Consider the following 57,671-nt stretch of genomic DNA (forward strand, 5'->3'; position numbering starts at 1 on the left):
TTTTTCAAGGCATAGTATCCTCTATGTCCAATGTTTATGTCCATTTCTCGCAAATTTCTTTTCCTGCACGATATTCAGTTGTCAATTTTCGCTTGGAATCTCATTCATTGAGATTCCGAGAAGTTATGTCTGCAATTATTATACAGAATTCTATTATAAATATCCAGCCTTTTCCATACTTAATTCAGAACCGTCTGGAATGGAATTGGATATTGACAGTGATGGCCGAAAAGACTATCATGAATTTAAGTAAAGGCAAAGGAGTCTCAATGAGAGCACTTTGCTTTTTTTGTGCCTGTGTATTGAAGAAGCTGTCAGTGGACAGATTCTGGTGGTATTTTTGGGACACAAATGGAAACGATATTATATGAAATGGGGGTTTTTTAAATGACAACAAACAAAAGTAAAGTGGTAATAGTAGGGACTGGTCTGGTCGGCTCGTCCACGGCGTTCAGTCTTTTGACGCAGGGTGTCTGCGATGAGATTATGATGGTGGACATTAATAAGGAAAAGGCTCTTGGAGAGGTACTGGATCTAAAAGATTGTGTGGAATATCTGAACCGGAATACCAAAGTGTATGTAGGTGATTATAAAGATTGCAAAGATGCGGATATTATTGTGATTACGGCAGGTGCGCCGCCAAGACAGGGGCAGACAAGGCTGGATACGTTGGAAGCGTCGGCGAAGATTACAAAGTCTATCGTAAGTCCGATTATGGAAAGTGGATTTGACGGGATCTTCCTGATCATCTCTAATCCGGTAGATATCATAGCACATTATGTACAGCGTCTGTCAGGTCTTCCAAAGAATCAAGTCATTGGAACAGGAACAGCATTGGATTCTTCGAGGCTTAAGAACTTTATCGGAGAGCTGATTCATGTAGATCCAAGAAGTGTCCATGCATTTTCGATGGGAGAGCATGGAGATTCACAGATGGTACCGTGGTCAGCTGTTATGGTCGCAGGGAAACCATTCTATGATATTATCCGTGATAATCCAGATCTGGTTGGTGATGTGGATCTGGACAATCTGGTAGTTAAGACTGCACAGGAAGGCTGGGAGATCCTGAACAGAAAAGGAACAACTTATTATGGAGTGGCAACTACCGCAGTTGGAGTGATCAAGGCAATCTTACACGATGAGAACAGAATTATTCCGGTCTCAACATTACTGGAAGGAGAATATGGAGAAAAAGATGTCTATTGTGGAGTGCCGGTTGTCCTGAATCGCACAGGGGCTTCGGATGTGCTGGAAATCCACATGAGCAGTCAGGAATTGACTCGGTTTAAAGAGTCGGCAAAAATTATCCGGGAGTATACGGACAAGATTATGGAATACTAGAGTATAATGAGAGATAGAAGGTCGAATCAGTGATAAACTGACTCGGCCTTTTTTAAATTCAGCAAAATTCAGTTATTTCTTGTTGACAAGTATAGTTGTCATATGCTATGCTCTTTGTGACAAGGATAATTGTCAAAATGACAAAGAAAGCTTTCAATATAATGCATGGAGGTGATTATGTGCCTTTATATAATCGTTTAAAAGAATACAGGGCCAGAATTGGTGTGAACCAGCAGGAGATGGGACGCCTGTCTGGAGTTTCCAGACAGACTATCAGCCAGATCGAACGAGGGGATTATTCTCCATCAGTGACGCTGGCATTAAAGATTGCAAAGGTATTTGAAGTACAGGTAGAAGATATTTTCTGGTATGAGGAGGAAGATTAAGATGATGAGTAGAAAAGAAGAGATCAGTCAGGAGAATAGAAGAGCGAGAAAGTGGTTTATTCCGATTGTTATTGTCAGCGGGGTGGTGGGCGCCATACTCGGGATATTGATGGTTTTCCTGGGGACAACAGGAATTCAACGGGCAGCTGGGGCAATGACGCAGAAGGTAACGATGTTGGCACCGTATTTTCTGGCGGCGGAGGCTGTGATATTCAATATCTTGGCGTTTGCCATGTATCGAAAGAGCCGTGTGTTGCTTCGAGAATGGGATGGAGAAGAGGAGGAGATTCCGAATCAGATAGATATTAAGCTGAATTATGCATTGTGGGCACTCAGCCTGAATCAGGTCATCAGCTTTCTTTTGTTTGCTTTGGGAGTGGATCTGAGACCGGAAGATATGACAGGGGTACGGAATGAATTAATACTGGCGGTTGTATTCATGGCAAATGTATTCATAAGTATATGGATACAACAGAAAGTGGTGGATCTGTCTAAAGAGATGAATCCGGAGAAAAAGGGAAGTGTTTATGATATCCGTTTTCAGAGTAAATGGATGGACAGCTGCGATGAGGCGGAGAAGATGCAGGTATATCAGGCGGCATATTCAGCATTTAAAGTGACCAATATTGCATTTATGATTGTGTGGCTGTTTGCATTTCTGGCAATTGAATTTGCAGGAACGGGTGTCTTTGCCTGTGTGCTGATCTCAATCTTATGGGGAATTCATGTGAGTGTGTATTGTTTTAAGACGATTCAGCTCTCTAAGTAATCATTCAGACATGAAATCACTTCATTCACGCAGGAACTATTGCTGAGACTGCTGCATTTTGGTAGGATGTAGTCAACAAGAAAGGAAGTGAGGAGTATATGTTCATACAGGACAATTATGTTACGATTGCCTGGCTGGGACTTCTGATTTTTTTGCTGATTGTTGAGATCATCACAGTGGGACTGACCAGTATCTGGGCGGCTGGAGGTGCATTGGTTGCACTTATATTCAGTATTCTTGGTATTTCCCTGATGTGGCAGATCGTAATATTCTTCGTGGTAACCTTTGTACTGTTATATTTTACAAGGCCGTTTGCAATGAAGTTTATCAACACGCAGCATGAGAAGACGAATTATGAAGGAATCATTGGTAAGACGATCCGGATTACGGAGAGAGTAGATAATCTCCATCAGACCGGAAAGGCAACGGTGAATGGACAGGAGTGGACGGTTCGTGCGGATGATGATGCACAGATTCTGGAGCCGGAGACGCTGGCAAAAGTGATCAATATTTCAGGAGTAAAATTAATTGTAAAAAAGTATGAGGAGGAATAGAATATGTTGACTTTGGGGTTTATTGCGGTAGTAGTTATTATTTTAGTTTTTTTGATTTTGCTGATTTCCTGTATCAAGATTGTGCCGCAGGCAAGAGCGGTGGTAGTGGAACGTCTGGGAGCTTATCAGGCAACGTGGAGTACAGGCCTTCACTTTAAAGTTCCGATCATTGACCGGGTGGCAAGAAAGGTAGATCTGAAGGAGCAGGTTGTTGATTTTGCTCCGCAGCCAGTGATTACAAAAGATAATGTAACAATGCGGATCGATACGGTCGTATTCTATCAGATTACAGATCCGAAGATGTTCTGCTATGGAGTGGCGAATCCGATTATGGCGATCGAGAATCTGACGGCAACTACGTTGCGTAATATTATTGGGGATCTGGAGCTGGATCAGACGCTGACCTCAAGAGAGACGATCAATACGAAGATGAGGGCATCTCTTGATGAAGCGACAGATCCGTGGGGAATCAAGGTGAACCGCGTAGAATTGAAGAATATCATTCCTCCGGCAGCAATTCAGGATGCGATGGAGAAGCAGATGAAAGCAGAACGTGAACGACGGGAGGCAATCCTTCGTGCTGAAGGTGAGAAGAAGTCTACGATTCTGGTAGCAGAAGGACATAAGGAATCTGCAATTCTGGATGCAGAGGCAGAGAAGCAGGCTGCTATCTTACGTGCGGAAGCACAGAAGGAAGCCATGATCCGTCAGGCAGAAGGTGAGGCAGAAGCAATCCTGAAAGTGCAGCAGGCTAATGCAGATGGTATTCGTTTCCTGAAGGAAGCAGGAGCAGATGAAGCGGTTCTTACGATGAAGAGTCTGGAAGCTTTTGAAAAGGCTGCAGATGGAAAATCAACAAAGATCATTATTCCGTCTGAGATTCAAAGTCTTGCGGGACTGGCGAAAAGTGCCAAAGAGATTATAGCAGAATAAAGCAGAATATATACAGATATGGAAAAGAGAGAGGAGGCAGTGCAATGACGCATGTATTAATTCTGGAAGATGACAAGGCTTCACTGGAAGCTTTGAAAAGGATTCTTACAGAGTACTCGGAAGATCTTTGTGTACATACTGCCTCCTCTTATCGGGAAGCGAAAAAACTGTTAGATATGGATTGGACATATAGGTTGTTTTTGTTGGATGTGAATCTAAATGGCAATGCTCATGAAGATATCGGCGGTATCCTCTTTGCCAGGGAATTGCGAGAGCAGTTCCGTTATACCTTTACCCCGGTTGTGATGGTCACAGCAATAGGAGCCATGGAGATGCAGGCTTATCGGGAATTACATTGTTATCAGTACATTATGAAGCCGTTTCGGCCGGAACAGGTCAAAGAAGTGGTTCAAAAGGTGCTGGAAAGAGAGAAGCATGAGGAGCGTCCGATGGTTGTCGTGAAAAAAGACGGCATCAATTATCAGGTCCTATGCGAAGATATCTGTTATATAGAAGCGATTCCAAGGGGAATCTGTCTTCACATGAAGAATGAGAACTGGAATGTACCATATGTTACTTTAAAACAAATCTTACAAAAAGTTCCGGCGGATATGTTTCTGCAGTGTCATCGGATGTTTGCGGTGAATCGAAGAAAGGTGGAGTATTTTGACACGGTCAATCGAATTGTCAAGATAAAAGACTGCGAAGATATCGTGGAGATAGGAGTGACGTATAAGTCGGAGATTGGGAGGCTGATCAGTGGTTGATTGGATAAAAAAGTTTTTATATAGGATTTTTTGTGTGCTTGCATTGTTGGTGTCCGTATATCTGGTGGTAGATTTTTTAATCAGCGGAACCTTTGACTACCGAATCTTTATTATGTTTCTTCTGATGGTAGTGATTGTGTTCTGGGGAATTGCTGACTGGCGTAAGAATTATATTCTTATGCAGAAGAAGGAGACAGAGCTTAAGCTGTATCAACATTATGTACAGCCTCTGGAGGAACTGGTGAAAGAGATCCGGGCAAAGCAGCATGAATTTGATAATCATCTGAATGCGATATTGAATATGCATCTGACAGTCGATAATTATGAAGAACTGGTAGAACGGCAGTCGGAATATATTACAGAAGTGATTAAGGATGATGACAGCCGGCAGTATCTTCCACTTTTAAGAATCAGTGATAAAGTGCTTGCGGGATTTTTGTACAGCAAGATTGTTCGGTCTCCTTCTTATGTAAAGACGGAAGTAGAAGTCAAGAGCCTGGAGATTATTTCAGGGATTTCAGAGCATCATTTGATTGAAATAGTAGGCACATTAGTAGACAATGCTTATGAAGCCTGCACAGAAGAATTGAATCAGGTTATGATGGAACTGGATTCCGAAGATGACCGGTTGGTTTTTATTATCAAAAATCAGATTAATGATATCAGGATGAAGAATATCGACCGCTTTTTTGAGAAAGGTTATTCAACCAAAAGTGGTGATAGAAAACATGGACTGGGGTTATATAATGCCAAGATGCTCATTAAAAAATATCAAGGAGATATTTTTGTAAGTATGGAGAATATCAATGAAAAGAGATATATCTGTATGAGAGTGGTTGTATAAACGTAGTATAAAATTCTTCCATTTACAGATACTAATTCTGGAAATCGTCAGTACAGTAAATGGAGGAATTTATTATATGAAAGCTACAGGAATCGTACGAAGAATCGATGACCTTGGAAGAGTGGTCATTCCCAAAGAAATACGAAGAACTTTAAGAATCCGTGAAGGAGATCCGCTGGAGATTTTTACGGATCGAGAGGGTGAGATTATTCTGAAAAAATATTCTCCGATAGGTGAGTTGTCTACATTTGCCAGACAGTATGCGGAGAGTCTGGCGCAGACGGTGGGATGTCTGGTCTGTGTCTGTGATATGGATCAGATTATTGCAGCATCCGGTGCCGGCAAGAAAGAATTACAGGATAAATATATCAGCCACCAGCTGGAGAAGCAATTAAGTGCGAGAACACAATTGACAGCAACAGCTGGAGATAAAAAATATATTCCCATTACAGATAACCCTGAGGAAGAATTCATCTATGAAATTATCAGTCCGATTATCTGTGAAGGAGATATTATTGGAGGAGTGATTCTTCTGTCAAAAGATGTGAAGAAGAAGCTGCAGGAGTTAGAGCAGAAGCTGGCATCCTGTGCAGCTGGTTTTTTGGGAAGTCAGATGGAACAATAGAGGAATAAACGTAAGCTTTCCATCATACCTTGTGTTAGACAAGGAGGGATGGAATGGAGAGACAGTTTCAAAAAGATTCTAAAGTTATGTGGGTGCTGAAGTCACTGCTGGCTTCATACGTTATTACAGGTATACTTCTTGTATTGCTTGCAGCGGCACTTTATAAGTTCGAATTAAATGAGAAGATGGTATCAGCAGCTATTATAGCAATTTATATTGTGGCGACTTTGATTGGAGGAATCATGATTGGAAAGTATGCCAAGACAAGAAGATTTGTGTGGGGCTTGGGACTGGGAATTGGATATTTTGCACTTCTTCTGTTGATTACATTAGGTGTGTATCATAGCTTGAATGGGAATGGCGATAACCTGATTACTACATTTATCTTATGCGCTGGTGGCGGAATGGTTGGAGGCATGATATCGTAATAACGAAATTAAAGCCTTAACAGTCAGATAAAATGATTGCGAAAATAAAGATGAAATGCTATAATAATATAAGTTAAGCAAAGTTTAAGGAGGAATGTAAACATGAAACATGTAAAGACATTAAATAAACAGACTATGAACAATAACATGAAGAAGAGCGGATGTGGTGAATGCCAGACATCTTGCCAGTCAGCATGTAAGACTTCCTGTACCGTAGGAAATCAGACTTGCGAACAGAAAAAATAATTTTGAAGTATATGGAATACTCGAGACAGCGGTCTACAGGGTCGCTGTTTTTCGTTGTATACAAAAAAGTGAAAGGGGTATACAGCCTTGATTCATCAGTATAAGAATAATGGCTATAATATCGTGATGGATGTCTACAGTGGCGCAGTTCATGTAGTAGATGATCTATGTTATGATGTGATCGCAGAATTAAACGAAATCAATAAAGATCATACAGTAGAGACGTTAAAAGAGGATTCTGTTTTGTCCATGCTGCATCAAAAGCTTGGAGACAAATATGAAGAAAAAGAGATTGGTGATGCACTGGAAGATGTCATTGAATTGACGGAAGCGGGACAGCTATTTGTAAAAGACACCTATGAATGTATGATTGAGGAAGTCAAGAAGCGGAAAACGGTCGTAAAAGCACTTTGTCTTCACATTGCACATGACTGTAATCTGGCCTGCAAGTATTGCTTTGCAGAAGAAGGAGAGTATCATGGCAGGCGTGCTCTGATGTCCTATGAAGTCGGGAAAAAGGCATTAGACTTTTTAATCGCCAATTCAGGTAACCGACATAATCTGGAAGTAGATTTCTTCGGTGGAGAACCACTTATGAACTGGCAGGTGGTCAAAGATCTGGTCGCCTATGGAAGAGAGCAGGAGAAGATTCATAACAAGCATTTTCGTTTCACATTGACTACGAATGGGGTATTACTGAATGACGAAGTACAGGATTTTGTAAATAAAGAGATGGATAATGTGGTCTTAAGTCTGGATGGAAGAAAAGAGATCAATGATCAGATGCGTCCATTCCGCAATGGAACCGGAAGCTATGATCTTATTGTTCCGAAGTTTCAAAAGCTGGCAGAAAGCAGGAATCAGGAAAAATATTACATACGAGGAACATTTACCCGGAATAATCTGGACTTCTCCAAGGATATTCTCCATTTTGCAGATCTTGGATTTAAGCAGATGTCTATTGAACCTGTTGTCGGAGAGGAAAGTGATCCTTATGCAATCCGCGAAGAGGATGTTCCGATTATTAAAGAAGAATATGATAAACTTGCAAAGATCATGATTGAACGTGAAAAGGAAGGAAAAGGTTTTAATTTCTTTCATTTTATGATAGACTTAGACGGTGGACCATGTGTGGCAAAGAGACTGTCAGGATGTGGTTCGGGAACGGAATATCTTGCCGTTACTCCGTGGGGAGATCTGTATCCTTGCCATCAATTTGTAGGACAGGAAGAGTTCTTGATGGGAAATGTGGATGATGGCATTGTCAGGCCGGAAATTGCAGATGATTTTCGTAGTTGTAACGTATATTCCAAAGATAAGTGCAGAGATTGTTTCGCAAAATTCTATTGCAGCGGTGGCTGTATGGCGAATTCTTATAATTTCCACGGTACGATCCACGATACATATGATATCGGGTGCGAGATGCAGCGGAAACGTGTAGAATGCGCGATTATGATAAAAGCAGCGTTGGCAGAAGAATAGTAGAAATCAAGGCAGAAGAAGCAGAAAGGAAGTAAATCATGAAGAAGAACAAAGGCATACTGAGCCTGATTCTGACCGCTGTATTGGTCGTATTGCTTGGATTCACAGTGCTGGTTGGTCTCGGAGAGACCGGAACGGGTGCAATGAAAAATATTAAGCTTGGTCTGGACCTTAAAGGTGGTGTCAGCATTACTTATCAGGTAAAAGATGACAATCCGACAGAAGAAGAGATGAGTGATACCATCTATAAACTTCAAAAACGTGTAGAGCAGTATAGTACAGAGGTAAGCGTATATCAGGAAGGTGATGACAGAATTAATGTCGAGATTCCCGGAGTTACAGACGCCAACGCGATTCTGGATGAGCTGGGAAAACCGGGGTCACTGGAATTTCAGACACAGGATGGAGAGACGGTTATTACAGGTTCTGATGTAAAGACAGCGTCTGCGCAGTCAGGACAGGATGATATGGGGAATAAAGAGTACTCTGTAGAACTGGATCTGACAGATGAAGGTGCAGAAAAGTTTGCGGAAGCTACGGAGGCAAATGTTGGAAAGCAGATTTCCATCATTTATGATGGTGAAGTTATCAGCAGCCCGAGAGTCAATGAAGCAATCACTGGAGGACAGGCATATATCACAGGAAACTTCACATACGAAGAGGCAGATAATCTTGCTTCTACGATTCGTATCGGTGGACTGAAGCTGGAACTGGAAGAATTACGTTCCAACGTAGTCGGAGCGCAGTTAGGAGAACAGGCAATCAGCACAAGCTTGAAGGCAGGAGCGATTGGTCTGGCAATTGTATTCATATTCATGATCTTTGTATATTATCTTCCAGGTCTTGCTGCTGGTCTGGCACTGATCATTTATACAGAACTTGTATTACTTATATTAAATGCATTTAACATTACGTTGACTTTACCAGGTATTGCAGGTATCATCCTTGGTATTGGTATGGCTGTGGATGCAAATGTTATTATATTTGCCCGTGTGCGTGAGGAGATGACACGCGGAAAGAGTGTGAAGAATTCTCTGAAGACCGGATTCCAGAAAGCGATGTCTGCAATTGTGGATGGTAACGTGACTACATTGATTGCAGCAGCGGTTCTGTGGTTAAAAGGTTCTGGTACAGTAAAAGGATTTGCACAGACTCTGGCGATCGGTATTATTGTATCTATGTTCACTGCATTAGTGATTACAAGAATGATCGTATATGCATTCTATGCTGTTGGACTTCGCAATGAAAAATTGTATTATCGTCCGAAGAAAGAAAGAACGCCAATCAATTTCCTGGGTAAGAAGAAAGTGTTCTTTGTAATCTCTTTGGTACTGATCATTGGTGGATTTGCAGTCATGGGTGTTAATTCATCCAGAGGAAATGGAGCATTTGCATATAGTCTGGAATTCGAAGGTGGTACTTCTACGAATGTAACATTTAACGAAGATTATTCGATTGAAGAGATTGATGAGAAGATCGTTCCAATTGTAGAAGAGGTTACTGGAGATCACAATGTACAGACTCAGAAGGTAGCCGGTACCAATCAGGTTGTGATCAAGACCGTGACTTTGGAATTGGATCAGCGTGAAGCTTTGAATCAGGCAATGGTAGATAATTTCCAGGTTGATGAGTCGAAGATCTCTGCTGAGAATATTAGTTCTACTGTAAGTAATGAGATGCGTCAGGATGCGATCATAGCAGTAATCGTTGCTACGATCTGTATGCTTCTGTATATCTGGTTCAGATTTAAGGATATTCGATTTGCGGCCAGTGCAATTTTTGCATTGCTTCATGACGTTTTGATTGTTCTTGGATTCTATGCAGTGGCAAGAATCTCTGTAGGTAATACATTTATTGCATGTATGCTGACGATCGTAGGTTACTCTATCAATGCAACAATCGTTATATTCGACCGTATTCGTGAGGAACTTCATTATCAGTCCAAGACGACAGAGCTTTCAGAAGTTGTTAATAAGAGTATTACCCAGACACTTACAAGAAGTATTTATACTTCTTTGACAACTTTCGTAATGGTAGCGATTCTGTTTGTTATGGGAGTAAGTTCTATTCGTGAGTTTGCAGCACCGCTGATGGTTGGTATTATCTGTGGAGCATATTCTTCTGTATGTATTACAGGAGCACTCTGGTATGTAATGAGAACGAAGTTGGGCAAAAAACAGACTTCCAAGAATAGCAATAAGAAAAAATAGTATGAGATGATGAAGCAGCCATTGTTATCTGATTTGTAGAATCAGAGATGACATGGCTGCTTTTTTCTATAAGAAGTTTTATTTGGAGTGGGATGAAAGATGGAAAGATGGGTACTTTTGAGAAAAGGTGCAGATTTTGAAGCAATTGGAAAAAAATACCATATTAGTCCAAGGCTTGCCTGTCTGATCCGGAACAGAGATATTATAGGTGAAGAAGAAATCCATCAATATCTTAATGGAACGATTACGGATCTGTATGACGGTATGCTGATGAAAGATATGGATAAAGCTTTGGATATCCTGGGAGAAAAGATTGCAGGACAACAGAAGCTTCGCGTCATAGGAGATTATGATATTGATGGAATCAATGCTTCTTATATTCTGTTGGAAGGTCTGGAGCGTCTGGGGGCGGATGTGGATTGCGATATTCCAAATCGAATAACAGACGGGTATGGGCTGAATATTGATCTGATCGAACGTGCGTATGATGATGGGATAGATACCATCGTTACCTGTGATAACGGAATTGCGGCAGCGGATGAAATCGCATATGGGAAGCAGTTGGGAATGACCATTATAGTGACGGATCACCATGAGGTGCCATATTGTGAGGATGATGGAAGGAAAACGTATCGTCTTCCGCTGGCAGATGCGGTCATTGATCCTAAGCAACCGGGCTGTGAATATCCTTTTAAGGGCTTGTGTGGAGCAGCGATTGCTTACAAGCTTGTGGAGGCGCTTTGCGAATCTATGGGAAGAGATGTAGATGATCTGGATGATCTGATTGAAAATGCTGCTATTGCAACAGTAGGTGATGTTATGGATCTGGAAGGAGAAAATCGTATTCTGGTAAAAGAAGGGCTGCAAATGTTGGGAAGAACTCGTAACCAGGGACTGCGCTCTTTGATGGAGTGTACTGGTGTTCAAAAAGATCAGATTCGGGCTTATCATATTGGATTTGTTCTGGGGCCATGCCTGAATGCAAGCGGCAGGCTAGATACGGCAAAGCGGGCGTTAAAACTCTTGCGTGCAAAAGATAAAAAAGAAGCGGACATACTGGCAGGAGAATTAAAAGCATTGAATGACAGCCGAAAAGATCTGACGGATGTGGCGGTAAAGCAGGCGATAGAGCTGGTAGAGACAACGGCTGTGGGACAGGATAAAGTTCTAGTCATCTATCTGCCGGGATGCCATGAAAGCATTGCTGGAATTGTGGCTGGACGTATTCGCGAGATTTACTATAAACCAGTGTTTGTATTGACTGATGCGGAAGAAGGAATCAAAGGTTCGGGAAGATCGATTGAAGCTTATTCTATGTATGAGGAGTTAAGTAAATGTCAGAAGCTGCTGGCCAGATATGGAGGACATAAACTGGCAGCAGGTCTGTCATTGGAAAAAGAAAATATTGAAAGATTACGGTATATGTTAAATGCTAACTGTACACTTCAGGAAGAGGATCTGGCAGAAAAAGTAGTGATTGACATGGAGATGCCGTTTTCCTGTGTGACAGAAGAGCTAGTCCAGGAACTGTCATTGTTGGAACCATTTGGAAAAGGGAATACAAAACCAGTATTTGCGGCAAAGAGTGTAGAAATTCTAAGTGGGAAAATTCTTGGAAAAAATAAAAATGTACTAAAACTTCAGGTACAAGATTCTGCCGGTACTCAAATAGAAGCTATGTATTTTCAGCATATAGATCAGTTCTTATCAGAACTTGAGGAAAACTATGGTGTTTTTGAAGTTGAGTCGATGTTGGCTGGCAAAAAGAATCATATCATTCTGATGCTTACCTATTATCCTGGAATGAATGAATATATGGGGAAGAAGACACCTCAGATTGTTATTACGCATTTTCGTTGTCAAATAACATTGAAAAACCCTAAGAAATAGCAGGAAAACAGCAGATTTATTTGAAAATCGCATAAACTAATGCTATACTTAGGATTGTATTTTAATAGAATGGAGAGATTGTTATGAAACCGATTGAAGAGTACGTAAGAAGTATTCCGGATTTTCCAGAACCGGGAATTATATTTAGAGATGTGACCAGTGTGCTTCAGGATGCTGACGGGCTTCATCTTGCGATAGATCTTATGCAGGAGAAGTTGAAGGATGTAGAGTTTGACGTGATTGTTGGGCCTGAATCCAGAGGATTTATTTTCGGAGTGCCGATTGCATATAATCTGCATAAACCATTTATTCCGATTCGAAAAAAGGGAAAACTTCCATGTGAGACGGTTTCAATCAGATATGACCTGGAATATGGCACGGCGGAACTTGAGATGCATCGCGATGCAATCAAGCCAGGACAGAAAGTAGTCATCATTGATGATTTGATTGCGACAGGCGGTACCAATGAGGCTATGGTAAAGTTGGTGGAAGGTCTTGGCGGAGAAGTTGTCAAAACGGTATTTTTGATGGAATTAAAGGGTCTAAAAGGCCGGGAAAGATTAAAAGGATATGATGTTGAATCTGTAATTGCATATCCAGGAAAATAATACGAACGAAAAATATAAGACAGGAAGGAGGCGTTAATATGTCAAAGACAACAACCTATGAGGCTATCGATGGTCGAATCGCGACAGAATCTGTTATGGGGGATAATGCGAAAGGGCTTGAGATTGTTGATGGTCATGCGGTAAAAGCACCAGGCGATTACGAAGATCCGGATCGTTTGTATGACATGTTAATTGCCCGTATCCGTAAGTATCACCCGTCAACAGATGTCTCAATGATTGAGAAGGCTTACCGTCTGGCATCTAAGGCACATGGCAGTCAGCGACGTAAGTCGGGAGAACCTTATATCGTACATCCACTTTGGGTCGCTATTATTCTGGCAGATCTGGAGATGGATAAAGAGACGATTGCATCAGGAATGCTTCATGATGTGGTGGAAGATACGGATGTTAGTGAAGAAGATATCAGAAGAGAATTCGGAGATGAAGTAGCGCTTTTGGTGGATGGTGTCACAAAGTTAGGACGTTTGTCTTATTCTTCTGATAAACTGGATGTACAAGCTGAAAATCTGCGCAAGATGTTCCTTGCTATGGCAAAGGATATTCGTGTCATTATTATTAAACTGGCCGACCGTCTTCATAATATGCGGACATTGCAATTCATGAAGCCTGAAAAGCAGAAAGAGAAAGCCAAAGAGACGATGGATATCTATGCGCCTATTGCCCAGCGTCTTGGTATATCTAAGATAAAGACAGAATTGGATGATCTGGCACTGAAATATTCCCAACCAGAGGTGTTTTTTGATCTCGTAAAGCAGATTAATGCCAGAAAGACAGAACGAGAAGAGTTCGTTCAGCAGATTGTTGATGAAGTATCTGAACATATGAAGAATGCTAATATTAAGGCGGAAGTAAATGGCAGGGTAAAGCATTTCTTCAGCATCTATAAAAAAATGGTGAATCAGGATAAAACGGTGGATCAGATCTATGATCTGTTCGCAGTCCGTATTATTGTTGAGTCTGTAAAGGATTGTTATGCAGCCCTGGGTGTGATCCATGAGATGTATACGCCGATTCCAGGACGCTTTAAAGACTATATTGCGATGCCGAAGCCGAATATGTATCAGTCTTTGCATACAACATTAATGAGTTCGGTCGGTCAGCCTTTTGAGATTCAGATTCGTACGGAAGAAATGCATAAGACCGCTGAATATGGTATTGCGGCCCACTGGAAATATAAGGAATCTAATGATGGTAAGAAGAGTGTTGAGGCGCAGGAAGAAGAAAAACTAAGCTGGCTCAGACAGATTCTGGAATGGCAGCGCGATATGTCGGATAATCGGGAATTCATGAATCTGATCAAAGGTGACCTGGATCTGTTTGCAGAAGATGTCTATTGTTTCACTCCACAGGGAGATGTGAAGAACTTGCCGAATGGTTCTACACCGATTGATTTCGCATACGCGATTCATAGTGCTGTCGGCAATAAGATGGTTGGCGCCAGAGTGAACGGTAAGCTTGTAAATATTGATTACAAGATACAGAACGGAGACAGAATAGAGATACTGACTTCTCAGAATTCTAAAGGACCAAGCCGTGACTGGCTGAATGTTGTTAAGAGTACACAAGCAAAAAATAAAATTAATCAATGGTTCAAAAAGGAATTCAAAGAAAGTAATATTATAAAGGGAAAAGAAATGATTGCGGCCTACTGTAAGGCGAAAACGATCAATCCGAGCAATATTCTCAATCCAAGATATCAAGAGATTGTGCAGAAAAAATATGGTTTTAAGGATTGGGACTCTGTTTTGGCTGCAATTGGTCATGGGGGGTTAAAAGAAGGTCAGGTCGTTAATCGACTGGTAGAAGAATACAGTAAAGAGCATAAGCAAGAGCTCACGGATGAGGTTGTTATGGAAAAAGTTGCTGAGGCAGCAAAAAATAAGGTCCATATTGCCAAGTCTAAGAGCGGAATTGTCGTCAAAGGAATTGATGATGTGGCTGTGCGTTTCTCCAGATGCTGTAATCCGGTGCCGGGAGATGAAATCGTAGGATTTGTCACACGAGGAAGAGGACTTTCCATTCATCGAACAGATTGTGTCAATATGATTCATCTGACAGAAGCAGAGCGTGCCAGATTGATTGATGCAGAATGGGAAAGTGATGTAGCAGAGAAAGATGGAGGACAGTATCTGGCAGATATCAAGATGTATGCCCGTGACAGACAAGGACTGTTGATGGAGATGTCCAAAATCTTTACAGAGAATAATGTAGATGTGAAGTCCTTGAATGTACGGACCAGTAAGCAGGGAACTGCAACGATTGAAACCGGCTTTATCGTGCACAGCAGAGAAGAATTGGAAAGAGTCGTGAAGAAACTCCGTCAGATAGAAGGAATTATTGATATTGAAAGGGCGACAGGTTAATCATAAGATGAAAGTTGAGAGATTTGTTACAGGAATTATTAGCACTAATTGTTATTTGGCAATCAATGAAGAGACACGACAGGCAGTTGTAATTGATCCGGCTGCCAGTCCGTCCTATCTGATGAAACATATCAGATCAGAAGGGCTTAAGATTGAAGCGATTCTTTTGACTCATGGACATTTTGACCATATGATGGGAATTGATGGATTCCTGGCCGAATATGATGTTCCAGTGTATGTTCATGAAGACGATGAGGATGTGATGAATCAGCCAGAGTTGAATCTGTCATCCACCTATACATCCGGTTACACATTTTCTGGAGCAAATTATATGAAAGATAATCAGGTGCTTACGTATGCGGGATATGATTTTCAGGTAATTCATACTCCGGGGCATACCAGAGGTGGATGTTGTTATTATGTGGAATCAGAAGGCGTATTGTTCAGTGGAGATACGTTGTTCCAGAATTCAGTGGGACGTACAGATTTTCAGAATAGCAGTACTTCGGATCTGATTCGATCTATTCGCGAAAAGTTGATGCTCCTTCCAGATGATACACATGTATATCCGGGACATATGGGAGAGACAACGATTGGTCATGAAAGAAAATATAATCCATATATATAGATTGGAGTATTGGAATGATTCAGATTATATGTAGAAGTGAAGCGTATATTTATAATGTGTATCATATGATAAAGGCTTTTTATCCGTCTGAAGATGTTGTCAGTCAGGTGGAGGAAAAAGCCTCTAATTATGTAACGGTATTGCTTCAGGATGGTAGTATGATTGTTGTGGATGCAGATTATATATCAGAAGAACTATCGGAAAAAGAAGTGAAATATCGGATCGATACCTTTATTTATCAAAAATTGGCAGATGTAACGGGACATACACTTGCATGGGGAATTCTGACTGGAGTGCGCCCTACGAAGATAGCAATGAATAAACTGGAAGAAGGCTGGAATCAGGAGACTTTTGTACCATGGTTCATGGATGATTGTAAAGTAAGCCGCCAGAAGGCAGAATTGTCTTGGAAGATTGCAGAGAGGGAGAGAGAACTGTTGCAAAGACTGGACTATCAAGATGGATATAGCCTTTATGTAGGGATTCCATTTTGTCCGTCTGTCTGTACCTATTGTTCTTTCAGTTCTGGTGCATTGGCAGAGTGGGAACACCGGGTAGAAGATTATCTGCAGGCACTGTGCAAAGAGCTTTGTTTTATTGGAAAAAGATCGGCAGGCAAAAAGCTGAATAGTATTTACATAGGTGGTGGAACGCCAACAACGCTGAGTGCTTCACAGATGGATCGTTTACTTGATTGTATCGAAGAATATTTTCCCAGAGAATATCTGCTGGAATATACGGTAGAAGCCGGAAGACCGGATAGTATTACTCGCGAAAAATTAGAAGTGATTAAAAAACATGGAATTACCCGTATCTCAATTAATCCGCAGAGTATGCAGCAAAAGACGCTGGAAGCGATCGGCAGAAAGCACAGTGTAGAAGAGATTATAGAAGCATATCACCTGGCAAGGGAAATTGGCTTCGACAATATTAATATGGACATTATTGCCGGACTGCCGGGAGAAGATATGGAAGATATGCAAGATACTCTGAGGCAGATTGAACGCCTTGCCCCAGACAGCCTGACCGTCCATTCACTTGCGATCAAACGTGCGGCCAAGATGGAATTAAAAGATCTGGAACAGGATACACAGAAGATATCCCGGACACTTTCTGGTATGATCTTAGAAGCTTCGGAGGCAGCAAAACGAATGGATCTGGTGCCATATTATCTGTACCGGCAGAAGAATATTGCAGGAAATTTCGAAAATGTTGGTTATGCAAAGGTTGACAAAGCCGGAATATACAATATACTTATTATGGAGGAAAAACAATCCATAATTGCTGCAGGTGCAGGTGCATCGACGAAGATTGTATTACCGGAGGCGATTCTGGTCCCGGGCAGCAAAAAGAAGAAGATGACCCGACTGATAAGGGTAGAGAATGTGAAAGCGATCGATGCTTACATTGAACGTATCGACGAGATGATAGAGCGAAAAGGAGAATGGTTATGGCATTAAAGAAGAAACCGGTCACCGGGATGAAAGACATGCTTCCCAAAGAGATGGAGATCCGTGATTATGTGATTCAGCTGATCAAGGATACTTATAAGACCTATGGGTTTACCTCTATGGAGACTCCATGCGTGGAGCATATTGAAAACCTGTGCAGTAAGCAGGGCGGAGATAATGAAAAGTTGATTTTTAAGATTCTGAAGCGCGGCGAGAAGCTGAAGATTGATGAGGCAGAAGAGGAGAATGATCTGGTAGATGGCGGACTGCGTTATGACCTGACGGTGCCTCTTGCAAGATATTATGCCAACCATTCGAACGAGCTGCCGGCTCCATTCAAAGCCTTACAGATTGGCAACGTATGGAGAGCAGACCGTCCGCAAAAAGGACGTTTTCGTCAGTTTATGCAATGTGATATAGATATTTTGGGAGAGCCGGGCAATCTTGCAGAAATCGAGTTGATTCTGGCGACAACAGCGATGCTTGGCAAATTGAATTTCCATAATTTTACGGTATGTATCAATGACCGAAATATCTTAAAAGCAATGGCTGCATACAGTGGATTTAAAGAAGAAGATTACGATGAGGTTTTCATTATTCTGGATAAGATGGATAAGATTGGTGCAGAAGGAGTAGCTGCAGAGCTTCAAGAGATGGGATATACGAAGGAAAATGTAGAGACCTATCTTCAGCTTTTTGATGAAGTGGCTCCAAATGTGGAAGGAATCCGTTATCTGAAGGAGAAGTTAGGGGATGATCTTTCTGATCAGACAGCAGACGGCATGGAAATGATCATCTCAAGTGTAGAAGCTGCAAAAGAATGTGAATTTAACATCAAGTTCGACCCGACCCTGGTAAGAGGCCAATCCTATTATACCGGTACTATTTTTGAAGTAACGATGGACGACTTCGGAGGTTCTGTTGCAGGCGGAGGACGGTATGATAAGATGATCGGTAAATTCACCGGTCAGGATACACCGGCCTGTGGTTTCTCGATTGGATTTGAGAGAATCGTTATGCTGCTTCTGGAAAATGGATATGAAGTTCCGAAAAAAGGAAGTAAGAAGGCTTATCTTCTGGAGAAAAATATGCCAAAAGAAGGCTTGTTAAAGGTATTATCACTTGCAAAAGCAGACAGAGAAGCAGGCAGACAGGTGCTGATCGTGAACATGAAGAAGAATAAGAAATTCCAGAAAGAACAGCTGACGGCAGACGGTTATGAAGAGATCATCGACTGTTATGCTGATTCCGTGGAAAATATATAAATATATCCTGAAGGATGAAAAAGGAGATAAAGACTATGGCAGAGTCAATGCAAGGGTTAAAGAGAACCCATAGATGTGGAGAATTATCCAGCGCCAATATTGGTGAGACAGTCACTATTATGGGATGGGTACAGAAGAACCGTAACAAAGGCGGGCTGGTATTTGTAGATGTAAGAGACCGTTCTGGAATTATTCAGGTGGTATTCGAAGAAGGAAAGGCAGAAGCTGCGCTGATCGAAAAAGCAGCAAAGCTTCGTGCTGAGTTCGTTGTAGCTGTTGTTGGTAAAGTAGAAAAACGTTCCGGTGCAGTAAATGAGAACCTGGCAACCGGAGAGATTGAGATCATTCCGGAAGAGCTTCGGATTCTTTCGGAGTCTGAGACGCCGCCGTTCCCAATTGAAGAGAATTCCAAGACAAAAGAAGAAGTACGTCTGAAATACAGATATCTGGATTTGAGAAGGCCGGATCTTCAGCGCAACTTAATGATGAGAAGTAAAGTTGCAACACTGACTCGTCAGTTCCTGGCAGATGAAGGCTTCTTAGAGATCGAGACCCCGGTACTGATCGGAAGTACTCCGGAAGGAGCCAGAGATTATCTGGTGCCAAGCCGTGTACATCAGGGACATTTTTATGCGCTGCCACAGTCACCGCAGCTTTTTAAGCAGCTGCTGATGTGTTCTGGATATGACCGTTACTTCCAGCTGGCAAAGTGTTTCCGTGATGAGGACTTACGTGCAGACCGCCAGCCGGAATTTACGCAGATTGATATGGAGCTGTCTTTTGTGGATGTGGATGATGTTATCGATGTCAATGAAAGACTGCTTGCAAAGTTGTTCAAAGAAGTACTTGGGATAGAAGTATCTCTTCCGATTCCACGAATGACTTGGCAGGAAGCGATGGACCGCTATGGTTCTGATAAGCCGGACGTCCGCTTTGGCATGGAACTTACCAACGTCACAGAGGTGGTAAAGGACTGTGAATTTGTTGTATTCAAAGGTGCTATTGAAAATGGCGGAACAGTCCGTGGTATTAACGCTAAAGGACAAGGCGAGATGCCGCGTAAGAAGATTGATAAACTGGTATCCTTTGCGAAGGATTATGGCGCAAAAGGACTTGCTTATATTGCAATTCAGTCAGATGGAACAGTCAAATCATCTTTTGCCAAATTCATGAAAGAAGAAGAGATGACAGCTCTGATCAATGCTATGGACGGAGAAAATGGAGATTTATTACTCTTTGCGGCAGATAAAAATAAAGTCGTATGGGATGTCCTTGGTGCTCTTCGTCTGGAGCTTGCACGTCAGATGGATCTGTTAGACAAGAATGAGTACAAATTCCTGTGGATCACAGAGTTCCCATTGTTAGAGTGGAACGAAGAACAGAATCGCTATACGGCAATGCACCACCCATTTACAATGCCGATGGAAGAAGACCTTCCATACATTGACACTGATCCGGGACGTGTACGTGCAAAAGCTTATGATATTACCCTGAATGGAAATGAGATCGGCGGTGGAAGTGTTAGAATCTTCAATCCTGAGATTCAGAGCAAGATGTTCGAAGTGCTTGGATTTACACCGGAGCAGGCTCAGGAGCAGTTTGGCTTCCTGTTAACTGCGTTCAAATACGGTGTTCCGCCACATGCAGGGCTGGCTTATGGTCTTGACAGACTGGTCATGCTGATGGCTAAGCAGGACAGCATCCGTGATGTCATTGCATTCCCGAAGGTAAAGGACGCATCTGATCTGATGACAGAGGCCCCGACAACAGTTGCACAGGAGCAGTTGGATGAACTGGGCCTTCAGATTGTGGAAACGGAATAGAAATGTTGTATTTTCATATAAAGATGGGAGGATCACAACCTCCCATCTTAATCTCTAAAAAGAGTTTATACCTTTTTCAAATAACAAAAAAACTTGAAATTCGTTAGAATTTCAAGTTTTTTTAGAGCGACAGACGGGGTTCGAACCCGCGACCCCGACCTTGGCAAGGTCGTACTCTACCAACTGAGCCACTGTCGCATTTTTTATGTTTTGTGTTCCTCAGAACAATAAATAATATACTACAAGAATGTTTATCTGTCAACACCTTTTTTCAAAAATATTGAAAAAATTTCGAAAATCTAAAATTTGAAAAAATAATATATATTATGGTATACTGGTACAGTATGAAAGTGAAAACAGATAAAGGAAGTGGAGAGATGAACGAACAGCAGACAATTAAAATAGGCTTACTGGGACTCGGTACAGTTGGCAGCGGAGTTTATAAGATTATAGAGCGCCAGAAAGAAGAGATGGTCAAGAAAACAGGTGCCCGTCTGGAAATAGCAGGTATTTTGGTTCATAATCTGAATAAAGTAAGAGACGGTGTGGATACATCTCTTTTGACGGATCGATGGGAAGATATCATTAATAATGATGAGATTTCCATTGTCATTGAGGTGATGGGTGGAATTGAACCTGCGAAGACGATGATTCTGGAGGCATTAAATTCCGGAAAGAATGTGGTGACGGCGAACAAAGATCTGGTCGCAGAGTATGGAAGAGAACTTCTGGATGCGGCAGAGAATAATGGCGTGGATTTCCTTTTTGAAGCAGCGGTGGCCGGAGGTATCCCGATCATTCGTCCATTGAAGCAGTGTCTGGCTGCAAATGAGATGGATGAAGTGATCGGAATTGTCAATGGAACGACCAATTATATCCTGACAAAGATGTTTGAAGAAGGAATGGATTTTGATGAAGCACTGGAAAAAGCGACGGAACTTGGTTATGCAGAGGCAGATCCGACTGCAGATATCGAGGGACTGGATGCAGGAAGAAAAGTTGCGATTATGGCTTCCATCGCGTTCCATTCCAGAGTGACATTTTCCGATGTATATACGGAAGGGATTACGAAGATCTCTGCAAGGGATATCAATTATGCAAAGGAATTTGGCAATGTGATCAAGTTACTGGGGGTTGCACATAATACAGAAGATGGTATTGAGGTATCTGTACATCCGATGATGATTCCTCAGGAGCATCCTCTTGCATCAGTAAGAGATTCCTTCAATGCAGTATTCGTACATGGAGATGCAGTGGATGATGTCATGTTCTACGGACGTGGTGCCGGAGAATTTCCAACGGCCAGTGCCATTATGGGAGATGTCATTGATGTGGTGAGAGATATTCAGTATCACTGCACCGGAAGAATCAGCTGTACTTGTTACCGTGAGACTAAGGTGAAGGAATTTCGTGAGGTAAAGAATAAGTTTTTCCTGCGCATGCAGGTGGATAATAAACCGGGGGTTCTGGCAGCAATCGCCAGTGTATTTGGCGTGCATCAGGTCAGTATCTCGAAAGTAATCCAGAAAATCATTACGGACGGGGTCGCTGAACTGGTTATCGTGACAGAAGCAGTAAAGGAATATCATATGGAGGATGCTCTGGAGCATCTCAAAGATATGGAGACTACTCGTGAAATCAGCAGTGTGATCAGGGAATACTAGGAATTATGAATGAAAGAAGAAATATAATGAATCCGCTGGCAACAGAGCGTATTGACAAATTAATTGCAAAATTTGCAATCCCCGCCATCATCAGTATGCTGGTGAGTTCCCTATATAATATCGTGGACCAGATCTTTATCGGACAGGGAGTTGGAATGCTGGGAAATGCGGCCACTAATATTGCATTTCCGATTTCTATTATCTGTACGGCAACGGCTCTTTTGTTGGGGATCGGAAGCGCATCTAATTTTAATCTAAAGTCAGGAGCCGGTGAATCAGAAGAAGCAAGCAAGATTGTCGGGACTGGCCTTGCAATGCTGGTTATCTGCGGTGTGATCATTGCCGTGGTTGTATTATTTTTTTTGGATCCTCTTCTACAGTTATTCGGAGTGACACCGGATGTATTGCCATATGCACAGGATTATACAGGAATTACAGCGTTTGGAATCCCGTTTCTGATTCTGACAACAGGTGGCAATCATCTGATCCGGGCAGACAGAAGTCCGACTTATTCCATGGCATGCATGTTGACTGGGGCAATTATCAATACGATATTGGATCCTCTGTTTATCTTTGGATTTCACTGGGGAATTAAAGGAGCAGCCTGGGCCACTATTATTGGCCAGATTATATCAGGGATTCTGGTAATCGTGTATTTCCTACGGTTTCGAAAATTAGAATTAAATTGGTCAATGCTCCGTCCAAAAGGGAAGTACCTGAGAGCCATTGTCTCCCTGGGAATGGCGTCCTGCATTAATCAGATTGCTATGGCGATTGTTCAGATCGTGATGAATAATACTTTGCGGTATTATGGCGCAGAGTCTATGTATGGAACCGATATTCCACTTGCCTGTGTAGGAGTTATTTCAAAGGTAAATATGGTCTTTATGGCCATCTGTATCGGAATCTCTCAGGGATGTCAGCCAATCTGGGGATTTAATTATGGAGCAGGACAGTATGACCGGGTAAAACAGACTTACAAGAAAGCATTTCAGATATCTTTGACAATAGGCATCATTTTCTTTTTATGCTTTCAGCTCTTTCCGCGGCAGCTGGTCAGCATATTTGGTACCGGAAGTGAAGAATACTTCCGGTTTGCAGAAAGATATTTCCGCATCTTTATGTTCATGACATTTATCAATGGAATTCAGCCCATGTCTTCCGGATTCTTTACGTCCATCGGGAAGGCGAAACTGGGGATTGTAGTATCACTGACGAGGCAGATTATCTTCCTGCTTCCGTTGATTCTGATCTTCCCGCTCTTTATGGGAATTGATGGAGTAATGTATGCGGGACCGATTGCAGATGGAGCTGCGGCAATTGTTGCAATCGGATATTCTGTTCGTGAATTGAAGAGATTTCGTGAAGATGGAATATAAAAAATTATAATGCATTCATTGAAAAAGTAAATAATCAACCATCAGAGAGACTTGTTGAAAACCCAGAGTTTATGGGGATTGTTTCCAAAAACGTGAAAAAAGCAACAAAATTGTGAATATTATAACTGGATTGTTGCAAAATACACACAAAAAAGCGCGTTGACAAAGAAAAAAACGACAGATATAATGAGGAAAAATAAAAAACAAGAAGTTGGCTGATGGATTCGAGAGAGATTCTGGTTCTTGTTATCAGAACGCCGAAGGGGCAAGAGGGAAATTGAAACTCTCAGGCAAAAGGAATCGAATCCGGACAATACTCTGAAGGACAAACGACAGGGGACTGTGTGATCCAGATGGATCATGCAGTCCTTTTTCTCTTGTTTGACAGAAGAAGGCTGTTAAAGAAGGAGGAGCAAAAATGGAATTGAAAACCCCATTATATGATGCACATGTGAAAGCCGGAGGAAAGATCGTACCATTTGGCGGATATTTACTGCCGGTACAGTATGGAACCGGAGTGATCAAAGAACATATGGCTGTCCGCACACAAGCCGGATTATTTGATGTATCTCACATGGGTGAAGTGCTGTGTGAAGGAAAAGATGCACTCCAGAATCTTCAGATGATTCTGACGAACAATTTTGACAATATGGTAGACGGTCAGGCAAGATATAGCCCGATGTGCAATGAGAATGGCGGTACAGTGGATGATCTGATTGTATATAAGAAATCAGATAACCATTACTTTATCGTAGTAAATGCAGCAAATAAAGATAAGGATTATCAGTGGATGTTGGATCACCAGTTTGGAGAAGTGATATTTACTGATGTGTCAGAGCAGTATGCACAGCTGGCATTGCAGGGACCAAAAGCAATGGAGATCTTAAAAAAGCTTACGGCGGAAGAGAATATTCCAAAGAAGTATTATCATGCTGTGTTTGATACAGAAGTTGCCGGAATTCCTTGTATTATTTCTAAGACTGGATACACAGGAGAAGATGGAGTAGAGCTTTATCTTGACAGCAGCAATGCTGAGAAAATGTGGGATGCTCTTCTGGAAGCCGGAAAAGAAGACGGTTTGATTCCATGTGGACTGGGAGCAAGAGATACCCTTCGCATGGAAGCAGCAATGCCTCTCTATGGTCATGAGATGGACGATACAGTATCTCCATTAGAGACAGGACTTGGTTTTGCAGTAAAGATGAAGAAAGATGACTTTATCGGGAAAGCGGCATTAGAAGAGAAGGAAGCACCTCAGAGAACACGTATCGGCCTGAAAGTAACCGGACGTGGAATTATCAGAGAGCATCAGGAAGTATTTAAAGATGGAGAAAAGATTGGTCTTACTACTTCCGGAACGCACTGTCCATATCTTGGATATCCAATCGCAATGGCACTGGTTGCAGAAGGCAGTGCAGAATTGGGTGATAAGGTAGAGGTCGAAGTAAGAGGCCGAAAAGTAGAAGCAGAAGTGGTGGCACTTCCATTCTATAAAAGAAGTAAATAATAAATAAAAAGCCAATATAAAGAAAAAAGGAGATAAAACGATGGAATTAAGAGAAGGATTATTGTATTCAAAGTCACACGAATGGGTAAAGGAAGAAGGAGATGTTGCTGTGATTGGTCTTACAGACTATGCACAGTCTGAACTTGGAGACTTGGTATTTGTCAATCTTCCGGAAGAGGGAGACGAGATCTCTATAGGCGAAGCATTTTCAGATGTTGAATCTGTTAAAGCAGTATCTGATGTGTATGCACCGGTTTCCGGAACTGTATGTGAGATTAACGAAGAACTCATGGATGCTCCAGAAAAGATTAATGAGGCACCATATGAAGCATGGTTTGTAAAAGTGAAAGATATTACAGAAAAGGAAGAACTCTTATCTGCAGAAGAATACAAGGCATTTGTAGAGAGTGAACAGGCATAATAGAACAGATTAAGGAAAGGCGGTGACGCTTTATGGGAAATTATATTCCGGGTACAAAGCAGGAACAGAAAGAGATGCTTGCGGAGATTGGCTTTGGATCTATGGAAGAATTGTTTGGGCATATTCCAGATGAAGTAAAAGTAAAAGGTGGACTTAAGATTCCGGAAGGAATGTCTGAACTGGAAGTCCGTAAAAAAGTAACGCAGATGGCAGAGAAAAATAAAGTATTTCCTGTGATTTTCCGTGGCGCAGGAGCATACAGACATTTTATACCATCGGTTGTAAAAAGCGTGATATCAAAGGAAAATCTGTTGACGGCATATACGCCATATCAGGCAGAGATCAGTCAGGGAATCCTGCAGTCTATCTTCGAATATCAGACGATGATCTGTGAACTTACAGGAATGGATACTTCGAACGCATCTGTCTATGACGGCGCAACTGCAGCGGCAGAAGGAATTGCAATGTGTCGGGAAAGAAAGAGAAAGAAAGCACTTATTTCTGAGACTACAGATCCGAAGGTATTAGAAACAGTGAAGACCTATTGCTTTGGAAATGGTATGGATCTGGTTATGATCCCTTCGAAGGATGGTCTTACAGATGTAGATGCACTTTGTGAACTGATCGATGACACTACGGCCTGTGTATATATTCAGCATCCAAACTACTATGGAAGTCTGGAAGACGCACAGGCTATCGGTGAGATTGTACATGAAGCAGGAGCAAAATATATCATGGGTGTGAATCCAATCTCTCTTGGAATCATCAAGACACCAAAAGAATATGGAGCAGATGTGGCAGTCGGAGAGGGACAGCCTCTGGGACTTCCGCTTGCATTTGGCGGCCCGTATGTTGGATTTATGGCGTGTGTATCTGGCATGACAAGAAAGCTTCCGGGAAGAATCGTAGGACAGACAACGGATCATAATGGAAAAGTTGGATATGTACTGACTCTACAGGCAAGAGAACAGCATATCCGCAGAGAAAAAGCATCCAGCAATATCTGTTCTAATCAGGCACTGTGTGCGCTGGCGGTTGGAGTATATCTGGCGTCTGTAGGCGGTGAAGGATTGAAAAATGTTGCAACACAATGTACTTCCAAGGCTCATTACATGGCAAAAGAATTGGAGAAAGCCGGTTATCAGATTGAGAACAAAGGCGAATATTTCCATGAGTTTGTGACCGTATCAGATGTTCCGTCTGAAAAGGTATTGAATGTACTGGAACAAAAAGGAATCCTCGGAGGATATCCACTGGATGAACATAGAATTTTGTGGTGCTGTACTGAGATGAACAGTAAAGAAGACATTGACAGAGCAGTTGCCATCATAAAGGAGGTGTAATGGATGTTAATATTTGAGAAAGGAAAAGAAGGAAGAGGACTGAGTCTGTTTCCAGAGTGTGATGTAGAAGTAGTCTTGCCGGAGGAAAAAGACCAGAGAGAACTTGCATTACATTTGCCGGAACTTTCTGAAAATGAGATTAGCAGACACTACACAGAACTTGCAAAGAAATGTCATGGAGTGAATGATGGATTCTATCCACTTGGTTCCTGTACCATGAAATATAATCCGAAGATCAACGAGGATATGGCTGCATTGCCAGGATTTACAGAGATTCATCCGCTTCAGCCGGCACATACGGTACAGGGATGTATGGAAGTTATGAAGACACTGGAGTCATATCTGTGTGAGATTACGGGCATGAGTCAGATGACATTACAGCCGGCAGCAGGAGCCCACGGTGAGTTTACCGGACTTCTCCTTATTAAAGCATATCATCAAAGCAGAGGAGATCAGAAACGAACCAAAATTATTGTTCCTGATTCTGCTCATGGAACCAATCCGGCAAGTGCGGTAATGGCAGGGTTCTCCGTTGTCAGTATTCCATCAGGACCGGATGGATGCGTGGATCTTGAGAAACTGCGCGAGGCAGCCGGAGATGATGTTGCAGGTCTGATGCTTACCAATCCAAATACGGTTGGACTGTTTGATAAAAATATTCTTGAGATTACGAAGATCATTCATGAATGTGGCGGTCAGTGCTATTATGACGGTGCGAATTTAAATGCCGTTATGGGAACGGTACGACCAGGTGATATGGGATTTGATGTGATCCATCTGAATCTTCATAAAACATTCTCAACGCCTCATGGAGGAGGAGGTCCGGGAAGTGGACCGGTCGGTTGTAAAGAACATCTGGCACAGTTCCTTCCGTCTGTACTTGTGGAAGGTACAGAAGAGCTACAGTTTGGGAAAGCAGAGCACAGTATCGGTGAGATGAAGAGCTTCTATGGTAACTTCCTTGTAGCAGTCAGAGCGCTTACTTATGTCATGACGCTTGGAAGAGAAGGAATCCCACAAGCCAGCCAGAATGCTGTCCTGAATGCAAATTATATGATGAATAAGTTAAAGGACATCTATACGATGGCATATGACGAAGTATGTATGCATGAGTTTGTTATGAGCCTTTCTGATCTTAAGAAAGCTACAGGAGTATCTGCAATGGATATTGCCAAGGGACTTCTTGATAATGGCATTCATCCGCCGACAATGTACTTCCCATTAATCGTAGATGAGGCTTTGATGGTGGAACCGACAGAAACAGAATCCAAAGAAACACTGGATGAAGCGATCCGTGTATTCAGACGATTATATGAGCTTGCCAAAGAAGACGCGCAGCAGCTTCATCAGGCACCTGTCTCAACGCCGGTGACAAGACTGGATGAAGTAGGTGCAGCAAGGCATCCAGTACTTCGGTATGATTTTTCAAAATAGAATTACATTCTGGAAGAGGTATCAAAATGATAGATAAAATAACTTACATTGAAACGGCTAATACATACCCCTATCAGAATCTTGCGGTGGAGGAGTATCTGCTCCTCCATTGTGATAAAGAGGAATGTATTTTGTATCTCTGGCAGAACAGAAATACGGTTGTAATCGGACGAAATCAGAACGCATGGAAAGAGTGTCTGGTAAGTAAACTGGAAGAAGAAAACGGCTTTCCGGTGCGTCGGCTTTCCGGCGGCGGTGCTGTCTACCATGATCTTGGTAATCTGAACTTCACTTTCCTTGTCAGAAAAGAAAACTATAATGTAGATAAACAGCTTAATGTTATTCTTGAAGCAGTGAAAAAGCTTGGAATCCATGCAGAAAAATCAGGACGTAATGATATTCTGATCGATGGGCATAAGTTTTCAGGAAATGCTTTTTATGAGCAGGGAGACTGCTGCTATCATCATGGAACACTGATGGTTCATGTTAATCTGGGAGAGTTGTCCAGATATCTGACGGTGTCAAAAGATAAGCTTCAGTCAAAAGGTGTGGATTCTGTTCGTGCAAGAGTCGCAAATCTGACAGAGTATGCACCGGATGCAACGGTGGAACTGTTGAAACAGAAGCTTTTGGAAGCATTTGAGGAAGTTTATGGGTTAAAGGCTAAGATTCTAAGAGTTGAGGATCTTGATGCACAGGAAATTGAAAAAAGGACGGAAAGATTTGCTTCCTGGGACTGGATTTTTGGAAAGAAACTGGATTTCCAGTACGAATTGTCCAATCGTTTTCCGTGGGGGCAGGTAACATTACAGATGAAAGTAAAAAATGGAATCGTAGAAGATCTGAATGTATATTCTGATTCCATGAAGCCGGATCTGATTGCTGATCTAAGTTGCTATTTGAGAGGAATTCGTTACGAAAAGAATGCTATTTGCGAGGAACTTAAGCAATATAGTTCTGAGGATGAAGATGAAGAGCAGATGATGAAAGACATTGCAGACTGGATTCTGTCTATCGATTTGTAAAGGAGAAGGAAGCTATGGGAGAGAAATTTGATGTTATTGTAATCGGTGCAGGACCGGGCGGCTATGTAGCTGCGATCAAAGCCGCAAAATCAGGGCTTCGCACAGCAATTGTGGAGAATAGAAGAGTGGGAGGAACATGCCTGAACAGAGGTTGTATTCCTGCAAAAGCGATGATCCATGCTTCTTCTGTTTACAAGGAAATGCAAGAAGGAGGCCGGTTTGGAGTTGCGGCGTCGGATGTATCTTATGACTATGGCAAGATTGTGGCTTATAAGGAAGAGACAACGGATAAATTATGTCAGGGAATCGAACAGCTTTTGAAGGCGAACGCTGTGACGCTCCTCTCTGGAAAGGGAACACTGGAAAAAGGAAAAGTAGTTAGAGTGGCAGGAGAAGAAGGCGAAGAGAGCTATGAAGCTGAAAATGTAATCCTGGCCGCTGGCTCTAAGCCATTGATTCTTCCAATTCCAGGACTTGATCTTCCGGGAGTATTGACCAGTGATGAGTTATTCCAATTAGAAGAGAGACCGGAAAGTCTTGTGATTATCGGCGGCGGAGTTATCAGCGTGGAATTTGCCAGTGTATATGCGAATCTTGGCTGTAAGGTTACCATTGTGGAAGCGATGCCAAGGTTAATTCCTAATATGGATAAAGAGATCTCTCAGAATCTGAAGATGATTTTGAAGAAACGAGGAATTGATATTCATACATCAGCAGCGGTACAGCGTGTAGAACAGGAAGAGGATGGACAATATACCTGTGTGTTTATAGAGAAAGAAAAAGAAGTAAGAGTTTCTGCACAATATGTGTTGTGTGCAGTTGGAAGATACCCGAATACGGACGGTCTGTTCGGGGACGACGTAGAACTTGATATGGAACGCGGACGTGTAGTCGTAGACGATGAATTCCGTACCAGTATGGAAGGTGTCTATGCAATCGGAGATCTTGTAAAGGGGATGCAGCTGGCCCATCTGGCAAGTGCACAGGGTGTATATGTCGCAGAACGGATTGCCGGGAAAGAGTCATCCATTGATGTTCATACGGTTCCGGGCTGTGTATATACAGATCCGGAGATTGCATCTGTCGGTGTGACAGAAGATGAAGCCAAAGAGCAGGGCATTGCTGTAAAGACTGGAAAATTCATTATGAGTGCCAATGGAAAATCTCTGATTACCAAGGAAGAACGAGGATTTGTGAAGGTCATTGTAGAAGCAGATACAGATGTGGTGATCGGAGCGCAGATGATGTGTGCAAGAGCAACGGATATGATCGGTGAACTGGTAACTGCAGTCGTGAATCGTCTGACAGCGCAGCAGCTATTAAAAGGAATGCGTGCACATCCTACTTATAATGAGGGCGTAGCAGAGGCATTGGAGGATGCTGTCGGGGAAGCAATACATGTAATGCCGAAAAAGAAAAGATAAAATGTATAATTAAAAAGAAAGGTTGGTATGTAATATGGGTTTTAAAAGTGACATTGAGATCGCTCAGGAAGCGGAAATGAAAGTGATTAACGAAGTTGCCGATTCTCTTGGAATTCCAGATAAATATGTAGAAAATTATGGAAAATACAAAGCAAAGATCGATTATCGTTATTATAAAGATGAATTAGAGAGCCGCCCGGATTCTAAAGTGATTCTGGTAACGGCGATTAACCCGACACCGGCCGGAGAAGGCAAGACTACTACAACCATCGGTCTGGCAGATGCCATGAACCGTCTGGGTAAGAAGACAATGGTAGCACTTCGTGAACCATCTCTTGGACCTGTATTTGGAGTAAAAGGCGGAGCAGCAGGTGGTGGCTATGCACAGGTTGTTCCAATGGAAGACATTAACCTGCATTTTACTGGAGATCTTCATGCCATTGGTGCAGCAAACAATCTGATTGCTGCTATGCTGGATAATCATATCCATCAGGGAAATGCACTGGATATTGATACGAACAAAGTGACCTGGAGACGTTGTGTGGATATGAATGACCGTCAGCTTCGAAGTATTGTAGATGGATTGGGTGGAAAGGCAGATGGAGTGACACGTCAGGATGGATTTGACATTACAGTTGCTTCAGAGATTATGGCTGTATTCTGTCTGGCAAACGATATTTTGGATCTGAAAGAACGTGTATCTAAGATTATCGTAGCATATTCCAGAACCGGAAAACCGGTAACGGCCGGAGATCTTCACGCAGAAGGCGCTGTAGCAGCACTGTTAAAAGATGCGTTGAAGCCGAATCTGGTACAGACATTGGAAGGAACTCCTGCATTTATTCACGGCGGCCCATTTGCAAATATTGCACATGGATGTAACAGTGTGATTGCAACAAAGATGGGAATGAAACTTGCAGATTATATGATCACTGAGGCAGGATTTGGCGCAGATCTAGGTGCAGAAAAATTCATTGATATCAAATGTCGGATGTCAGGAATACGCCCAAATGCTGTGGTTCTGGTTGCAACGATTAAAGCTCTCAAGTACAATGGCGGTGTTCCAAAGACCGAGCTTCAGGCTGAGAATCTGGAAGCATTGGAGAAAGGAATTCCAAACTTACTGAAGCACATTGAAAATATTACAAAGGTATATCATCTTCCTGTTGTTGTTGCAATCAACGCATTCCCGACAGATACAAAGGCTGAATTGGAACTGGTTCGTGAAAAATGTAAAGAACTGGGTGTTAATGTTGCATTGTCGGAAGTATGGGCACATGGCGGAGAAGGAGGAGAAGAACTTGCAAAAGAAGTGCTTCGTCTCTGTGAAGGTGAGAGCACCATGGAATATGTATATGATGTGGATGCTTCTATTAAAGAAAAAATTGAAGCTATTGCAACAAAAGTATACGGAGCTGATGGAGTAGATTATACAACAAAGGCTAATAAAGAAATCAAGAACTTAGAAGCAATTGGTCTTGGAAATCTGCCAATCTGTATGGCTAAGAATCAATATTCTCTGACAGATGACGCGAAGAAACTGGGAAGACCGGAAAACTTCAGAATCACGATTCGTGATATCACAGCTTCTGCAGGTGCGGGATTCTTGGTTGCACTGACTGGTGATATTATGAAGATGCCTGGATTGCCGAAAGTACCATCCGCAGAAAAGATTGATGTGGATGCAGACGGAGTGATCTCAGGATTGTTTTAAGGAGGAATGAACGGCATGATGCTGGAACAGAAAACAACAGACTTCCTGGAAGTGTTGTCCTCTGCCGAACCTGTTCCAGGCGGCGGAGGTGCTTCCGCCGCAGTGGGAGCATTTGCGTCTGCGCTTGGAATGATGGTAGCAAATCTGACGGTCGGTAAGAAGAAGTATGCTGACGTAGAGGAAGAAATCATAGAAATCCGGGGCTGTCTGAAAGAACTTCGGGAAGAATTGGTGGATCTGACCGATCAGGATGCGGAAGCATTCGAACCATTATCGAAAGCATATGGTCTTCCGAAAGATACTCCAGAGCAGAAAGAAGAAAAAGAAAGAGTCATGGAGAAGGCTCTGTACGAGGCTAGTATTGTCCCGCTCCAGATTATGAAGACTGTTTTCAAAGTAATGAGATATTTAAAAATATTGGGAGAGAAAGGCAGTAAGATTGCAGTCAGTGATGTGGGTGTTGCAGTTCTGTTTGCCCGTGCTGCACTGGAAGGTGCATCCCTGAATATCTATATTAATACCCGTCTTATGAAAGACCGTGAACGGGCGGAAGCGTTGAATCAGGAATCGGATGCCATGATTGAAGAAGCACGGAAGCTGCAGGAAGAAATCTATGCAGGAGTGCTCGCGAAGATTCGGTAGGAGGAAAAAGATGAGTGTATTAATGAAAGGTGCTGATGTGGCAAATGCCATGAAGGCTGCATTGATTGAAAAAGTAGAAGTGCTGAAAGAAAAAGGAACGATTCCCTGCCTTACTATCGTAAGAGTTGGAAATCGTCCGGATGATCTGTCTTATGAACGCGGTGCCAAAAAGCGTATGGAAGCCATTGGAATTGAGTGTCGGATCGTAGAACTTCCGGAGGATATTTCTCAGGATGATTTTGAACAGGAATTCGGGAAAGTGAATGACGACCCGTCTGTCCATGGTATCCTTCTGTTTCGTCCGCTGCCAAAGCAGCTGGATGAAGAACCGATCAAAGCAATGATCCATCCGGAAAAAGATATGGACTGCATGAGTCCGGTGAATATTGCAAAAATATTTGCAGGAGACGAGACCGGATACGCACCATGTACGGCGGAAGCAGTTATGGAAATGTTGGATTACTATGAAATCGACCCTAAAGGAAAGCGAGTTACTGTTGTGGGAAGAAGTATGGTCGTAGGGAAACCACTTTCTATGATGCTCTTGAAACAGCATGCCACGATCACGGTCTGCCATACCAGAACGGTGAATCTGCCAGAAGTATGCCGTAATGCGGAAATCCTCGTTGCAGCAGCTGGAAAGGCCAGGATTATTACGGCTGATATGGTCGGAGAAGGTGCTGTCGTAGCAGATGTCGGCATTAATGTAGACGAAGATGGAAAGATGTGTGGAGATGTGGCTTTTGAAGAAGTGGAACCAAAGACATCTTATATCAGTCCTGTGCCAAGAGGCGTGGGAAGTATTACCACTTCTGTCCTGGCAAAGCATGTGGTCCGTGCCGCTTCGCTTGTCAATAAAGAAAGCCTGTGATATAATGAACGAAAATTAGATGGAAAGCAGAGTAGGACTGAAAAGAACCGTTCAATCCTAAGGAGAATGCCAGGAGAAAAGTAAAGAGGGTCGTGGATGAAAGAGCGGATGCCGATAGGCTTTATGTTTAAACAGATCAATAATATTTATGAAAAGGATTTCAATCAACTATTAAAGACGTTGGGAATTACTGCATCGCAGTGTGCCGTATTGGATTATTTGTTTCACAGCAGGAAAGAAGAGGTGACTCAAAGGGATATTGAGAAAGCACTATGTCTTAGAAATCCGACGGTAACCGGACTATTGCAGCGGCTGGATGAGAAGGGATTCATTCTCTCCGTGCCGAGCAATAAAGACAGGCGTTGCAAGAATATCTATCTGACAGAGAAAGCCTATGACATTCAGCGGAGAATGGAAGCTGACCGGAAGAAGATTGATAAGAAGCTTACACTGGGAATGAATAAAAAGGAAATCGCAGCATTGGAAAAGATGCTGGATAAAGTATTGTATAACATAGCCGAGCCGTAATGGTTCGGCTTTTCCTCTTTTTTTTAAATGCATTTCATGGTAAACTGTTCAGGAAAGATTACATTCTATTTATGTGGATGCTATGATAAGGAGGAAAAACCCATGAGTTATGCAGATAGAGTATTTATTGATATGTGCAGGGACATTATCGACAACGGAACGGATACCAGAGGAGAAAAGGTCCGCCCGGTATGGGAAGATGGTACGCCTGCCTATACGATTAAGAAGTTTGGTGTAGTCAACCGGTATGATCTGTCCAAAGAATTCCCGGCACTGACGCTTCGAAAGACGGGAATCAAGAGTTGTACGGATGAGCTTTTGTGGATCTGGCAGAGAAAGTCTAACAATATCCATGATCTGAAACCACATATCTGGGACAGCTGGGCAGATGAAGATGGTTCCATCGGAAAAGCTTACGGATATCAGATGGGAGTCAAGCACCAGTATAAAGAAGGAATGTTTGATCAGATAGACCGCGTAATCTATGATTTGAAGCATAATCCGTACAGCCGGAGAATTCTGACGAATATCTATGTGCATCAGGATCTTCATGAGATGAATCTGTATCCCTGTGCTTACAGTATGACCTTTAATGTAACGAAGAAGCCGGGAAGTGAAAAGCTTACATTGAATGGAATTCTCAATCAGCGTTCTCAGGATGTGCTGGCGGCAAATAACTGGAATGTGTGCCAGTATTCCGTGCTGATGCATATGCTGGCGCAGGTGTGCGATATGGAGGTCGGAGAGTTTGTTCATGTGATTGCAGATGCACATATCTATGACCGGCATGTTCCTCTGGTGGAGGAATTGATCAGCAGAGAACCGCTGCCGGCACCAAAGTTCTGGCTGAATCCAGAGATTAAGGATTTCTATGATTTTACGCCGGATGATGTGGCATTGATTGATTATCAGACACATGAGCAGATTAAGAATATCCCGGTTGCGATATAAAAGGAGAGATGGTATATGAATATTATAGTTGCAGCAGATAAGAACTGGGCAATTGGAAAGAATAATAAGTTGTTGGTCAGTATCCCACAGGATATGAAGTTTTTCCGTGAGACGACAACGGGAAAGGTAGTTGTGATGGGAAGAAAGACGTTAGAAAGTTTTCCCGGGGGACAGCCGTTGAAAAAGAGAGTGAACATTGTACTGACTTCGGATAAGAATTATCATGTCAATGGAGCGGATATAGTTCATAGTATCGATGCGCTGTTAGAGGAATTAAAGAAATATCCAGCGGAAGATATCTATGTCATTGGTGGTGAGAGTATCTACCGTCAGCTACTTCCATATTGTGACAAAGCATATGTGACAAAGATTGAGCATGCGTATGATGCGGACACATTTTTCCCGAATCTGGATGAAGATCCTCAGTGGAGAATGACAAAGACCAGTGATGAACAGACGTACTTTGATCTGGAATATGAATTTACGATATATGAGAGGTTATCATGAGAATATTAAGTATTACAGCACAGAAGCCAAATAGCACAGGAAGCGGCGTGTATCTGACAGAGCTTGTGAAGGAATTTGCTCTGCAGGGACATGAGCAGGCAGTCGTGGCAGGTATCTACCAGGATGATGAGGTAGAACTGCCAGACGGGGTGGAGTTTTATCCTGTTTATTTCTGCAGTGAGCGGCTGCCATATGATATTGTAGGAATGTCAGATGAGATGCCTTATAAGAGTACCCGGTATTGTGATATGACTCCGGAAATGGTGGAACAGTTTCGTGCGAGTTTTTTTGAAGTAATCTCACCGCTTGTGGAGCAATTTCAGCCGGATCTGATCCTGTGCCATCACCTGTATCTTCTGACTGCTTTTGTAAGGCAATGGTTTCCGAATAAAAAGATCTATGGTTTCTGTCATAATACAGATCTGCGTCAGATGCAGAAGACGGATCTGGAGCGTACTTTTATAGCAGAACAGATTCGTAAACTAGATCGGATCTTTGTCCCTCAGACAGCACAACAGGATGGTGTTGTAGATATCTATCAGGTGGATATTGAGAAGACGATGATCGTGGGGATGGGATATAATAATAAGATCTTCTATGTGACCGGGGAAAAACCAAAAGATGGTGTGACCAGAATTGTATTTGCAGGAAAGATTGCGGAGAAAAAAGGTGTTATGAGCTTGATTCGAAGTCTTTCGCTTCTAGGGAAAAAGGCACCACATGGGCAGAAAGGGGCATTGCAGGTGTATCTTGCAGGAAGTGCCGGAAACGAGACAGAGTACCGGGAGATTCAAAGACTTGCAGAAGAATGTCCATATGAGATCCATTTTCTGGGGAGACTGGCACAGCCAGCGCTCGCCAAAGTGTATAATGAATGTGATATTTTTACTCTGCCGTCCTTTTTTGACGGGCTTCCGTTAACGGTGATTGAAGCGCTGGCCTGCGGAGACCGGGTCGTAGTATCAGACCTTCCAGGTATACAGGCATGGCTTGGAGAATATGCGCCGGGAGCGGATGTAAGATATGTAACGATGCCGCAGATGCGCAATACCGATGAGCCGGTGCCGGAGTCTCTGCCAGAATTTGAAGAGCGTCTGGCCAAGGCATTACTTCAGAGCATACATACGAAGGAGCGGAAGATTGCAGATGTCAGCAAAATCTCCTGGGAAGGAATTGCAAAAAAAGTTCTGGGTTGACAATTACTGGTAATATCTACTATAATAATACTAATTATCAGAGAAATGCTATGACAAGGAGGAGTACATAAGCACCTGATGCCAAGAGAGAAGATGGGTGGTGCGAATCTTCGTGATGGATTTATGGAAGTAGCCTTTGAGCAGTGAACCGAAAGAATTGCGGAAGATGATTCGAGTAGACTTCAACGCAGTCCCAGCGTTAGAGGGGAGCAATATCGGAGAAGAATATATCTCCCGTATTGGCAGAGTGCAAAGAGATGACTCTTTGAATTTAGGTGGTAACACGGATGAATCATTCGCCCTAAGCATAGGCTTAGGGCTTTTTTTCGCAGTTGAGGATAAGGATATTTCTTTGGGAACAGGAGGTATTTTATGAAAAAAATCAGTGGAAACAAATTATTAGTGAAAGCGTTGAGAGAGGAAGGGGTAGATACCATATTCGGTTATCCTGGAGCATGTACCATTGATATCAGCGACGAACTGTATAAGCAGGATTATACGAAGGTTATTCTTCCAAGGCAGGAAGTAGCGCTGGTGCATGAGGCAGATGCCTATGCAAGATCAACAGGCAAAGTTGGGGTATGTCTGGTGACCAGCGGACCGGGAGCTACGAATCTGGTGACGGGTCTTGCAACGGCCTATTATGACAGTGTTCCGTTGGTATGCTTTACCGGACAGGTAGCAAGACATCTGATTGGAAATGATGCATTCCAGGAGGTCGATATTGTAGGAATTACCAGAAGTATTACGAAATATGGTGTTACGGTACGCAACAGAGAGGATCTGGGACGTATCTTGAAAGAAGCGTTTTACATTGCAAGGACCGGAAGACCGGGACCGGTGTTGATTGACCTTCCGAAAGATGTGATGGCAGAATTAGGAAGTTCGGATTATCCGACGGATGTCAATATCCGTGGATATAAGCCGAATACGCATGTTCATATCGGACAATTGAAACGGGCGATTAAGATGTTAAGTAAAGCGGAACGACCACTGTTTCTTGCGGGAGGCGGTGTAAATATCGCGCATGCCAATCGGGAATTTACAGAATTAGTGAATAAGACGAATGTACCGGTTGTGACAACCGTCATGGGAAGAGGAGCAATCCCGACCAATCATCCGTTATATGTAGGCAATCTGGGAATGCATGGAGCCTATGCCTGCAATATGGCGGTAAATGAGTGTGATCTGTTATTCTCCATTGGAACCAGATTTAATGACAGAATTACCGGAAAGCTCCATTCCTTCGCACCGCATGCGCAGATTGTACATATAGATATTGACACAGCGGCTATCTCGAAAAATGTGCAAGTTGATGTGCCGATCGTAGCAGATGCGAAAGAAGCTATTACTAAGATGCTGGAATATGTAACAGAATGTAATACGAAGAAATGGCTGGATGAGGTCGGTGAATGGAAGATGGAACATCCACTTACGATGAAACAGAAGCCGATCATGACACCACAGGATGTCATTGAGACAATCAATCGAGTATTTGATGAGGCAATCGTGGTGACGGATGTTGGACAGCATCAGATGTTCACAGCACAGTTTATTGAGATTACGGAAAAGAAGAAACTTCTTATGTCGGGTGGACTTGGAACCATGGGATATGGTCTTCCGGGTGCAATTGGAGCGAAGATCGGCAATCCTGATACTCCGGTTATCTCCATTTCCGGGGATGGCGGAATGCAGATGAATATCCAGGAGCTTGCGACAGCTGTACTGGAAGAACTTCCGATTATCTCCTGCATTTTCAATAACAGTAATCTGGGGATGGTACGCCAGTGGCAGAAGTTGTTCTATGGTAAGCGGTACTCAATGACTTGTCTGCGTTCCGGGGCGGCCTGCCGGGGAAAATGTGGTGAGGTGCCTTGCCCAGAATATACACCTGATTTTATCAAGCTTGCAGAGAGTTATGGGGCAAAAGGAATCCGCGTGACCAAGAAGGAAGAGATCGAACCTGCCTTCCGGGAAGCAATGAAGAGTAAGAAGACGCCGGTCATTATTGAATTTGAAATCGATCCGGAGGATCTGGTATATCCGATGATACAGCCGGGCGGAACTTTGGAAGATATGATATTGGATTGTTAAGAGGAAAGGAGAGGTCAAGATGAGTAATAATGGAATGAAAAAACGTTGGATATCTCTGTATGTGGAAAATCAGGTGGGTGTCCTTTCGAAAATATCTGGACTTTTTTCCGGAAAATCCTATAATCTGGACAGTCTGACTGTAGGTACTACGGAAGATCCTACTGTGTCCAGAATGACCATTGCAACAGTCAGTGATGATGAGACATTTGAGCAGATTAAGAAGCAGCTGAACCGTCTGGTAGAGGTCATCAAGGTCATTGATTTTACGGATGTATTTGTTCGTATGAAAGAGATTATGTATATTAAGGTGCGCAAATGCACACCGGAGGATAAGGTGGAATTATTCCAGATTGCAGAGACATTTAAGGCAAAGGTCATTGATTATGGCAAAGACAGCCTTCTGCTGGAATTTGTCCAGACGGCAACGAAGAATGATGCGGTAATCAAGTTGATGAAAGAAGAATTCAAGAGCATTGAAGTTGTGCGGGGCGGAAGTGTCGGGATTGAATCTATCAGCATGATGGAACGATAAAAGGTTTTTTGTAAAAAACAGAGCGCACTCTTGAATTTTGAAAATGAGCGTATTATAATAATTGCAGATCATATATTTAGTTATTTATCTAAGGACGGAGGAATAGAAAATGGAAAAGAAAAATATTGACTGGTCTAATATCGGATTTGGCTATATGCAGACGGATAAGAGATACGTTTCCAATTATAAGAATGGAGCGTGGGATGAAGGTACATTGACCTCCGATGCCAATGTCGTAATAAATGAATGTGCAGGTGTATTGCAGTACGCACAGACATGTTTTGAAGGATTAAAAGCCTATACTACGGAAGATGGACATATCGTTACATTTCGCCCGGATCTGAATGCAAAGAGAATGGTAGATTCCGCAAAGCGTCTTGAGATGCCTGTATTCCCGGAAGACAGATTCTTAGATGCAGTAAAACAGGTGGTAGAAGCAAACGCAGCATATGTTCCGCCATACGGATCTGGAGCAACACTTTACATCAGACCATACATGTTTGGCTCCAGCTCTGTAATTGGGGTAAAGCCGGCAGAGGAGTATCAGTTCAGAATGTTTGCAACTCCGGTAGGACCATACTTCAAGGGCGGCGCTAAGCCAATCACCATCAGAGTATGTGACTTCGACCGTGCAGCACCGCATGGAACAGGCCATGTAAAAGCTGGTCTGAATTATGCTATGAGCTTACATGCAATCGTAGACGCACACAATCAGGGATTTGATGAGAACATGTATCTGGATGCAGCAACCAGAACAAAAGTAGAAGAGACCGGCGGAGCAAACTTTATCTTTGTTACCAAAGATAACAAAGTTGTAACACCGAAGTCCACTACAATTCTCCCATCTATTACAAGACGTTCTCTGATGTATGTTGCAGAGAAATACCTTGGATTAGAAGTAGAAGAAAGAGAAGTATACTTCGATGAAGTCAAAGATTTCGCAGAATGCGGACTTTGTGGTACAGCAGCAGTCATCTCGCCAGTAGGAAAGATCGTAGACCATGGCGAAGAGATTTGCTTCCCAAGCGGAATGGACGAGATGGGACCAGTGACCAAGAAGTTATACGAGACATTGACCGGAATCCAGATGGGGCATATCGAAGCACCAGAAGGATGGATCTGTAAGATTTGTTAATGCTAATATAGATAGAAAAATCAGGCATCACAAGGTGCCTGATTTTTTGTGCAATTGGGGACACAGTAAATTGAATCTGGGACGGAGGAAAATGAAAAAACCCCCGTCCCCTATTGAAAAAACAGTATATAACAGTTGACAACAGTTATAAACAGTTATATACTGTTTATAACGAAGGAGGGATGACATGAAGTTGATTATTAATCATTCTTCTATGCAGCCTATCTATGATCAGATTGTGGATCAGGTGAAAGGCAAGATCATGCAAGGGGAATTGCAGGAGAATACGATGCTCCCATCGGTTCGTACGCTAGCGAAGGAACTACGCGTCAGTGCGCTGACGGTGAAGAAAGCATATGATGCCCTGGAGGAGGAAGGATTTGTGATCACAGTCCATGGAAAAGGCAGCTTTGTTGCTTTTGCCAACCAGGAGATGATGCTGGAAGAGAAGAGAAAGGAAGTCGAAGCTGATTTGGAAATGGCCATCCGAAAAGGCAGAAGCTGTGGAATGAGTAATCAGGAGATTACGGAACTATTTCGGATTGTTTTGGAGGATTAGCAGATGTTGAGATTGGAGAATGTTGAGAAGAGGTATAAGGATTTTGCACTGGACTGTTCGATGGAGGTCCGGGAAGGGTGTGTCACAGGTCTGATAGGGGCAAATGGAGCTGGAAAGAGTACGACATTTAGAGCGATACTTGGATTGATTCATACGGATGGTGGAAAGATAGAGATTCTGGGAAGGACGCCAGATCAGCTCAGACCAGAGGACCGGGAGCGTATTGGGGTCGTATTAGCCGATTCGGAGTTTAGTGGATACTTAAGTATTAAGGATCTGATTCCAGTGCTGGAGAACTTGTATTCACAATTTAATCGAGACAGATTTGTAGAAAAATGTGAAGAATTTCAGCTGCCATTGAATAAGAAAATCAAAGAATTTTCAACGGGAATGAAGAGAAAGCTCCAAGTGCTGGCAGCGCTTTCTTATAATGCAGAACTGTTGATTATGGATGAACCGACAGCAGGGCTTGACGTGCTTGCACGCGACAGTCTTCTGCAGATGTTAAGAGAATATATGGAGCAAGAAGGCCGTTCCATTCTGATTAGTTCCCATATTTCTACGGATTTGGAAGGTTTTTGTGATGATATATATATGATTGATCATGGGCAGATAATTATGCACGAGGAAACAGATGTGTTATTAAGTGATTATGCACTTTTGAAAGTGACAGATGAGCAGTATCGTGATTTGGAAAAAGAATATATTCTTCGCTATAAGAAAGAAGAGTTCGGATATAGCTGCCTGACGAATCAGAAGCAATTTTATCTGGAGAATTACCCTTCAATTGTAATTGAAAAAGGAAGTATTGACGAAGTAATCATGATGATGGTGCGAGGTGAAAAGTAATGAAAGGATTATTGATTAAGGATTTTAAATTATTAAAAAATCAAAAGCAGTTTTTTTTGACGGTATCCATGATGGGAATTATCTTTTTAGTGGTTTCAAATAATCCAGATTTTGTCATAAGTTACATTACAATCATGATATCGATTTTTACATTAAGCACGATCAGTTATGATCAATATAACAATGGAATGGCATATTTATTCACACTTCCAATTACCCGGAAGGAATATGTAGGAGAGAAATATGTGTTCGGTCTGATATCCACAGCAGCCTCTCTTGCGGGGGTGTCTGCAATAGCATATGCGGTAGCTTTTGCCAAATCCATTGAATATACATTGGAAGAATGGGGAGCTACAGTGATATCAAGCTTTCTGATTGTAATAATAATGCTGGCATTTACCATACCTTTACAGCTGAAGTTCGAAGCAGAAAAAAGTCGAATGGCATTGCTTGCAGTGTGGGGATGCCTTTTCATAGCGATTTATCTGATGGTATATATAGGACGAAAAATGGGAATCGATATAGAAGCAATTCTTGATTCCATCTTTGAGGCGAAATTGTCGACAACAATTATTGCAATTATATTAATCTGTATAGCATCAACGATAATTTCATACCTGATTTCATTGAAAATTATTAAGAAAAAAGAATTTTAAGTCAAAAAGGTACAGGGCATTTTGCAAATGGGGACGTAGTATTTTTACAAAATACTACGTCCCCATTTGCAATGGCAACTCCAACCCATTTTTTTCTAACAATTCTTTATCTGACAGGATTTCTTTCGTTGGTCCATCGCAGATGATTCTTCCATTTGCCATTAATATAGTTCGCTCGCAGGTGTCCCAGATCATGTCGAGATCGTGGGATGCGATGATCTTCAGGTGTTCGAAGGAGTTTAGGATATGGATCAGGTTCCTGCGGTTTCTGGGATCCAGTGCGATGGAGGGTTCGTCCATCAGGATGATGTCAGGAGTCATGGAGAGGATGGTGGCAATGGATGCCAGTTTTTTCTCGCCGCCGGACAGTTTGTAGATATGCTTATCTTTCAGGTGGCTGATTCCGGTCATTTCGAGGGCTTTTGCAACTCTTCTGTGGACTTCTTCTTCCGGGAGACCATAGTTTCTTGGGGCAAATGCGATATCTTCGTAGACGGTTGACATGAAGAGCTGGCTATCGGAATCTTGAAATACATATCCGATTTTTTCTCGGATCTGGGGAAGAGTCTCTTTTTGTACTGGGATTTCTTCGATGCGGATGCCTCCGTTAAAGTCCAAGTACAGCCCGACAAGTATTTTTAATAGGGTGGATTTGCCGACGCCATTTGCCCCGACCAGGCCGATGGCATCGCTTTCTGAGGCGTGAAATGAGATGTCTTTCAAAATCCGATTTTCTTCTCCAGGCTCATAATTAAAAGATACATTTTTAACGTCAATATGTATGTGACTCATAGAATGCAATCCTCCTTGATATTTATCAAACATGTAATCAAAATATGTAATCAGAATCCATAATTAAAATAGATGACCTATCGCCCGTCCTATTATGACAAGCATTGGAAATCTTCGAAAGAGTAGAATGATGCTCAGCCACAGGAAAAAGTATACAAAGTCCTGAGGTTTCCAGCACACTTTTTCATTTATATAATGAAAGTCTCCGGTATATCCCCTGAGAGTCATGCTTTCATATACGTTACTGGCACGATCCATGCTCCGAAGTAACAATTGACCGGTAAGAGATCCCCAGACTTTAAAGTGAATCCCTTTTTGCTTTGGTGCTCTTAAGGAATATGCCTGTGTGATGCGGTTCACTTCTTCTAATAAAAGGGAAATGTAGTGGTATGTGAGCAGAATTTGCGTGACCAGGATCTGTGGAATATGAATCAAGCGAAATGCGTAACATAGCTGTTCGATAGAAGTCGTTGCAATTAACAGGTAGGATGCCAGAACACTGAAGACTCCCTTCATCATGAGTGTAATCATAGATAATACTCCGGCATTGATACGAAATGTGCCGATGTATACAGGTATTTTGTCAAAAAATGGATTCAGGATTCCAATCAGGCATATGAGAGGCAGAATGACCCGGAGGCGCTTCAGGCTGTCCTTGAAAGACAAATCAGCCAGAAGAAATGTTGCCAGAGGATAGACGAACATTCCGGCGAGTCCAATGACGTCATATTTTGAAAATGAGACCACGGTTGTAATGTAAAGAACAGTCAAAACAAATTTAACCAGTGGGTGAAGATGGTTCACCCACTGGTCTCTTGATGAAAGCATATCCATATGATGAATCTCATAGATTGCGTTACCAATTTTGCTCATGATACTCGTTTCTTCCTGAAAAATTTAAATATATAACATGCTCCGACACAGACAACTATAACGACTATGCCACCTACGATTCCTGAAAATGTTGTTCCAAAAGAAGAATCAGAATCTTTGAAAGCATAATCTGGAAGCAATGCGGTGGCTTCCTGTATGGAACCGGCTTTTTCATAGATACCGCCTTCAGATTCTATTTCCGTAGAACCGGTAATCTTTTCGATGGACCACTCCAGACCATCCGGATCAGAGGATGCTGCCAGAGATAATCCTCCTCCGATTACGATTGCCAGAACGGCAAGAATAGTTACCGTCTTTTTAAATGAAAAACGACCTTTGGAGACTGCCGATTCCGCTCCATGATACAGCATCTCAGGACGTGCATCGTGTACAAATACCAGAATGGCTGCAGTAATAAGTCCTTCCACAAAACCGATAGCAAGGTGAATCGGCTGCATGGTTGCTGCAAATGTAGTAAATGGAAGCTCCGTTATGCCAGAAGCGAGAGTTTCCAGTGTCACACTGAATGCTCCAAGCTGTAGGGTAAGAACACAACCTAAGATGGAGGCAGCAATAATCTTGCCTTTGGTAAATCCTTTTTTTATGATTGGCTTCCAGATAAGAAGGGCACCAATGAAACATCCGTAAAATGCCATGTTCCAGACATTACATCCGAGCGCCAGAAGACCGCCGTCTGCAAATAACAGACATTGGATGAGCAACACTCCAATCATGGTGAGGAATCCAGCGTATGGTCCAAGTAACGCTGATAGTAGCATACCTCCGCATAGGTGCCCACTGGAACCAGTGCCCGGAATGGTGAAATTAATCATCTGGGTCGCAAATACGAATGCACCCATTACGCCCATAACGGGAATCTTCTTTGGATCACTTTCTAATCGTACCTTTTTTACAGAATAAGCTGCTGCCGCTGCGGAACAGGCATACATTGTTCCTGCCACTGCCGGTGAGACCAAAGCATCAGCCATATGCATAGAGCATCTCTCCCTTCATTCCTCAGAATAATCTTTGATGTCAACACTATATTACGTTACCAGAATGAAGGAAAACAAGCCCCCATGGGGGTGAAAAACAGATTATTTCATGCGATGACTCTCGATGATAAGCTTGACGGTACGATATAAAAATGGTTTATATTGCTCGATGGAAAGTGGTTCTTCGTATATCACAGAATTATAGGCAGTAGAACCGGCAAGTTCGATAATCGTAAACAGCATGACATCTATATCTTCATAGGAGTATGCATCCTGCTCGACCATTTTGAGAAAGGCTTCATATAATTCTGTGTCTGAGTCTTCACCGGTCAGCAGTGCAGATTTCAGTGCGCCCATGACAAGATTCTTAGAAATGAAGTTTAAAAGAGATTTGTTATCTTTTAAGGCATCAATGACATGATTAATGATAAAAATCAACTGTTCTTCCAGTCCTTGAACATTGGATGCAGCCAGTGCGAGGTTGGCGGCATGGAATAGTTCATGTGTCTTGTGGGCAATGAGTTTATTCTTGATGTCGTATTTGTCTTTAAAATACAGATAGAATGTACCCTTTGCAACGCCTGCTTTTTCTACGATGTCAGAGATGGCAGTAGTATTGAAGCCTTTTGTAGTAAATAATTCATATGCAGTATTAAAAAGTGCATCTTTTTTCTTACGTTTATTTTCGTCAACTTTTCCCATAATTTTTCTCCTCGTTCTTTATTATAAACAGAGTTTTTGGCTGTTGGCAAGAGGTTTATACAAAAAATGACTAAAAGTCAAAAATATATTGACTAATAGTCATTTTTGATGTATAGTGCATATTGTAATAAATGACTGATAGTCAGAAAATGAAAAGGAGCAAATGAGTATGGTTAACTTTGGAAAAAAAGTAGTGAAGTACAGAGTGCCGATACTGATCATAAGTATCTTATTGTTGATTCCATCTGTACTGGGGTATGTCAATACCAGAGTCAATTATGATGTTCTTACTTATCTGCCGGATGATATTGAGACTATGCAGGGTCAGGATATTTTGACGGATGATTTTGGGGTAGGAGCATTTTCCATGTTTATTGTAGATGGCATGGAAGATAAAGATGTGGCAGCATTAAAAGCAAAGATTGAAAAGGTAGACCATGTGGCAAATGTCCTGTGGTACGATTCCATCGCAGATATATCTATACCAGAGAGCATGCTGCCGGATAATATCTACGAGGTATTTAATTCAGATACAGGAACGATGATGGCAATCTTTTTTGATGAAGGGACATCTTCGGATGGAACAATGGAGGCTATAGAAGAGATTCGCTCCATTGCCGGAAAGCAGTGCTTTTTAAGTGGAATGTCTGCAATTGTAACTGATACGAAGAATCTCGCTGAGAAGGAAACGCCGCTTTATGTATTAATCGCAGTGGCTCTTGCATTACTTGTTCTTGGAATTACAATGGATTCCTTCTTTGTGCCGGTACTGTTTCTGTTGAGTATCGGAATGGCAATCTTATATAACCTTGGAAGTAACTATTTCTTAGGGGAAATCTCTTATATTACGAAAGCACTGGCCGCAGTGCTGCAATTAGGAGTAACGATGGACTATTCCATTTTCCTGATGCATAGTTATGAAGAACAGCAGATTCGTTATAATGGTGATAAAGAACGTGCGATGGCACATGCGATTTCGCAGACATTTTCCTCTGTAATCGGAAGTTCTGTCACTACAATCGCGGGATTTATTGCGCTTTGCTTCATGACGTTCACACTTGGCCTGGACATCGGTATTGTTATGGTAAAAGGCGTTGTCTTTGGAGTAATAGCTTGTATTACAGTTCTTCCGTCTATGATTCTTTGTTGTGACAAATTCATCGAGAAGACGAAGCATAAACCGCTATTGCCAGATATTGGAAAGATATCGGATCGGGTTACCAAACATTATCTTGTATATGTAGCACTTTTCCTGGTGCTTTTATTCCCGGCAATTTACGGAAATAGCCATACAAGCGTTTACTATAACCTGGATGCATCTCTCCCGAAAAATCTGCCAAGTGTTATTGCAAATGAGAAATTAAAAGAAGACTACGATATGAATACGACTCACATGATCCTGGTCGACAGTTCTGTCTCGTCTTCAGATGTGAATAAGATGATGAAGGAAATCGATAAGGTAGATGGAGTGAAGTGGGCACTTGGCCTGGATAAACTGGTCGGGCCTGGTATTCCTACTGATATGCTGCCAGATTCTGTAACCAGTATGCTGAAGAATGACAAGTATCAATTATTGTTGGTAAATTCACAGTATAAAGTGGCTTCGGATGAGATCAACGGACAGATTACAGAGATTAATCAGATTCTGGATAAGTATGACAAAGGTGCAATGTTAATCGGTGAAGGACCGCTGACCAATGATCTGATTGAAATTACGGATAAAGATTTTAAGACGGTCAGTGCAGTATCGATTGGAATTATATTTATCATCATATTATTGCTTTTCAAATCCATTTCGCTGCCGATGATACTGGTTGGAGTCATTGAGTTTGCAATCTTTGTAAATATGGGAATTCCGTTCTATACCGGAACGACGCTGCCGTTCGTAGCCTCTATCGTTATCGGAACGATTCAGCTGGGTTCGACGGTGGACTATGCAATCTTGATGACAACAAGGTATAAACGAGAACGAAATCATGGAGCAGGAAAATATGATGCAATTACGACCGCACATCGAGCTTCGGCTCGTTCCATCATGGTAAGCGCATTCAGTTTCTTTGCAGCAACGATAGGGGTAGGATTTTATTCCAATATTGATATGATCAGTTCTCTGTGTGTTCTGATGGCAAGGGGAGCATTGATCAGTATGATCGTGGTTGTATTTGTTCTGCCATCTATGTTTATGGTATTTGATAAGGTAATTGTTAAGACAAGTAAAGACTTTTTGCCGAAAAAGGCGTAGATCTGGTTAGGAGGTAATCTTCATGAAGAATAAGAAAGCAAAAAAAGTAATGGCAGGCTCTATGGCGGTGGTTATAGCAGCAGGACTTGCAGGAACTTATGGATATTATAATCATGCATCTGAGGTTCAGGCCGAAGAAGATACAGAAGTATTGCAGGAAACGGCAGAACAAGTTCTGGGAGACAGTGATACGGGTGATGATGGAGAATTTTATAAAGAAGAATCCGTTTATGTGAAGGCTGACGCTTCTGGTCATCCAATGAAGACGACAGTTACGGAATGGCTGAAGAATCCAGAAAAAGGAACATTTGAAGATTCGACAAAATTGAATGACATTAAAAATATTAAAGGAGAAGAGAGCTTCAATGAAGGAACGGATGGCTCTTTGCAATGGCAATCTGAGGGAAATGACATTTATTATCAGGGAACGATAGACAAAGAACTACCGGTGGATGTAAAAGTATCCTATAAGTTGGATGGGGAAAGCATTTCCCCAGAGGAACTGGAAGGGAAAGACGGGAAGTTAGAGATTCATTTTGAATATGAGAATAAATCCAAAGAAACGGTAGATGTAGGTGGAGAAAATGCGGAAATGTATACACCGTTTACCATGGTCACAGCGATGATGCTTCCAACGGATGGTTATAAAAATGTGACAATTGATAATGGTAAGATTATTTCAGACGCTGACAAAGATATTATTGTCGGGGTGGCATTCCCGGGACTGGAAGAGAATATGAATCTTCAGAATCTAGATGTAGATATCCCAGATAGTGTAACGATTACGGCCGATGTAGAAGATGCATCAGTGGAACCGACCATTACACTTGCCTCTGCAGAGCTTTTGAATGAAATAGATCTGGATAACATCGACAGTTTTGATGATCTGGAAGGCTCCATCGAGCAGTTAGAGGATGCAACCAATCAGTTGGTAGAAGGTTCGAAATCTGCAGCCGATGGGGCGAAAGAACTGGCCGATGGATCTAAGACCTTATCTGACGGTGTGAATACGCTGAATGATAAGAGTGGTGAATTGGCAAGTGGAATGAATACTCTGGCAGATGGAGTGAATGCGTATGTAGGCGGAGTAAGCCAGCTCGCAAGTGGAAGTACTTCTGTGGCAAATGGAGCAGCAGCTTTAAAATCTGGTGCGCAGACAGCGCAGGCAGGCATTTCTTCTGCAAAAGTCGGGGCAGACCAGCTGGTAGCCGGATACACTGGAGTCGGAACAGAAACAGGAGTAGGCGTTGTTGCAGCCGCAAAGTCAATCAGTGATGGGATTACTGTATTAAATAACACATTAAGTGAGAATACCAGCCTTACACTCAGTCCGGCGCAAGAACAGTCAATCAGTGATATGGCATATCAAATGGCAGAAATATCGGTTAAGAATATACCGGAGGATACATTTACTAATCTTAAGACAACAAAGACTGTTTATATTTCAAATCTGAGTGGACAGTATGAAGAATTATTGAAATCACAATTTACGAATACAATGAATCAGACCGCAGATACTGTGAAATCTACAATTAAAGATAATATACGACCGATAGTTACAGGAGCTCCAGCATTAGCAGCCGGAGTAAAGCAATTGTATGCCGGAACTGTAGATTTACAGAATGGTTTAAGCCAGCTCAATGATGGAAGCACATCATTAGTGCAAGGAACTTCGGACCTGTATGAAGGAGCAATTGCATTACAACAAGGAGCAGCAAAACTCAATGAAAGAAGCAGCCTGTTATCTACAGGAACACAGTCTCTGAAAGCTGGCGGTTCCCAACTGACGTCTGGCGTTGGCCAGCTTGCAGACGGCGCCGGGCAGGTCGCAGATGGCGCAAGTGCACTGGCAGACGGAAATCAGCAGCTTTCAGATGGTATGGCGGAATATAAAGAATCCGCCATCGATAAATTAACAGAACTATTCAACGGAGATATCCAGAATGTAACATCACGAATTGATGCTATGAAGACATTAAGTCGAAATTACAAATCCTTCGCAGGAATCAAGGATGGTGTCAATGGAAGTACAAAATTCATCATTGAGACAGAAGGAATAGATTAACAAAATAACGCGAATGGGTACACCACAAATGACGAATGGGTACACCACATTTTTTAATTGGGGACGTAGACTTTTTTCAAAAGTCTACGTCCCCAATTGTTAAAATGAAGCTCCCATGCTATAATAAGTCCAGTCATATTACGGAAAGGATGGAATATCATGGAGGCTTATACAAGTTTTGCGGTGGTTTATGATACGTTCATGGATAATGTCCCATATGAGGAATGGGCTGATTATTTGTGGAAATTATTGCGGGAATATGGTATTGCAGATGGACTGGTATTGGAGTTGGGCTGTGGAACAGGCAGTATGACGGAACTTCTGGCGTCGAAGGGGTATGATATGATTGGCGTGGATAATTCGGAGGATATGCTGGAGCTTGCGATGGAGAAGCGAATAGAGAGTGGACATGATATTCTGTACTTGTTGCAGAATATGCAGGAGTTTGAATTGTATGGTACGGTGAGAGCTGTGGTCAGTGTCTGTGATTCGGTGAATTATGTGACGGATGAGGAGGAGTTGACGGAGGTCTTCCGTCTGGTGAATAACTATCTGGATCCTCAAGGTGTATTTATCTTTGATTTTAATACAGAATATAAGTATCAGGAGATTCTCGGAGAGCAGGTGATTGCGGAAGAACGGGAAGAATGTAGCTTTATCTGGGATAATTATTATGATGAAGAGCAGAAGATCAATGAATATGAACTGACGTTGTTTGTACAGAGTCAGGAAGATCCCGAGTTGTATCGCAAGTACCAGGAGGTTCATTATCAGAGGGCATATACTTTGGAGAGAATAAGGAATTTGATTGAAAAAGCAGGACTTCGTTATGTGACAGCGTATGATGCATACACGAAGGATGCTCCATTGTATACAAGTGAGCGTATCTGTGTGGTAGCACAGGAATGTGGAAAATAAGAAGATTGAAATAAGAAAGGCAGATAGAAAATGAAAGATTATATTGTAAGAGCAACTGCGGCAGATAATCAGATCCGGGCGTTTGCTGCGACAACAACACAGGTGGTGGAGATTGCAAGACAACACCATAATACCAGCCCGGTAGCAACAGCAGCGTTGGGACGTCTCCTGACAGCAGGAGCTATGATGGGAAGCATGATGAAAAATGATACGGATATGTTGACCTTACAGATTCGTGGAGATGGACCAATTCAGGGAATTACGGTTACAGCGGATAGTCATGCCAATGTTAAAGGGTATGTGGGAAATCCGGATGTAGTATTGCCACCTAAAAATGGTAAACTGGATGTTGGCGGAGCTGTTGGCATTGGATTATTGCAAGTTATTAAGGATATGGGACTCAAAGAACCATATTCTGGACAGACGATTCTGGTATCCAGCGAGATTGCAGAAGACTTGACTTATTATTTTGCCAATTCTGAACAGGTTCCGTCTTCAGTAGGCTTAGGAGTTTTGATGGAGAAGAATAATACCGTTCGTTGTGCCGGTGGATTTATTATTCAGCTTATGCCATTTGCAGAAGAAAAGACAATCAGTCAGTTGGAAGAGAACTTAAAGAATGTGACGTCGGTGACAGCACTTCTGGATCAGGGATATACACCGGAGCAATTGTTGGAAACGTTGCTTGGCAATCTTGGATTGGAGATTACAGATACAGTGCCAACTCAATTCTACTGTAATTGTTCGAAAGAAAGAGTGGAACAGGCTGTGGTCAGTATCGGGCGCAAAGAGATTCAGGAGATGATTGATGACGGAGAGGACATTGAAGTGAAGTGTCATTTCTGCAATACAGCGTATCGATATACGGTAGATGAATTAAAGAATATTATAAAACGAAGTAAATAAAGAGGTGGGGAGAAGAAGATGAGACACGGATTTGTAAAAGTGGCGGCGGCAACTCCAGATATTAAGGTCGCAGATGTAGCATACAATACAGAACATATCTGTAATCTGATAGATGAGACGGTTCGGGAAGATGCTAAGATTATCGTATTTCCAGAGTTATGTATTACCGGATATACTTGCAGCGATCTATTTATGCAGGATGTTTTGTTAGAAGATGCGCGGCAGGCACTTCATATGATTGCGCAACATACTGTAGGCAAAGATGCTTTGATATTTGTTGGAGTGCCACTGGCAATAGACGGGGAATTATATAATGTGGCAGCAGCTTTAAATCAAGGAAAGATTCTGGGCTTGACGACTAAGACATTTCTTCCGAATTATGGAGAATTTTATGAGATGCGTCAGTTTCGGCCAGGACCGAAAAAAGCAAGAGAGATTCTGTTTGATAGGGAAATGATTCCGTTTGGTCCTCAGTTGTTGTTTACAGCATCTTCGATGGAGTCGTTGATCGTATCAGCAGAGATCTGCGAAGATGTCTGGTCGCCGATCCCTCCAAGTATTGAAGCTGCAAGAGAGGGGGCGACATTGATCGTTAACTGTTCTGCCAGTGATGAAACGATTGGAAAAGACTCTTATCGCAGAAGTCTGATTGAGGGACAGTCTGCCCGTCTGATCTGTGGATATATTTATGCAAATGCAGGAGAAGGGGAATCTACAACGGACCTTGTATTTGGTGGACATAATATCATTGCTGAGAATGGAACGATATTGGCTTCCAGTAAACGTTTCCATAATGGGGCAATTTATACAGAGTTGGATATGAAGCGTTTGTTGAGTGAGCGAAGAAAAAATACAACGTTTCAGACGACAGGAGAACGGAAGCTGATGCGTATTCCGTTTGAATTAAAATCCACTGAGACAAAGCTGACCAGAACATTTCCTTCACGCCCGTTTGTACCAAGTGTGCAAAGTGAACGCGCAAGACGCTGTGAAGAGATATTGACAATTCAGGTAATGGGATTGAAAAAAAGGTTGTCTCATGCATGGGCGAAGAGTGCAGTAGTTGGAATCTCCGGTGGCCTGGATTCTACGCTGGCATTGCTGGTTACAGCCAAGGCATTTGATGCGTTGGGGATGGATCGGAAAGGAATCGTAGCTGTGACTATGCCATGTTTTGGAACGACAGACAGAACATATCAGAACGCATGTAAGATGTCACAGAAGTTAGGTGCAACTTTAAGGGAGATTCCAATTGGGGAAGCAGTAAAACAACATTTTAAAGATATCGGACATGATCCAGAAGATCATAGTGTCACTTATGAAAATTCTCAGGCCAGAGAACGTACGCAGGTATTGATGGATGTGGCTAACCAAACCGGAGGAATTGTTATCGGAACTGGTGATATGTCTGAACTTGCTCTTGGATGGGCGACTTACAATGGGGATCATATGTCCATGTATGGTGTTAATGCATCGGTCCCGAAGACATTGGTAAGACATCTGGTACATTATTATGCAGATACTTGTGAAGATGAAGACCTTAAGGCTGTTCTCTATGATGTGTTGGATACACCAGTAAGTCCAGAACTTCTTCCTCCAAAAGATGGTAAGATTGCGCAGAAGACGGAAGATCTGGTGGGACCATATGAATTGCATGATTTCTTCTTATATTATCTGCTTCGGTTTGGGTATGAGCCAAGTAAGATTTATCGAATTGCCAGATATGCTTTTGGAGGAGAGTATGATGATGTAACGATATACAAGTGGTTGGAAGCTTTCTGCCGCAGATTCTTTACGCAACAGTTTAAGCGCTCATGTCTGCCGGATGGACCAAAAGTTGGAACGGTAGCGTTATCTCCACGAGGAGACTGGAGGATGCCAAGTGATGCCTGTGTGGCAAGCTGGCTACGTGATCTGGAACAGATGAAGCCTGAAAAATAGGGAAACTATGATTTGGATTCTGAGGTAAAGGGAGAAGAAAAAATGGAAGCGAAGAAAGAAATTGCAGTACAGAATTTCAAAAAAGGCTATAATTGCTGTCAGGCAGTTGCCTGCGCATATTGCGAAGAACTGGGCGTTAAGAAAGAAGATATGTTCAGAATGACGGAAGGATTTGGTCTGGGTATGGGAGGTCTGAAAGATACTTGCGGTGCAGTGACAGGAATGTTCTTGATTATCAGCCTTGCGAACAGTGCCGGGGATATGGAAAAACCATTGGCGACCAAGATGGATACTTACGCGAAGTTCCGCGAAGCAGCAGAAAAGTTCCGTGAAAAGAATCGTTCGATTTACTGCAGAGATTTGAAAAATATGGAGGGCCCTCAGCCATTGGTATGCTGTACACAATGTGTTGAAGATGCGGCGGCATTGGTGGATGAATATTTTAGGGAGAAGCAGAAGTAGTATGAGAATTGAAATTCCAGGATATAAAGTATTAACACTGGATTATCTGGTTCTGGATTATAATGGAACGATTGCAACGGATGGAAAAATTCCAGAAGATGTAAAAGAGAAGATCAGATGTCTGGCAGAATTCTTTAAGATATACATTCTGACAGCAGACACCCATGGAACTGCCAGTCAGATGTGTGAGGATATTCCAGTTACAATTATGACATTTCCCGGGGATGATGCGATGAAAGAAAAGCTTCGTATTGTCACAGAATTGGGCGCGGAACATTGCATTGCAATTGGGAATGGGCGAAATGACTGTCAGATGTGTGCTGTTAGTGGCCTGTCCATTGCGGTGACAGACCGGGAAGGAATGTACGGAAAGCTGATTCTGGAAGCAGATATCTGTGTTACTTCTATTTTAGATGCCTTGGAATTGTTCGAATATCCCAAACGTTTGATCGCAACCTTACGGGGATAGAGAAAAAGAGGACAGAGAGAATTCTCCTGTCCTCTTTTTGGAATTATAATTTGATGTTCTTGAAGAGATCTCCCAGGCTGGTTCCAATGTTTTCAGACTTTGGAATGACAACTTTTTCTTCTGGTTCCTCCTGAACTTCTTCTAAAGCTTTCATGCTCAAACTGATCTTACCGTCTTTCACACCGATGATTTTAACGGTCACTTCATCGCCTTCATTCAATACATCTTTTGGTGATTTTACACGTTTCTGGCTAATCTGGGAAACGTGAACCAGTCCGGACAGTCCGTCTTCCAGACGAACAAATGCTCCATAGTTTTGAAGACTTTCTACTTTGCCGGTAACAACACTGCCAACTTTTACATTAGCAATCTTTTCTTCCATAGCCTTTTTCTCTTTTTCTTTCAATATCTCACGTGCAGACAGTACCAGACGGTTGTTAGCCTGGTCAACATCAATGACTTTCACTTCGATATCTTTTAACAGGTAGCTTTCCAGATCTTCAATATAAGATAAGGATAATCTTGAAGCAGGGATGAATCCACGAAGTCCTTCTACCATCGCAATAGCACCGCCATTGACGATTCCTTCGATTTTCACAGGAAGCACCGTGCCTTTTTCCATGTAAGATTCTACAAGATTCCAAGGGTTTGCATCATCAAAGTGATCTTCCAGATCTGCCATGGTCTCTGCTGCAGCATCAGCAACAGGTTCTGTTGTTGTTTCTCGTAATAATTCTTCGCTCATTGTAAAATTCCCTTTCTATATATCGAGACTCTACGTTCTCACATGATATGTTCAGTATAGCATAAAACCTGGGAGATGTTCAAAGAAAAAAACAGAAGAACCAAGAATTTATGGTTGACGAAAGTAAGAAAAAATGGCACTCTTACTATGGGAAGCAAAATAAAATGAATAAAAACTAAGGATGTGAATATATGGGAAAGAAAGCAGGAAAGGTATATGTAGTAGGACATAAGAATCCAGATACTGATTCTATCTGTTCTGCAATTGCATATGCACACCTGAAAAAACAGCTGACTGGCAATGAATATGTAGCCAGAAGAGCCGGACAGATAAATGAAGAGACGCATTATGTTCTAAAGAAATTCAAAGTGGATCCACCAGATTTGTTGTCCAACGTGAAATTGCAGGTAAAGGATATGGATATTCATAAGATGGAAGGTGTGGAACCAAATGTATCCATTAAAGATACCTGGGCAAAGATGAAGGAACAGAATGTCAAGACACTTCCGATTCTGAAGGACGAGGAATTGGTGGGTGTGATTTCTACCGGAGATATTGCAACTTCTTATATGGAAGTCTATGATAATCGAATTTTGTCTTCAGCAAAAACACAGTATCGTAATATTGTAAAGACTTTAGATGGAACGTTAATTACCGGAAATGAACATGGATATTTTACCAAAGGGAAAGTAACGATTGCAGCATCCAATCCAGATCTGATGGAAGAATTTATTGAAAAAGATGATCTGGTTATTCTGGGAAACCGTTATGAATCTCAGAGTTGTGCGATGGACATTGACGCAAGCTGTCTGGTAGTCTGCCAGGGAGCAGAAGTATCAGAAGAATTGATTCAACGTGCAGAAGAACAGAGTATTGTGATTATTAGCACTCCGCATGATACATTTACGGCAGCACGTCTGATCAATCAAAGTATTCCAGTTAAGCATTTTATGACAAAGACGCCACTGGTTACGTTCCAGATGAATGATTATGTAGAAGATATTAAGGAAGTCATGACAAAAAAGAAATTCCGTGATTTCCCAATCCTTGATCGTCATGGACGTTTTAAAGGTCTGATATCCAGACGTCGTTTTATGGATGTCAGCAAAAAGAAGGTTATTCTGGTAGATCATAACGAAAAATCTCAGGCAGTCGATGGAATTGAAGAAGCTGAGATCGTTGAGATCATAGACCATCACAGACTGGGAAGTATCGAGACGATGGGGCCTGTATTTTTCCGTAATCAGCCAGTAGGATGTACGGCAACAATTGTATGTCAGATGTATGAAGAATCTGGTGTGAAGATTACGCCAACAATCGCTGGATTATTGTGTGCAGCAATTATTTCCGATACATTGCTGTTCCGTTCACCAACTTGTACGAAAATCGATGAAAAGGCGGCGAAGAAGCTTTCCAAGATTGCAGGCATTGATATGGAACAGATGGCTGGAGAAATGTTCAAAGCAGGAAGTAATCTTCAGGGTAAAACTGCGGAT

At 42.2% G+C, this 57,671-nt stretch carries 54 protein-coding genes, 1 tRNA gene, 1 riboswitch and 1 other annotated feature (1 of these 57 running past the window's edge); of the genes, 49 read left to right on the plus strand and 6 right to left on the minus strand.

The features are described from left to right. The 20 genes from JQM81_RS02830 to aspS all read left to right on the plus strand — a co-directional run. On the plus strand, window positions 1–253 hold a 253-nt coding region (locus JQM81_RS02830; RefSeq protein ID WP_235232017.1), incomplete at its 5' end, for a hypothetical protein. Window positions 254–387: 134 nt separating this feature from the next. After that, window positions 388–1,341: an L-lactate dehydrogenase gene (locus JQM81_RS02835; RefSeq protein WP_235232018.1), complete on the plus strand. Its 954-nt coding sequence runs from the start codon at window positions 388–390 to the stop codon at window positions 1,339–1,341. Window positions 1,342–1,520: 179 nt separating this feature from the next. Beyond that, complete coding sequence (locus tag JQM81_RS02840; protein WP_235232111.1) at window positions 1,521–1,727, plus strand: helix-turn-helix transcriptional regulator; 207 nt, start codon at window positions 1,521–1,523, stop codon at window positions 1,725–1,727. Window position 1,728: 1 nt separating this feature from the next. Beyond that, on the plus strand, window positions 1,729–2,496 hold the full coding sequence (locus tag JQM81_RS02845) for a DUF3169 family protein (protein WP_235232019.1): 768 nt from the start codon (window positions 1,729–1,731) through the stop codon (window positions 2,494–2,496). Between the two features lie 98 nt (window positions 2,497–2,594). Then, window positions 2,595–3,050 carry an NfeD family protein gene (locus JQM81_RS02850; RefSeq protein ID WP_235232020.1) on the plus strand — a complete coding sequence of 152 codons (456 nt, stop codon included), beginning with the start codon at window positions 2,595–2,597 and terminating at the stop codon, window positions 3,048–3,050. Between the two features lie 3 nt (window positions 3,051–3,053). Beyond that, complete coding sequence (locus tag JQM81_RS02855) at window positions 3,054–3,983, plus strand: SPFH domain-containing protein (RefSeq protein WP_235232021.1); 930 nt, start codon at window positions 3,054–3,056, stop codon at window positions 3,981–3,983. A gap of 44 nt (window positions 3,984–4,027) precedes the next feature. Continuing rightward, a complete protein-coding gene (locus JQM81_RS02860; RefSeq protein WP_235232022.1) occupies window positions 4,028–4,750 on the plus strand; it encodes a LytR/AlgR family response regulator transcription factor in 723 nt (240 codons plus the stop codon). Next, a complete protein-coding gene (locus JQM81_RS02865; RefSeq protein WP_235232023.1) occupies window positions 4,743–5,594 on the plus strand; it encodes a sensor histidine kinase in 852 nt (283 codons plus the stop codon). Before JQM81_RS02860 ends, JQM81_RS02865 begins: the two co-directional genes overlap by 8 nt. A 76-nt stretch (window positions 5,595–5,670) precedes the next feature. Beyond that, complete coding sequence (spoVT, locus tag JQM81_RS02870) at window positions 5,671–6,219, plus strand: stage V sporulation protein T (RefSeq protein ID WP_235232024.1); 549 nt, start codon at window positions 5,671–5,673, stop codon at window positions 6,217–6,219. A 53-nt stretch (window positions 6,220–6,272) separates the two neighbouring features. Next, on the plus strand, window positions 6,273–6,647 hold the full coding sequence (locus JQM81_RS02875; RefSeq protein WP_235232025.1) for a TIGR04086 family membrane protein: 375 nt from the start codon (window positions 6,273–6,275) through the stop codon (window positions 6,645–6,647). A gap of 102 nt (window positions 6,648–6,749) precedes the next feature. Further along, on the plus strand, window positions 6,750–6,893 hold the full coding sequence (gene scfA / locus JQM81_RS02880; protein WP_235232026.1) for a six-cysteine ranthipeptide SCIFF: 144 nt from the start codon (window positions 6,750–6,752) through the stop codon (window positions 6,891–6,893). An 87-nt stretch (window positions 6,894–6,980) separates the two neighbouring features. Further along, window positions 6,981–8,375, plus strand: coding sequence for a thioether cross-link-forming SCIFF peptide maturase (gene scfB, locus JQM81_RS02885; protein WP_235232027.1), 1,395 nt, complete (start codon window positions 6,981–6,983; stop codon window positions 8,373–8,375). A 38-nt stretch (window positions 8,376–8,413) separates the two neighbouring features. Beyond that, a complete protein-coding gene (gene secD, locus JQM81_RS02890; protein WP_235232028.1) occupies window positions 8,414–10,585 on the plus strand; it encodes a protein translocase subunit SecD in 2,172 nt (723 codons plus the stop codon). Between the two features lie 99 nt (window positions 10,586–10,684). Further along, window positions 10,685–12,475, plus strand: coding sequence for a single-stranded-DNA-specific exonuclease RecJ (recJ, locus tag JQM81_RS02895; protein ID WP_235232029.1), 1,791 nt, complete (start codon window positions 10,685–10,687; stop codon window positions 12,473–12,475). A gap of 83 nt (window positions 12,476–12,558) precedes the next feature. Then, complete coding sequence (locus tag JQM81_RS02900) at window positions 12,559–13,083, plus strand: adenine phosphoribosyltransferase (RefSeq protein WP_235232030.1); 525 nt, start codon at window positions 12,559–12,561, stop codon at window positions 13,081–13,083. Window positions 13,084–13,121: 38 nt separating this feature from the next. Beyond that, a complete protein-coding gene (locus JQM81_RS02905; protein WP_235232031.1) occupies window positions 13,122–15,467 on the plus strand; it encodes a RelA/SpoT family protein in 2,346 nt (781 codons plus the stop codon). A 7-nt stretch (window positions 15,468–15,474) separates the two neighbouring features. After that, entirely contained in the window at window positions 15,475–16,095 is a 621-nt protein-coding gene (locus JQM81_RS02910) for an MBL fold metallo-hydrolase (protein ID WP_235232032.1), read from the plus strand. 14 nt (window positions 16,096–16,109) lie between these two features. Then, on the plus strand, window positions 16,110–17,555 hold the full coding sequence (hemZ, locus tag JQM81_RS02915; protein WP_235232033.1) for a coproporphyrinogen dehydrogenase HemZ: 1,446 nt from the start codon (window positions 16,110–16,112) through the stop codon (window positions 17,553–17,555). After that, a complete protein-coding gene (gene hisS, locus JQM81_RS02920) occupies window positions 17,540–18,811 on the plus strand; it encodes a histidine--tRNA ligase (RefSeq protein WP_235232034.1) in 1,272 nt (423 codons plus the stop codon). The genes hemZ and hisS overlap by 16 nt, the downstream gene beginning before the upstream one ends. Before the next feature lie 35 nt (window positions 18,812–18,846). Continuing rightward, on the plus strand, window positions 18,847–20,634 hold the full coding sequence (gene aspS / locus JQM81_RS02925; RefSeq protein WP_235232035.1) for an aspartate--tRNA ligase: 1,788 nt from the start codon (window positions 18,847–18,849) through the stop codon (window positions 20,632–20,634). A gap of 125 nt (window positions 20,635–20,759) precedes the next feature. Here the strand turns inward: aspS and JQM81_RS02930 are convergent. Beyond that, a tRNA-Gly gene (locus JQM81_RS02930) sits at window positions 20,760–20,832 on the minus strand. A 179-nt stretch (window positions 20,833–21,011) separates the two neighbouring features. Between JQM81_RS02930 and JQM81_RS02935 the strand changes: the two genes are divergently transcribed. The 21 genes from JQM81_RS02935 (at window position 21,012) to JQM81_RS03035 (ending at window position 43,065) form a co-directional block, all read left to right on the plus strand. Next, a complete protein-coding gene (locus JQM81_RS02935; RefSeq protein WP_235232036.1) occupies window positions 21,012–22,298 on the plus strand; it encodes a homoserine dehydrogenase in 1,287 nt (428 codons plus the stop codon). Window positions 22,299–22,303: 5 nt separating this feature from the next. Then, a complete protein-coding gene (locus JQM81_RS02940) occupies window positions 22,304–23,677 on the plus strand; it encodes an MATE family efflux transporter (protein ID WP_235232037.1) in 1,374 nt (457 codons plus the stop codon). Between the two features lie 215 nt (window positions 23,678–23,892). Further along, window positions 23,893–23,990: riboswitch (glycine riboswitch) on the plus strand. A gap of 105 nt (window positions 23,991–24,095) precedes the next feature. After that, on the plus strand, window positions 24,096–25,184 hold the full coding sequence (gene gcvT, locus JQM81_RS02945; RefSeq protein ID WP_235232038.1) for a glycine cleavage system aminomethyltransferase GcvT: 1,089 nt from the start codon (window positions 24,096–24,098) through the stop codon (window positions 25,182–25,184). A 40-nt stretch (window positions 25,185–25,224) separates the two neighbouring features. Beyond that, window positions 25,225–25,605, plus strand: a complete 381-nt coding sequence (gene gcvH, locus JQM81_RS02950; RefSeq protein ID WP_235232039.1) for a glycine cleavage system protein GcvH — start codon at window positions 25,225–25,227, stop codon at window positions 25,603–25,605. Between the two features lie 32 nt (window positions 25,606–25,637). Continuing rightward, window positions 25,638–26,948 (plus strand): aminomethyl-transferring glycine dehydrogenase subunit GcvPA, encoded by a 1,311-nt coding sequence (gcvPA, locus tag JQM81_RS02955; RefSeq protein WP_235232040.1) that lies wholly within the window; start codon window positions 25,638–25,640, stop codon window positions 26,946–26,948. A gap of 3 nt (window positions 26,949–26,951) precedes the next feature. Next, the gene (gcvPB, locus tag JQM81_RS02960; protein WP_235232041.1) at window positions 26,952–28,382 is read left to right on the plus strand and encodes an aminomethyl-transferring glycine dehydrogenase subunit GcvPB; all 1,431 of its coding nucleotides are present in this window, start codon (window positions 26,952–26,954) and stop codon (window positions 28,380–28,382) included. A gap of 26 nt (window positions 28,383–28,408) precedes the next feature. Continuing rightward, the gene (locus tag JQM81_RS02965; protein WP_235232042.1) at window positions 28,409–29,407 is read left to right on the plus strand and encodes a lipoate--protein ligase; all 999 of its coding nucleotides are present in this window, start codon (window positions 28,409–28,411) and stop codon (window positions 29,405–29,407) included. Window positions 29,408–29,421: 14 nt separating this feature from the next. Next, on the plus strand, window positions 29,422–30,831 hold the full coding sequence (lpdA, locus tag JQM81_RS02970; RefSeq protein WP_235232043.1) for a dihydrolipoyl dehydrogenase: 1,410 nt from the start codon (window positions 29,422–29,424) through the stop codon (window positions 30,829–30,831). A 34-nt stretch (window positions 30,832–30,865) separates the two neighbouring features. Then, window positions 30,866–32,545 carry a formate--tetrahydrofolate ligase gene (locus tag JQM81_RS02975; RefSeq protein WP_235232044.1) on the plus strand — a complete coding sequence of 560 codons (1,680 nt, stop codon included), beginning with the start codon at window positions 30,866–30,868 and terminating at the stop codon, window positions 32,543–32,545. A gap of 15 nt (window positions 32,546–32,560) precedes the next feature. Next, a complete protein-coding gene (locus JQM81_RS02980; RefSeq protein ID WP_235232045.1) occupies window positions 32,561–33,187 on the plus strand; it encodes a cyclodeaminase/cyclohydrolase family protein in 627 nt (208 codons plus the stop codon). Window positions 33,188–33,197: 10 nt separating this feature from the next. Then, window positions 33,198–34,058, plus strand: coding sequence for a bifunctional 5,10-methylenetetrahydrofolate dehydrogenase/5,10-methenyltetrahydrofolate cyclohydrolase (locus JQM81_RS02985; RefSeq protein WP_235232046.1), 861 nt, complete (start codon window positions 33,198–33,200; stop codon window positions 34,056–34,058). A 96-nt stretch (window positions 34,059–34,154) separates the two neighbouring features. Beyond that, entirely contained in the window at window positions 34,155–34,586 is a 432-nt protein-coding gene (locus JQM81_RS02990) for a MarR family winged helix-turn-helix transcriptional regulator (RefSeq protein ID WP_235232047.1), read from the plus strand. A 102-nt stretch (window positions 34,587–34,688) separates the two neighbouring features. Next, complete coding sequence (thyA, locus tag JQM81_RS02995) at window positions 34,689–35,537, plus strand: thymidylate synthase (protein WP_235232048.1); 849 nt, start codon at window positions 34,689–34,691, stop codon at window positions 35,535–35,537. Window positions 35,538–35,552: 15 nt separating this feature from the next. Next, window positions 35,553–36,044 carry a dihydrofolate reductase gene (locus JQM81_RS03000; protein ID WP_235232049.1) on the plus strand — a complete coding sequence of 164 codons (492 nt, stop codon included), beginning with the start codon at window positions 35,553–35,555 and terminating at the stop codon, window positions 36,042–36,044. After that, complete coding sequence (locus JQM81_RS03005; RefSeq protein WP_235232050.1) at window positions 36,041–37,240, plus strand: glycosyltransferase family 4 protein; 1,200 nt, start codon at window positions 36,041–36,043, stop codon at window positions 37,238–37,240. The genes JQM81_RS03000 and JQM81_RS03005 overlap by 4 nt, the downstream gene beginning before the upstream one ends. A 41-nt stretch (window positions 37,241–37,281) precedes the next feature. After that, window positions 37,282–37,547, plus strand: a binding site (T-box leader). Between the two features lie 65 nt (window positions 37,548–37,612). After that, window positions 37,613–39,334: a biosynthetic-type acetolactate synthase large subunit gene (gene ilvB, locus JQM81_RS03010; protein ID WP_235232051.1), complete on the plus strand. Its 1,722-nt coding sequence runs from the start codon at window positions 37,613–37,615 to the stop codon at window positions 39,332–39,334. A gap of 19 nt (window positions 39,335–39,353) precedes the next feature. Next, the gene (gene ilvN / locus JQM81_RS03015) at window positions 39,354–39,866 is read left to right on the plus strand and encodes an acetolactate synthase small subunit (protein ID WP_235232052.1); all 513 of its coding nucleotides are present in this window, start codon (window positions 39,354–39,356) and stop codon (window positions 39,864–39,866) included. 109 nt (window positions 39,867–39,975) lie between these two features. Further along, window positions 39,976–41,001 carry a branched-chain amino acid aminotransferase gene (locus tag JQM81_RS03020; protein ID WP_235232053.1) on the plus strand — a complete coding sequence of 342 codons (1,026 nt, stop codon included), beginning with the start codon at window positions 39,976–39,978 and terminating at the stop codon, window positions 40,999–41,001. Window positions 41,002–41,188: 187 nt separating this feature from the next. Continuing rightward, complete coding sequence (locus JQM81_RS03025) at window positions 41,189–41,560, plus strand: GntR family transcriptional regulator (RefSeq protein ID WP_235232054.1); 372 nt, start codon at window positions 41,189–41,191, stop codon at window positions 41,558–41,560. Window positions 41,561–41,563: 3 nt separating this feature from the next. Then, window positions 41,564–42,409, plus strand: coding sequence for an ABC transporter ATP-binding protein (locus JQM81_RS03030; RefSeq protein WP_235232055.1), 846 nt, complete (start codon window positions 41,564–41,566; stop codon window positions 42,407–42,409). After that, complete coding sequence (locus JQM81_RS03035) at window positions 42,409–43,065, plus strand: ABC-2 transporter permease (RefSeq protein ID WP_235232056.1); 657 nt, start codon at window positions 42,409–42,411, stop codon at window positions 43,063–43,065. Before JQM81_RS03030 ends, JQM81_RS03035 begins: the two co-directional genes overlap by 1 nt. A gap of 54 nt (window positions 43,066–43,119) precedes the next feature. On the opposite strand, the gene JQM81_RS03040 is transcribed toward JQM81_RS03035, so the two are convergent. From JQM81_RS03040 to JQM81_RS03055, 4 genes are all read right to left on the minus strand, one after another. After that, window positions 43,120–43,857 (minus strand): energy-coupling factor ABC transporter ATP-binding protein, encoded by a 738-nt coding sequence (locus JQM81_RS03040; protein WP_235232057.1) that lies wholly within the window; start codon window positions 43,855–43,857, stop codon window positions 43,120–43,122. 63 nt (window positions 43,858–43,920) lie between these two features. Further along, window positions 43,921–44,730 carry a cobalt ECF transporter T component CbiQ gene (gene cbiQ / locus JQM81_RS03045; RefSeq protein ID WP_235232058.1) on the minus strand — a complete coding sequence of 270 codons (810 nt, stop codon included), beginning with the start codon at window positions 44,728–44,730 and terminating at the stop codon, window positions 43,921–43,923. Then, the gene (locus JQM81_RS03050) at window positions 44,727–45,725 is read right to left on the minus strand and encodes an energy-coupling factor ABC transporter permease (RefSeq protein WP_235232059.1); all 999 of its coding nucleotides are present in this window, start codon (window positions 45,723–45,725) and stop codon (window positions 44,727–44,729) included. Before JQM81_RS03050 ends, cbiQ begins: the two co-directional genes overlap by 4 nt. A gap of 102 nt (window positions 45,726–45,827) precedes the next feature. Beyond that, window positions 45,828–46,427, minus strand: a complete 600-nt coding sequence (locus JQM81_RS03055; RefSeq protein ID WP_235232060.1) for a TetR/AcrR family transcriptional regulator — start codon at window positions 46,425–46,427, stop codon at window positions 45,828–45,830. Window positions 46,428–46,596: 169 nt separating this feature from the next. Between JQM81_RS03055 and JQM81_RS03060 the strand changes: the two genes are divergently transcribed. The 7 genes from JQM81_RS03060 to JQM81_RS03090 all read left to right on the plus strand — a co-directional run bounded on the left by JQM81_RS03060 (window position 46,597) and on the right by JQM81_RS03090 (window position 55,430). After that, complete coding sequence (locus JQM81_RS03060; protein WP_235232061.1) at window positions 46,597–48,669, plus strand: efflux RND transporter permease subunit; 2,073 nt, start codon at window positions 46,597–46,599, stop codon at window positions 48,667–48,669. A gap of 22 nt (window positions 48,670–48,691) precedes the next feature. Further along, window positions 48,692–50,734, plus strand: coding sequence for a hypothetical protein (locus JQM81_RS03065; protein WP_235232062.1), 2,043 nt, complete (start codon window positions 48,692–48,694; stop codon window positions 50,732–50,734). Between the two features lie 159 nt (window positions 50,735–50,893). Then, the gene (locus tag JQM81_RS03070; RefSeq protein WP_235232063.1) at window positions 50,894–51,652 is read left to right on the plus strand and encodes a class I SAM-dependent DNA methyltransferase; all 759 of its coding nucleotides are present in this window, start codon (window positions 50,894–50,896) and stop codon (window positions 51,650–51,652) included. Between the two features lie 30 nt (window positions 51,653–51,682). Then, on the plus strand, window positions 51,683–52,558 hold the full coding sequence (gene hslO / locus JQM81_RS03075; protein ID WP_235232064.1) for an Hsp33 family molecular chaperone HslO: 876 nt from the start codon (window positions 51,683–51,685) through the stop codon (window positions 52,556–52,558). An 18-nt stretch (window positions 52,559–52,576) separates the two neighbouring features. Continuing rightward, entirely contained in the window at window positions 52,577–54,499 is a 1,923-nt protein-coding gene (locus JQM81_RS03080) for an NAD(+) synthase (RefSeq protein ID WP_235232065.1), read from the plus strand. A gap of 42 nt (window positions 54,500–54,541) precedes the next feature. After that, window positions 54,542–54,961 carry a C-GCAxxG-C-C family protein gene (locus tag JQM81_RS03085; RefSeq protein ID WP_235232066.1) on the plus strand — a complete coding sequence of 140 codons (420 nt, stop codon included), beginning with the start codon at window positions 54,542–54,544 and terminating at the stop codon, window positions 54,959–54,961. A gap of 1 nt (window position 54,962) precedes the next feature. Then, on the plus strand, window positions 54,963–55,430 hold the full coding sequence (locus tag JQM81_RS03090) for an HAD family hydrolase (protein ID WP_235232067.1): 468 nt from the start codon (window positions 54,963–54,965) through the stop codon (window positions 55,428–55,430). 43 nt (window positions 55,431–55,473) lie between these two features. Here the strand turns inward: JQM81_RS03090 and JQM81_RS03095 are convergent, their stop codons facing one another. Further along, the gene (locus JQM81_RS03095) at window positions 55,474–56,175 is read right to left on the minus strand and encodes a S1 RNA-binding domain-containing protein (protein WP_235232068.1); all 702 of its coding nucleotides are present in this window, start codon (window positions 56,173–56,175) and stop codon (window positions 55,474–55,476) included. 191 nt (window positions 56,176–56,366) lie between these two features. Here JQM81_RS03095 and JQM81_RS03100 point away from each other — a divergent pair, with 191 nt between their 5' ends. Further along, on the plus strand, window positions 56,367–57,671 hold the 5' portion of the coding sequence (locus JQM81_RS03100) for a putative manganese-dependent inorganic diphosphatase (RefSeq protein WP_235232069.1). Its footprint extends 342 nt past the window's final position; only the first 1,305 of its 1,647 coding nucleotides appear in the window; the start codon lies at window positions 56,367–56,369; its stop codon lies beyond the right edge, outside the window.

Source organism: Faecalicatena contorta, from assembly GCF_021531895.1.
Classification (GTDB): domain Bacteria; phylum Bacillota; class Clostridia; order Lachnospirales; family Lachnospiraceae; genus JAFBIX01.

Excerpts from the sequence above, each read along its gene's own strand:
- hisS (WP_235232034.1), top strand. The coding sequence starts at position 17,540 with ATGGTTATGGCATTAAAGAAGAAACCGGTCACCGGGATGAAAGACATG.
- JQM81_RS03080 (WP_235232065.1), top strand. The coding sequence starts at position 52,577 with ATGAGACACGGATTTGTAAAAGTGGCGGCGGCAACTCCAGATATTAAG.
- JQM81_RS03060 (WP_235232061.1), top strand. The coding sequence starts at position 46,597 with ATGGTTAACTTTGGAAAAAAAGTAGTGAAGTACAGAGTGCCGATACTG.
- JQM81_RS03050 (WP_235232059.1), bottom strand. The coding sequence starts at position 45,725 with ATGCATATGGCTGATGCTTTGGTCTCACCGGCAGTGGCAGGAACAATG.
- JQM81_RS03030 (WP_235232055.1), top strand. The coding sequence starts at position 41,564 with ATGTTGAGATTGGAGAATGTTGAGAAGAGGTATAAGGATTTTGCACTG.
- JQM81_RS02980 (WP_235232045.1), top strand. The coding sequence starts at position 32,561 with ATGATGCTGGAACAGAAAACAACAGACTTCCTGGAAGTGTTGTCCTCT.
- JQM81_RS03095 (WP_235232068.1), bottom strand. The coding sequence starts at position 56,175 with ATGAGCGAAGAATTATTACGAGAAACAACAACAGAACCTGTTGCTGAT.
- JQM81_RS02965 (WP_235232042.1), top strand. The coding sequence starts at position 28,409 with ATGATAGATAAAATAACTTACATTGAAACGGCTAATACATACCCCTAT.
- JQM81_RS02990 (WP_235232047.1), top strand. The coding sequence starts at position 34,155 with ATGAAAGAGCGGATGCCGATAGGCTTTATGTTTAAACAGATCAATAAT.
- JQM81_RS03020 (WP_235232053.1), top strand. The coding sequence starts at position 39,976 with ATGGAAAAGAAAAATATTGACTGGTCTAATATCGGATTTGGCTATATG.
- JQM81_RS03035 (WP_235232056.1), top strand. The coding sequence starts at position 42,409 with ATGAAAGGATTATTGATTAAGGATTTTAAATTATTAAAAAATCAAAAG.
- JQM81_RS02975 (WP_235232044.1), top strand. The coding sequence starts at position 30,866 with ATGGGTTTTAAAAGTGACATTGAGATCGCTCAGGAAGCGGAAATGAAA.
- JQM81_RS02900 (WP_235232030.1), top strand. The coding sequence starts at position 12,559 with ATGAAACCGATTGAAGAGTACGTAAGAAGTATTCCGGATTTTCCAGAA.
- JQM81_RS03055 (WP_235232060.1), bottom strand. The coding sequence starts at position 46,427 with ATGGGAAAAGTTGACGAAAATAAACGTAAGAAAAAAGATGCACTTTTT.
- JQM81_RS02860 (WP_235232022.1), top strand. The coding sequence starts at position 4,028 with ATGACGCATGTATTAATTCTGGAAGATGACAAGGCTTCACTGGAAGCT.
- JQM81_RS02845 (WP_235232019.1), top strand. The coding sequence starts at position 1,729 with ATGATGAGTAGAAAAGAAGAGATCAGTCAGGAGAATAGAAGAGCGAGA.
- gcvT (WP_235232038.1), top strand. The coding sequence starts at position 24,096 with ATGGAATTGAAAACCCCATTATATGATGCACATGTGAAAGCCGGAGGA.
- spoVT (WP_235232024.1), top strand. The coding sequence starts at position 5,671 with ATGAAAGCTACAGGAATCGTACGAAGAATCGATGACCTTGGAAGAGTG.
- JQM81_RS03000 (WP_235232049.1), top strand. The coding sequence starts at position 35,553 with ATGAATATTATAGTTGCAGCAGATAAGAACTGGGCAATTGGAAAGAAT.
- JQM81_RS02935 (WP_235232036.1), top strand. The coding sequence starts at position 21,012 with ATGAACGAACAGCAGACAATTAAAATAGGCTTACTGGGACTCGGTACA.
- aspS (WP_235232035.1), top strand. The coding sequence starts at position 18,847 with ATGGCAGAGTCAATGCAAGGGTTAAAGAGAACCCATAGATGTGGAGAA.
- JQM81_RS02905 (WP_235232031.1), top strand. The coding sequence starts at position 13,122 with ATGTCAAAGACAACAACCTATGAGGCTATCGATGGTCGAATCGCGACA.
- hslO (WP_235232064.1), top strand. The coding sequence starts at position 51,683 with ATGAAAGATTATATTGTAAGAGCAACTGCGGCAGATAATCAGATCCGG.
- JQM81_RS03090 (WP_235232067.1), top strand. The coding sequence starts at position 54,963 with ATGAGAATTGAAATTCCAGGATATAAAGTATTAACACTGGATTATCTG.
- lpdA (WP_235232043.1), top strand. The coding sequence starts at position 29,422 with ATGGGAGAGAAATTTGATGTTATTGTAATCGGTGCAGGACCGGGCGGC.
- ilvN (WP_235232052.1), top strand. The coding sequence starts at position 39,354 with ATGAGTAATAATGGAATGAAAAAACGTTGGATATCTCTGTATGTGGAA.
- JQM81_RS03025 (WP_235232054.1), top strand. The coding sequence starts at position 41,189 with ATGAAGTTGATTATTAATCATTCTTCTATGCAGCCTATCTATGATCAG.
- gcvPB (WP_235232041.1), top strand. The coding sequence starts at position 26,952 with ATGTTAATATTTGAGAAAGGAAAAGAAGGAAGAGGACTGAGTCTGTTT.
- JQM81_RS03070 (WP_235232063.1), top strand. The coding sequence starts at position 50,894 with ATGGAGGCTTATACAAGTTTTGCGGTGGTTTATGATACGTTCATGGAT.
- JQM81_RS02985 (WP_235232046.1), top strand. The coding sequence starts at position 33,198 with ATGAGTGTATTAATGAAAGGTGCTGATGTGGCAAATGCCATGAAGGCT.
- JQM81_RS02850 (WP_235232020.1), top strand. The coding sequence starts at position 2,595 with ATGTTCATACAGGACAATTATGTTACGATTGCCTGGCTGGGACTTCTG.
- gcvH (WP_235232039.1), top strand. The coding sequence starts at position 25,225 with ATGGAATTAAGAGAAGGATTATTGTATTCAAAGTCACACGAATGGGTA.
- JQM81_RS02855 (WP_235232021.1), top strand. The coding sequence starts at position 3,054 with ATGTTGACTTTGGGGTTTATTGCGGTAGTAGTTATTATTTTAGTTTTT.
- JQM81_RS02940 (WP_235232037.1), top strand. The coding sequence starts at position 22,304 with ATGAATGAAAGAAGAAATATAATGAATCCGCTGGCAACAGAGCGTATT.
- JQM81_RS03005 (WP_235232050.1), top strand. The coding sequence starts at position 36,041 with ATGAGAATATTAAGTATTACAGCACAGAAGCCAAATAGCACAGGAAGC.
- cbiQ (WP_235232058.1), bottom strand. The coding sequence starts at position 44,730 with ATGAGCAAAATTGGTAACGCAATCTATGAGATTCATCATATGGATATG.
- JQM81_RS03085 (WP_235232066.1), top strand. The coding sequence starts at position 54,542 with ATGGAAGCGAAGAAAGAAATTGCAGTACAGAATTTCAAAAAAGGCTAT.
- JQM81_RS02875 (WP_235232025.1), top strand. The coding sequence starts at position 6,273 with ATGGAGAGACAGTTTCAAAAAGATTCTAAAGTTATGTGGGTGCTGAAG.
- JQM81_RS02910 (WP_235232032.1), top strand. The coding sequence starts at position 15,475 with ATGAAAGTTGAGAGATTTGTTACAGGAATTATTAGCACTAATTGTTAT.
- gcvPA (WP_235232040.1), top strand. The coding sequence starts at position 25,638 with ATGGGAAATTATATTCCGGGTACAAAGCAGGAACAGAAAGAGATGCTT.
- scfA (WP_235232026.1), top strand. The coding sequence starts at position 6,750 with ATGAAACATGTAAAGACATTAAATAAACAGACTATGAACAATAACATG.
- recJ (WP_235232029.1), top strand. The coding sequence starts at position 10,685 with ATGGAAAGATGGGTACTTTTGAGAAAAGGTGCAGATTTTGAAGCAATT.
- secD (WP_235232028.1), top strand. The coding sequence starts at position 8,414 with ATGAAGAAGAACAAAGGCATACTGAGCCTGATTCTGACCGCTGTATTG.
- thyA (WP_235232048.1), top strand. The coding sequence starts at position 34,689 with ATGAGTTATGCAGATAGAGTATTTATTGATATGTGCAGGGACATTATC.
- JQM81_RS02835 (WP_235232018.1), top strand. The coding sequence starts at position 388 with ATGACAACAAACAAAAGTAAAGTGGTAATAGTAGGGACTGGTCTGGTC.
- JQM81_RS03065 (WP_235232062.1), top strand. The coding sequence starts at position 48,692 with ATGAAGAATAAGAAAGCAAAAAAAGTAATGGCAGGCTCTATGGCGGTG.
- hemZ (WP_235232033.1), top strand. The coding sequence starts at position 16,110 with ATGATTCAGATTATATGTAGAAGTGAAGCGTATATTTATAATGTGTAT.
- JQM81_RS03040 (WP_235232057.1), bottom strand. The coding sequence starts at position 43,857 with ATGAGTCACATACATATTGACGTTAAAAATGTATCTTTTAATTATGAG.
- ilvB (WP_235232051.1), top strand. The coding sequence starts at position 37,613 with ATGAAAAAAATCAGTGGAAACAAATTATTAGTGAAAGCGTTGAGAGAG.